The 56,672-nt window shown below is 73.4% G+C and carries 57 protein-coding genes; 26 read left to right on the top strand and 31 right to left on the bottom strand.

All coding sequences use genetic code 11. The annotated features are described in order from the left end of the window. Positions 1-59: 59 nt before the first annotated feature. Complete coding sequence (locus ABT299_RS33985; RefSeq protein WP_387019396.1) at positions 60-350, top strand: hypothetical protein; 291 nt, start codon at positions 60-62, stop codon at positions 348-350. A 135-nt stretch (positions 351-485) separates the two neighbouring features. Here ABT299_RS33985 and ABT299_RS33980 read toward each other — a convergent pair whose 3' ends face one another. Then, complete coding sequence (locus ABT299_RS33980; RefSeq protein WP_500253224.1) at positions 486-1,505, bottom strand: hypothetical protein; 1,020 nt, start codon at positions 1,503-1,505, stop codon at positions 486-488. Positions 1,506-1,720: 215 nt separating this feature from the next. Between ABT299_RS33980 and ABT299_RS33975 the strand changes: the two genes are divergently transcribed. The 6 genes from ABT299_RS33975 to ABT299_RS33950 all read left to right on the top strand — a co-directional run bounded on the left by ABT299_RS33975 (position 1,721) and on the right by ABT299_RS33950 (position 7,507). Then, a complete protein-coding gene (locus ABT299_RS33975; protein ID WP_500253223.1) occupies positions 1,721-2,656 on the top strand; it encodes an EamA family transporter in 936 nt (311 codons plus the stop codon). A gap of 107 nt (positions 2,657-2,763) precedes the next feature. Next, on the top strand, positions 2,764-4,113 hold the full coding sequence (locus ABT299_RS33970) for a CNNM domain-containing protein (RefSeq protein ID WP_190867906.1): 1,350 nt from the start codon (positions 2,764-2,766) through the stop codon (positions 4,111-4,113). Then, complete coding sequence (locus ABT299_RS33965) at positions 4,110-5,126, top strand: CNNM domain-containing protein (protein ID WP_387019387.1); 1,017 nt, start codon at positions 4,110-4,112, stop codon at positions 5,124-5,126. The genes ABT299_RS33970 and ABT299_RS33965 overlap by 4 nt, the downstream gene beginning before the upstream one ends. A gap of 60 nt (positions 5,127-5,186) precedes the next feature. Next, positions 5,187-5,474 carry an RNA polymerase subunit sigma-70 gene (locus tag ABT299_RS33960; protein ID WP_241756503.1) on the top strand — a complete coding sequence of 96 codons (288 nt, stop codon included), beginning with the start codon at positions 5,187-5,189 and terminating at the stop codon, positions 5,472-5,474. A 3-nt stretch (positions 5,475-5,477) separates the two neighbouring features. Continuing rightward, positions 5,478-6,020 (top strand): Clp protease N-terminal domain-containing protein, encoded by a 543-nt coding sequence (locus ABT299_RS33955; RefSeq protein WP_190867893.1) that lies wholly within the window; start codon positions 5,478-5,480, stop codon positions 6,018-6,020. 107 nt (positions 6,021-6,127) lie between these two features. Next, a complete protein-coding gene (locus tag ABT299_RS33950) occupies positions 6,128-7,507 on the top strand; it encodes an FAD-binding oxidoreductase (protein WP_387019382.1) in 1,380 nt (459 codons plus the stop codon). A gap of 40 nt (positions 7,508-7,547) precedes the next feature. Here ABT299_RS33950 and ABT299_RS33945 read toward each other — a convergent pair whose 3' ends face one another. The 5 genes from ABT299_RS33945 to ABT299_RS33925 form a co-directional block, all read right to left on the bottom strand. Then, positions 7,548-8,543, bottom strand: a complete 996-nt coding sequence (locus tag ABT299_RS33945; protein ID WP_190867889.1) for a hypothetical protein — start codon at positions 8,541-8,543, stop codon at positions 7,548-7,550. Further along, complete coding sequence (locus ABT299_RS33940) at positions 8,540-9,205, bottom strand: hypothetical protein (protein WP_500253222.1); 666 nt, start codon at positions 9,203-9,205, stop codon at positions 8,540-8,542. The genes ABT299_RS33945 and ABT299_RS33940 overlap by 4 nt, the downstream gene beginning before the upstream one ends. Before the next feature lie 115 nt (positions 9,206-9,320). Further along, complete coding sequence (locus ABT299_RS33935) at positions 9,321-10,121, bottom strand: carbon-nitrogen hydrolase family protein (protein ID WP_500253221.1); 801 nt, start codon at positions 10,119-10,121, stop codon at positions 9,321-9,323. 43 nt (positions 10,122-10,164) lie between these two features. Continuing rightward, positions 10,165-12,672, bottom strand: a complete 2,508-nt coding sequence (locus tag ABT299_RS33930; protein WP_190867883.1) for a DUF3516 domain-containing protein — start codon at positions 12,670-12,672, stop codon at positions 10,165-10,167. A gap of 99 nt (positions 12,673-12,771) precedes the next feature. After that, complete coding sequence (locus ABT299_RS33925) at positions 12,772-13,368, bottom strand: HD domain-containing protein (protein ID WP_500253220.1); 597 nt, start codon at positions 13,366-13,368, stop codon at positions 12,772-12,774. A 95-nt stretch (positions 13,369-13,463) separates the two neighbouring features. Between ABT299_RS33925 and ABT299_RS33920 the strand changes: the two genes are divergently transcribed. Continuing rightward, positions 13,464-13,652, top strand: a complete 189-nt coding sequence (locus ABT299_RS33920) for a hypothetical protein (protein WP_190867879.1) — start codon at positions 13,464-13,466, stop codon at positions 13,650-13,652. 127 nt (positions 13,653-13,779) lie between these two features. Here the strand turns inward: ABT299_RS33920 and gnd are convergent, their stop codons facing one another. Further along, complete coding sequence (gnd, locus tag ABT299_RS33915) at positions 13,780-15,204, bottom strand: NADP-dependent phosphogluconate dehydrogenase (protein WP_387019366.1); 1,425 nt, start codon at positions 15,202-15,204, stop codon at positions 13,780-13,782. A 153-nt stretch (positions 15,205-15,357) separates the two neighbouring features. Here gnd and ABT299_RS33910 point away from each other — a divergent pair, with 153 nt between their 5' ends. Together ABT299_RS33910 and ABT299_RS33905 are read left to right on the top strand one after the other, a co-directional pair. Further along, positions 15,358-16,107: an HAD family hydrolase gene (locus tag ABT299_RS33910; RefSeq protein ID WP_190867924.1), complete on the top strand. Its 750-nt coding sequence runs from the start codon at positions 15,358-15,360 to the stop codon at positions 16,105-16,107. Beyond that, a complete protein-coding gene (locus ABT299_RS33905) occupies positions 16,104-18,509 on the top strand; it encodes a glycoside hydrolase family 65 protein (RefSeq protein ID WP_387019363.1) in 2,406 nt (801 codons plus the stop codon). Before ABT299_RS33910 ends, ABT299_RS33905 begins: the two co-directional genes overlap by 4 nt. A 70-nt stretch (positions 18,510-18,579) precedes the next feature. Here the strand turns inward: ABT299_RS33905 and soxR are convergent, their stop codons facing one another. The 7 genes from soxR to ABT299_RS33870 all read right to left on the bottom strand — a co-directional run bounded on the left by soxR (position 18,580) and on the right by ABT299_RS33870 (position 25,036). Beyond that, positions 18,580-19,131 (bottom strand): redox-sensitive transcriptional activator SoxR, encoded by a 552-nt coding sequence (gene soxR / locus ABT299_RS33900; RefSeq protein ID WP_190867873.1) that lies wholly within the window; start codon positions 19,129-19,131, stop codon positions 18,580-18,582. A 115-nt stretch (positions 19,132-19,246) separates the two neighbouring features. Continuing rightward, positions 19,247-19,816: a DUF421 domain-containing protein gene (locus ABT299_RS33895; RefSeq protein ID WP_500253219.1), complete on the bottom strand. Its 570-nt coding sequence runs from the start codon at positions 19,814-19,816 to the stop codon at positions 19,247-19,249. Positions 19,817-19,945: 129 nt separating this feature from the next. After that, positions 19,946-21,763 carry a phosphoenolpyruvate carboxykinase (GTP) gene (locus tag ABT299_RS33890; protein WP_387019353.1) on the bottom strand — a complete coding sequence of 606 codons (1,818 nt, stop codon included), beginning with the start codon at positions 21,761-21,763 and terminating at the stop codon, positions 19,946-19,948. Positions 21,764-21,940: 177 nt separating this feature from the next. Then, positions 21,941-22,981, bottom strand: a complete 1,041-nt coding sequence (locus tag ABT299_RS33885) for an ABC transporter ATP-binding protein (protein ID WP_500253229.1) — start codon at positions 22,979-22,981, stop codon at positions 21,941-21,943. A gap of 62 nt (positions 22,982-23,043) precedes the next feature. Continuing rightward, positions 23,044-23,829 (bottom strand): molybdate ABC transporter permease subunit, encoded by a 786-nt coding sequence (gene modB / locus ABT299_RS33880; protein ID WP_433137868.1) that lies wholly within the window; start codon positions 23,827-23,829, stop codon positions 23,044-23,046. Next, the gene (modA, locus tag ABT299_RS33875) at positions 23,826-24,599 is read right to left on the bottom strand and encodes a molybdate ABC transporter substrate-binding protein (protein ID WP_500253218.1); all 774 of its coding nucleotides are present in this window, start codon (positions 24,597-24,599) and stop codon (positions 23,826-23,828) included. Before modA ends, modB begins: the two co-directional genes overlap by 4 nt. Positions 24,600-24,616: 17 nt before the next feature. Further along, complete coding sequence (locus ABT299_RS33870) at positions 24,617-25,036, bottom strand: TOBE domain-containing protein (protein WP_190867861.1); 420 nt, start codon at positions 25,034-25,036, stop codon at positions 24,617-24,619. A 181-nt stretch (positions 25,037-25,217) separates the two neighbouring features. On the opposite strand from ABT299_RS33870, the gene ABT299_RS33865 reads away from it, so the two are divergent. The 3 genes from ABT299_RS33865 to ABT299_RS33855 all read left to right on the top strand — a co-directional run bounded on the left by ABT299_RS33865 (position 25,218) and on the right by ABT299_RS33855 (position 27,446). Then, positions 25,218-26,243, top strand: a complete 1,026-nt coding sequence (locus ABT299_RS33865; protein WP_387019345.1) for an alpha/beta hydrolase — start codon at positions 25,218-25,220, stop codon at positions 26,241-26,243. Positions 26,244-26,277: 34 nt separating this feature from the next. After that, positions 26,278-26,733, top strand: a complete 456-nt coding sequence (locus ABT299_RS33860; protein ID WP_500253217.1) for a PPOX class F420-dependent oxidoreductase — start codon at positions 26,278-26,280, stop codon at positions 26,731-26,733. A gap of 77 nt (positions 26,734-26,810) precedes the next feature. Then, a complete protein-coding gene (locus tag ABT299_RS33855; protein WP_500253216.1) occupies positions 26,811-27,446 on the top strand; it encodes a hypothetical protein in 636 nt (211 codons plus the stop codon). 94 nt (positions 27,447-27,540) lie between these two features. Here ABT299_RS33855 and ABT299_RS33850 read toward each other — a convergent pair whose 3' ends face one another. The 15 genes from ABT299_RS33850 to ABT299_RS33780 all read right to left on the bottom strand — a co-directional run bounded on the left by ABT299_RS33850 (position 27,541) and on the right by ABT299_RS33780 (position 41,792). Then, positions 27,541-27,744, bottom strand: a complete 204-nt coding sequence (locus ABT299_RS33850; RefSeq protein ID WP_151546846.1) for a hypothetical protein — start codon at positions 27,742-27,744, stop codon at positions 27,541-27,543. A 177-nt stretch (positions 27,745-27,921) separates the two neighbouring features. After that, positions 27,922-29,307: a ribosome biogenesis GTPase Der gene (der, locus tag ABT299_RS33845; protein WP_500253215.1), complete on the bottom strand. Its 1,386-nt coding sequence runs from the start codon at positions 29,305-29,307 to the stop codon at positions 27,922-27,924. 37 nt (positions 29,308-29,344) lie between these two features. Further along, a complete protein-coding gene (cmk, locus tag ABT299_RS33840; RefSeq protein ID WP_307800561.1) occupies positions 29,345-30,007 on the bottom strand; it encodes a (d)CMP kinase in 663 nt (220 codons plus the stop codon). A 158-nt stretch (positions 30,008-30,165) separates the two neighbouring features. Beyond that, positions 30,166-31,281 (bottom strand): prephenate dehydrogenase, encoded by a 1,116-nt coding sequence (locus tag ABT299_RS33835; RefSeq protein ID WP_190866090.1) that lies wholly within the window; start codon positions 31,279-31,281, stop codon positions 30,166-30,168. An 89-nt stretch (positions 31,282-31,370) separates the two neighbouring features. Further along, a complete protein-coding gene (aroH, locus tag ABT299_RS33830; RefSeq protein WP_190866092.1) occupies positions 31,371-31,733 on the bottom strand; it encodes a chorismate mutase in 363 nt (120 codons plus the stop codon). A gap of 39 nt (positions 31,734-31,772) precedes the next feature. Continuing rightward, positions 31,773-32,504 carry a pseudouridine synthase gene (locus tag ABT299_RS33825; protein WP_190866094.1) on the bottom strand — a complete coding sequence of 244 codons (732 nt, stop codon included), beginning with the start codon at positions 32,502-32,504 and terminating at the stop codon, positions 31,773-31,775. Beyond that, positions 32,501-33,208, bottom strand: coding sequence for an SMC-Scp complex subunit ScpB (scpB, locus tag ABT299_RS33820; protein ID WP_500253214.1), 708 nt, complete (start codon positions 33,206-33,208; stop codon positions 32,501-32,503). The genes ABT299_RS33825 and scpB overlap by 4 nt, the downstream gene beginning before the upstream one ends. Beyond that, entirely contained in the window at positions 33,201-34,115 is a 915-nt protein-coding gene (locus ABT299_RS33815; RefSeq protein WP_500253213.1) for a segregation and condensation protein A, read from the bottom strand. Before ABT299_RS33815 ends, scpB begins: the two co-directional genes overlap by 8 nt. Before the next feature lie 123 nt (positions 34,116-34,238). Next, entirely contained in the window at positions 34,239-35,015 is a 777-nt protein-coding gene (locus ABT299_RS33810) for a SecDF P1 head subdomain-containing protein (RefSeq protein WP_500253212.1), read from the bottom strand. 28 nt (positions 35,016-35,043) lie between these two features. Continuing rightward, positions 35,044-35,502, bottom strand: a complete 459-nt coding sequence (locus ABT299_RS33805) for a hypothetical protein (RefSeq protein ID WP_190866100.1) — start codon at positions 35,500-35,502, stop codon at positions 35,044-35,046. Next, the gene (locus ABT299_RS33800) at positions 35,484-36,350 is read right to left on the bottom strand and encodes a ParA family protein (RefSeq protein WP_347257048.1); all 867 of its coding nucleotides are present in this window, start codon (positions 36,348-36,350) and stop codon (positions 35,484-35,486) included. Before ABT299_RS33800 ends, ABT299_RS33805 begins: the two co-directional genes overlap by 19 nt. A gap of 198 nt (positions 36,351-36,548) precedes the next feature. Continuing rightward, positions 36,549-37,463 (bottom strand): site-specific tyrosine recombinase XerD, encoded by a 915-nt coding sequence (gene xerD / locus ABT299_RS33795; protein ID WP_190866104.1) that lies wholly within the window; start codon positions 37,461-37,463, stop codon positions 36,549-36,551. A 349-nt stretch (positions 37,464-37,812) separates the two neighbouring features. Then, a complete protein-coding gene (locus ABT299_RS33790) occupies positions 37,813-38,478 on the bottom strand; it encodes an NUDIX domain-containing protein (RefSeq protein ID WP_190866106.1) in 666 nt (221 codons plus the stop codon). Beyond that, positions 38,475-40,148: a CTP synthase gene (gene pyrG, locus ABT299_RS33785; protein WP_190866108.1), complete on the bottom strand. Its 1,674-nt coding sequence runs from the start codon at positions 40,146-40,148 to the stop codon at positions 38,475-38,477. The genes ABT299_RS33790 and pyrG overlap by 4 nt, the downstream gene beginning before the upstream one ends. Positions 40,149-40,328: 180 nt before the next feature. Beyond that, on the bottom strand, positions 40,329-41,792 hold the full coding sequence (locus tag ABT299_RS33780) for a hypothetical protein (RefSeq protein ID WP_500253211.1): 1,464 nt from the start codon (positions 41,790-41,792) through the stop codon (positions 40,329-40,331). A gap of 499 nt (positions 41,793-42,291) precedes the next feature. Between ABT299_RS33780 and pip the strand changes: the two genes are divergently transcribed. From pip to ehuA, 9 genes are all read left to right on the top strand, one after another. Beyond that, positions 42,292-43,260, top strand: a complete 969-nt coding sequence (gene pip / locus ABT299_RS33775) for a prolyl aminopeptidase (RefSeq protein WP_190866112.1) — start codon at positions 42,292-42,294, stop codon at positions 43,258-43,260. A 582-nt stretch (positions 43,261-43,842) separates the two neighbouring features. Then, a complete protein-coding gene (gene ectA, locus ABT299_RS33770; RefSeq protein ID WP_190866113.1) occupies positions 43,843-44,391 on the top strand; it encodes a diaminobutyrate acetyltransferase in 549 nt (182 codons plus the stop codon). A gap of 135 nt (positions 44,392-44,526) precedes the next feature. Then, complete coding sequence (gene ectB / locus ABT299_RS33765) at positions 44,527-45,789, top strand: diaminobutyrate--2-oxoglutarate transaminase (RefSeq protein ID WP_387019310.1); 1,263 nt, start codon at positions 44,527-44,529, stop codon at positions 45,787-45,789. A 53-nt stretch (positions 45,790-45,842) separates the two neighbouring features. Further along, a complete protein-coding gene (locus ABT299_RS33760; protein WP_190866117.1) occupies positions 45,843-46,238 on the top strand; it encodes an ectoine synthase in 396 nt (131 codons plus the stop codon). After that, entirely contained in the window at positions 46,235-47,143 is a 909-nt protein-coding gene (gene thpD / locus ABT299_RS33755) for an ectoine hydroxylase (protein WP_190866120.1), read from the top strand. Before ABT299_RS33760 ends, thpD begins: the two co-directional genes overlap by 4 nt. Before the next feature lie 116 nt (positions 47,144-47,259). After that, on the top strand, positions 47,260-48,153 hold the full coding sequence (ehuB, locus tag ABT299_RS33750) for an ectoine/hydroxyectoine ABC transporter substrate-binding protein EhuB (RefSeq protein WP_190866122.1): 894 nt from the start codon (positions 47,260-47,262) through the stop codon (positions 48,151-48,153). Positions 48,154-48,156: 3 nt separating this feature from the next. Further along, positions 48,157-48,873 carry an ectoine/hydroxyectoine ABC transporter permease subunit EhuC gene (gene ehuC, locus ABT299_RS33745; protein WP_190866124.1) on the top strand — a complete coding sequence of 239 codons (717 nt, stop codon included), beginning with the start codon at positions 48,157-48,159 and terminating at the stop codon, positions 48,871-48,873. Next, entirely contained in the window at positions 48,873-49,526 is a 654-nt protein-coding gene (gene ehuD / locus ABT299_RS33740) for an ectoine/hydroxyectoine ABC transporter permease subunit EhuD (protein ID WP_500253210.1), read from the top strand. Before ehuC ends, ehuD begins: the two co-directional genes overlap by 1 nt. After that, positions 49,513-50,409, top strand: a complete 897-nt coding sequence (ehuA, locus tag ABT299_RS33735; protein ID WP_190866128.1) for an ectoine/hydroxyectoine ABC transporter ATP-binding protein EhuA — start codon at positions 49,513-49,515, stop codon at positions 50,407-50,409. Before ehuD ends, ehuA begins: the two co-directional genes overlap by 14 nt. A 146-nt stretch (positions 50,410-50,555) precedes the next feature. Here the strand turns inward: ehuA and ABT299_RS33730 are convergent, their stop codons facing one another. Together ABT299_RS33730 and ABT299_RS33725 are read right to left on the bottom strand one after the other, a co-directional pair. Continuing rightward, the gene (locus tag ABT299_RS33730) at positions 50,556-51,200 is read right to left on the bottom strand and encodes a TetR/AcrR family transcriptional regulator (protein ID WP_433137922.1); all 645 of its coding nucleotides are present in this window, start codon (positions 51,198-51,200) and stop codon (positions 50,556-50,558) included. 119 nt (positions 51,201-51,319) lie between these two features. Then, complete coding sequence (locus ABT299_RS33725) at positions 51,320-51,973, bottom strand: HD domain-containing protein (protein WP_387019300.1); 654 nt, start codon at positions 51,971-51,973, stop codon at positions 51,320-51,322. Between the two features lie 102 nt (positions 51,974-52,075). Between ABT299_RS33725 and ABT299_RS33720 the strand changes: the two genes are divergently transcribed. From ABT299_RS33720 to ABT299_RS33705, 4 genes are all read left to right on the top strand, one after another. Next, positions 52,076-53,053 carry a GlxA family transcriptional regulator gene (locus tag ABT299_RS33720; protein ID WP_500253209.1) on the top strand — a complete coding sequence of 326 codons (978 nt, stop codon included), beginning with the start codon at positions 52,076-52,078 and terminating at the stop codon, positions 53,051-53,053. Positions 53,054-53,135: 82 nt separating this feature from the next. Beyond that, entirely contained in the window at positions 53,136-54,296 is a 1,161-nt protein-coding gene (locus tag ABT299_RS33715; RefSeq protein ID WP_190866134.1) for a thiolase family protein, read from the top strand. A gap of 3 nt (positions 54,297-54,299) precedes the next feature. Beyond that, complete coding sequence (locus tag ABT299_RS33710; protein ID WP_500253208.1) at positions 54,300-54,701, top strand: Zn-ribbon domain-containing OB-fold protein; 402 nt, start codon at positions 54,300-54,302, stop codon at positions 54,699-54,701. Between the two features lie 49 nt (positions 54,702-54,750). Next, the gene (locus tag ABT299_RS33705; RefSeq protein WP_190866138.1) at positions 54,751-55,899 is read left to right on the top strand and encodes an NAD(P)H-dependent flavin oxidoreductase; all 1,149 of its coding nucleotides are present in this window, start codon (positions 54,751-54,753) and stop codon (positions 55,897-55,899) included. The last annotated feature ends 773 nt before the right edge of the window (positions 55,900-56,672 follow it).

Here is a 56,672-nt window from a genome sequence, read left to right as displayed (position 1 = left end):
AATGCCGGTGCGCGAACGGCCACGGATCGCCCACAATTGGACCGACGGGGTGATCAATCGTGGGCGATCAGATGCTGCGCCTTGGAGCGCGCATAGCCGAGATCGAGGCGCTGTACGGCTGCGCGCTGGACGAGCGGGACGGCCGCGCCGCGCGCCGGCTGCTGGCCGAGCTGGCACGGGCGGGGGCCCTGCTGGCCGAGGAGGCCGACCGGGCGGCGGGGCCCGTGCGGCGCACCGCCGGGACGCGTCCCGGCCGGACGCGCCTGCGCCGCCGCATAGCCGGCACCCAACGCACCGCCGACCGCATCATCGCTGTGTTCTCACAATCACGGCCCAAGGGCCTCGCCTAGCGGCTCGGCCCTTGACCGTGCTTGGGCGAGCGCGAACTCGCTTCGCGAGCTTCCCGGTGGGGCTCGCCTTCGGCTTCGCCCCACCGGTCAGATGACGCGCTCGCGCGACGGCTTTACCTTGTGATGCGGCCGACCCTAGTGCGTCTCTTCGTGGTCCTTGGGGAGGGCGAGTTTGGGGGCGGTGGGCAATGCCTCGGCGACCTCCTCGCGGAGGGCGCGTTCGGTGCGGTGGGCGTCCTCTGCCATGCCGCGGATCTCGGCGGCGGCCATCTCGTCGCCGACCGTGCCGGCGATCAGGTCGCGGTAGCGGGCGTTCTGCTCCGGCAGCGCGGCCAGGACGCGCGACTCGTGGAAGGCGTCGTCGGCCTCGCCGACGCGGCGCGCGTACGCCTCCAGCGCCTCGATCCGGACGGTGACGGAGCGCGCCGACAGCGCGAGCGCGCGCTCCTGCGGTTCGAGCAGGGCCCGGACCCGCGGGGACAGCCGCTCGGTCTGCTGCACGACGCGCTCCCGGCGCAGCCGGGTGTGCTCGGCGAGCGTGGAGGCGATCGCCCACTCCTGCCGGGGCAGCACGACCATGTTGCCGACGTCGTCCAGCAGCCCGGTGCGGTGCGACTGCGAGCGGAGGACGGCGTCGATGGCGCTCTGGGCGCGGACCAGCAGCCGGGCCGCGGGCCGGTCGAAGTCGGCGGGCAGCAGGTAGCGGCCGTGGTGCTCGCGGGCGGCGCGGGCGGCCGCGGGCTCGCGCAGGTGCCGCAGCGCGCCGACGACCCAGCCGGTGAAGCTGACGGCGGCGAGCAGCACGGCGGCCTCCTGCTGCCCGAGCAGCAGGAGGAGGACCTGCAGCGCCGGGGTGAGCATCATCGCCAGGACGGGCAGCCTCCCCCACCGCAGCGCGCCGCCGACGAGGTCGTCCTGGTCGAGCGAGGCGAGGAAGAAGACCCGCAGCCAGCCGCCGGGCAGCACGCCGTAGAAGAAGGCGAACGCCGGGATCCACAGCATCCGGCCCGCGACGGTGGCGGCGGTCACGGCCGGCGGCGCGGGCGCGGGCAGGCTCGCCGCGACCAGCCGCTCCGGGGCGGCGGCGAGCACGGCGCGGTCCGCGACGGGAATGCCCGGGTCGAACACCGGACGGGGACGGCTCTCATCGTTCATCGGCGCTCCCCACCGCCTCAGGACGTCCCGCGGCCGGCGGTGCCGCCCGCGGGAGATCTGCCCGTTCTGCCTTCGTTCACTTGCTATCACTTGTGCCCAGCCATCCCCGGAATGTCACGAGATCCGGAAATTCGGGCCGCCCGGCGGTGCCGCAGACCCTTTAGCCATGACCTAAATCAATGCCGGTGACGGCCCGTTCGCGGTGGGGTGGGCGGATGACCGTCGCCCTCGCCGTGATCCTCGCCGGAGTGCTGCACGCCGTCTGGAACGCGATCGCGAAGGGCGCGCCGGACCGGTGGGCCTCGTTCGCGCTGATCGGCCTCGGGGAGGCGCTGGTCGTGCTGCCGATGGGCGCGGTCGTCGGGCCGCCGGACCGGGCGGCGTGGCCGTGGCTGCTGGCGTCGGTCGCCGTCCACATCGTCTACATGGGCCTGCTGCTCGTGTCGTACCAGCTCGGCGACTTCAGCCAGGTGTACCCGCTGGCGCGGGGCAGCGCGCCGCTGCTGGTGGCGGCCGTGGCGGCGGTGGTGCTCGGCGAGCGGCTCACGTGGGCGCAGGACGCGGGCGTCGCGGCGGTCTGCGGCGGGCTCGGCGTGCTGGCCTTCGCGGGCCGCCGCGACGGCGCCGGGAAAGGCGGCACGGACGCCGGAGGCGGCGTGGACACGGGAGGCGGCGTGGACACGGGTGGCGGCGTGGACACGGGTGGCGGCGTGGCGCGGGAGCGCGACCCGCGCGCCGTCGCGGCGGCGCTGCTGACCGGCGTGTCCATCGCGGCCTACACGCTCCTGGACGGCGTCGGGGTCCGGCACGCGGGCGGATCGCTGTCGTACACGTCGTGGATGTTCGGCATACAGGCGCCGGTGACGGTCGCGCTCGTGCTGGCCCTGCGCGGCCGCGCGACGATCATCCGGCTGGACCGGGCCGCCGCGCTGCGCGGCCTGGCGGGCGGCCTCATCTCGATGGCGGCGTACGGGATCGTGCTGTGGGCGCAGACGCGCGGGACGCTGGCGTCCGTGGCGGCGCTGCGCGAGACCGGGGTGATCTCGGGCGCGGTCATCGGCGCGGTGTTCTTCTCCGAGCGGCTCGGGCCGCGCCGGATCGCGGCGGCCTGCGTGGTCGCGGCGGGCGTCGTCCTCATCACGGCCCACTAGGCGGACCCTGGGGCCGTCCGCCGCACCGGACGGGCGGGTCTCGCGGCGCGTGCCGGCTCCTGGCAGGGTAGAAGGGATCTTGCAGGGACGCGTGGAGGGGAGGGCCGGTGAACGGTGCGCTGGGCCTCCTCGCGGTGCTGGTGCTGACCGCCGCGACCGGCTACTTCGTCGCGCAGGAGTTCGCGTTCGTCACCGCGGACCGCCCCCTGCTGGACCAGCGGGCGGCGGAGGGCGACCGCGCGGCGCAGCGCGCCGTCCGGGTGATGGAGCGGCTGTCGTTCATGCTGTCGGGCGCGCAGCTCGGCATCACCGTGACCGCGCTGGTGGTGGGGTTCATCGCCAAGCCGGCGCTGGCCGACCTGATCTCGCCGGTGCTGTCGGCGGCGGGGGTGCCGCGCGGCGCGTCCGGCGGCGTCGCGGTCGCGCTCGGGTTCGTGCTGGCGACGGTGCTGCAGATGGTGCTGGGCGAGCTGTTCCCGAAGAACCTGGCGCTGGCGCGGGCGGAGGCGATGGCGCGGTGGCTGGCCGGGTCCACGCTGGTGTACCTGACGGTGGCGGCGCCCGTGATCCGGCTGTTCGACGCGGCGGCGAACCGGCTGGTGCGGGCCGTCGGGATCGAGCCGGTCGAGGAGCTGCACCACGGCGCGACGCTGGAGGAGCTCGGGCACATCATCGGCGAGTCGGGCGAGCAGTTCCAGGAGGCGCACGCCGACCTGCTGGAGCGGGCGCTGGTGTTCTCCGAGCGGGACGCCGAGGAGGTCATGGTGCCGCGGGTGGACGTGGTGACGGTGCCCGCGTCGGCGCGCGCGTCGGAGCTGAGCGAGGTCATCACCGCGAGCGGGCACTCCCGCTACCCGGTCGTCGGGGAGCGGGTCGACGACGTGGTCGGCATCGTGGGGCTGGACGAGCTGATCCTGCTCGGCCCGGAGGAGTCGGAGCGGACGCCGGTGGGCGCGATCGCCCGGCCGCCGCTGCTGCTGCCGTCGTCGCTGCCGCTGCCGGACGTGGTGGCGCGGCTGCGCGCCGCCGACGCGCCGGTGGCGTGCGTGGTCGACGAGTACGGCGGCTTCGCGGGGCTGATCACCTGGGAGGACGTCGCGGAGGAGCTGGTCGGGGAGATCGCCGACGAGCACGACCCGGACGAGGATCTGGCGATCCGGCGCGGCGAGTGGTGGACGACCGACGCGGGGCTGCGGGTGGACGAGGTGGCGCACGAGACCGGGATCGCGCTGCCGGAGGGCGACTACGAGACCGTCGCGGGCCTGCTGCTGCGGCGGCTCGGCCGGGTGGCGCGGCCCGGCGACGTGGTGCGGGTGGAGCTGGAGCAGTCCCGGCTGGACGAGCCGCCGCGCACCGCGGTGGTGGAGGTGCTGACGGTGCACCGGCACGTCCCGGAGCTGATCCGGATCCGGACGGTCGTCACGGCGCCCGGCGGGCGGGACGGCGGGGAGCGGTGAACCTGACCCTGGGCGTCCCGGTGACGCTGGCGCTGCTGGCCGGCAACGGGTTCTTCGTCGCGACGGAGTTCGCGCTGGTGGCGGCGAAGCGGCCGCGGCTGGAGCGGGCCGCCGCGCGCGGGAGCCGGGCCGCGGGGGCGGCGGTGGCGGGGATCGGCGAGCTGTCGCTGACGCTCGCGGGCGCGCAGCTCGGCATCACGATGTGCTCGCTGGGGCTGGGCCTGGTGTCCGAGCCGGTGTTCACCGAGGCGCTCGCGCCGCTGTTCCACGCCGCGGGCCTGTCGGGCGGTGTGGCGCACGCGATCGGGTTCGTGATCGCGCTCGGCGTGGTGACGTTCCTGCACATGGTCGTCGGGGAGATGGCGCCGAAGTCGTTCTCGATCGCGGGGCCGGAGCGGTCGGCGACGGTGCTGGCGCTGCCGTTCCGGGCGTTCACGACGGTCGTCCGGCCGGTGCTGGCGGCGCTGAACGGCGCGACGAACCTGCTGCTGCGCGCGGCGGGCGTGCATCCGGGCGAGACGCGGGAGGTGTCGCGGACGCCGGAGCAGCTGCGCAGCATCGCCGAGGACTCGCGGCGGCTCGGGCTGATCGGGCAGCGCGACCTGACCCTGCTGACCGCCGCGCTGGACGCGCCGCGCGCGCCGCTGTCGGGGCTGGTGGTGCCGGTGTCGGAGATCGTGTCGGTGCCGCCGGAGGCGTCGCCGCAGGAGATCGTCGACACCGCGGCGCGCACCGGCCGGGTCCGGATCATGCTGCGCGGCTCCGGCCGGGGGCAGGCGCGGATGGTGCACGTCCGCGACGCCTACCTGGCGCGGGCGCGCGGCCGGGACACCACGGCCGGGGAGCTGGCGCATCCGGTGCCGGCGATGCCGGTGAGCACGCCGGTCGGCGAGGCCGTCGCGACGCTGCGGGCGCGGCACAGCCAGCTCGGCCTGGCGGTCGGCCCGGACGGGCGGGTGGCGGGGCTGGTCAGCCTGGACGACCTGCTCACCACGCTGCTGGAACTCTCCTGACACGGATCGCGCGTCAACATCGGTTGACAGCGCTCCGGATGTCAACCTACATTGACAGGCATGAGCGATGGAGTGACGCTCGCCCAGGAGGCGAGCAGCAGGGACCCGGCGGTCGGCCTGCGGGCCGTCCGCGCGCTGCGCGAGCTGGCCGAGCGGCTGGAGGCGCTGCAGGTGGCCAGCGCCCGGGAGCAGGGCTGGTCCTGGCAGGACATCGCGGTCTGCCTCGGCGTGAGCCGGCAGGCCGTCCACAAGAAGCACGGCGGCGGGCGCCGCCTCTCCCTTCCGACGAGGTCGGCCGGGGGGCGCGGGGGGTCGTCCCCCCTCGGAAAAGCAGAGAAGGAGCAGTAGGAGATGTTCGAGCGCTTCACCGAGGACGCGCGGCGGGTCGTCGTCCTCGCCCAGGAGGACGCCCGCATGCTGAACCACCACCACATCGGCACCGAACACCTGCTGCTCGCGTTCTGCGCCCACGACAACGCCCTGAGCGGGACGCTGCGGGCGCACGGGCTGGAGCCGTCCGGCCTGCGGGCCCGGGTCGCCCGCCACGGCGACGACCCGCTCGACCCGGATGCCCTGCGCACCCTCGGCATCGACCTGGACGCCGTCCGGGAGGCGACGGAGGAGGTCTTCGGCGAGGGCGCCCTCGACGCCCCGCCCGGGCGCAAGCGCCCGACCGGCCACATCCCGTTCACGCCGCAGGCCAAGAAGGCCCTGGAGCTGAGCCTGCGGCACGCGGTCCGGCTCAAGCAGAAGCAGATCCGCAGCGGCCACATCCTGCTCGGCGTCCTGCACGACGACGACTTCCTGGCGGTGCGGCTCGCGGCCGAGGCGGGCGTCGACGTCCGGGGACTGCGCGCCGACATCACCCGGCTGCTCACCGCCGAGGCGGCCTGACCACCGCGCCGACCGCGGGGCCGACCACCGTGCCGATCGCCGTGCGCACCGCCGGGCCGACCACCGCGCCCGTCCGCGCGCGAGCGATGATGTGATTTCGTGGGGACATGCCCGCTTTCCTGGATGCCCTCCGCGCCGCCCTCCCCGCCGCCCGGCTCGTCACCGACCCGGACGTGGTCGCCTCCTACGCGCACGACGAGGCGGAGTGGGCGCCGCACGGGACGCCCGCCGCGCTCGTCCGCGCCGGGTCCACCGAGGACGTCCGGGCCGTGGTGGCGGCGTGCGCCGAGCACGGCGTCCCGGTCGTCCCGCGCGGCGCCGGCACGGGGCTGTCCGGCGGCGCGAACGCCCTGGACGGCTGCGTGCTGCTGTCGCTGGAGGCGATGAACGAGATCGTCGAGATCGACGCCGCCGAGCGGCTCGCGGTCGTCCAGCCCGGGGTCGTCAACGACGCGCTGCGGCTCGCCGCCGCCGAGCGGGGCCTGTGGTACCCGCCGGACCCGGCCAGCTCGCCGTGGTCCACGATCGGCGGCAACGTGGCGACCAACGCCGGCGGCGTCTGCTGCGTCAAGTACGGCGTGACCCGCGACTACGTGCTGGCCGTGCAGGCCGTGGTCGGGCGCGGCGAGGTGGTGCGGCTGGGCCGCCGCACCGCCAAGGGCGTCGCCGGGTACGACCTGTGCGGGCTGATGGTCGGCTCGGAGGGCACGCTCGGCGTGATCACCGAGATCACCGTGCGGCTGCGCGGCGCCCGCGCCCCCGAGCACACCGTCGTCGGGTACTTCGACGCCCTGCGGGACGCGGGCGAGGCGGTCAGCCGCGTCACCGCCGCCGGGATCGTGCCGAGCGCGCTGGAACTGGTCGACCGGCACTGCCTGGAGGCGGTCGACGCGTGGCGGAACATGGGGCTGTCCGCCGACGCGAACGTCCTGCTCCTCGGCCGCACCGACCTTCCTGGGGAGGCGGGCGAGGCGGAGGCCGACGCGATGGCCGCCCTGTTCAAGGAGGCCGGCGCGACCTGGAGCGCCCGCTCGTCCGACGAGGCGGAGGCCGAGGCGCTGTTCGCCGCGCGGCGGCTCGCCTACCCGGCGCTGGAGCGGCTCGGCCCCGTCCTCACCGAGGACGTGTGCGTCCCGCGCGCGCTCGTCCCGGAGATGCTGGCCCGCATCGAGGCGGCCGCGTCCGACACCGGCACCCACATCGCCAACATCGCGCACGCCGGCGACGGCAACCTGCACCCGCTGATCATCGCGCCCGCGGGCGACGACGACGCGCGGGTGCGGGCCCAGCGGGCGTTCGACCGGATCGTGGCGGACGCCCTCGACCTCGGCGGCACCGTCACCGGCGAGCACGGCGTCGGCCTGCTCAAGCGGCGCGGCCTGCACGCCGAGCTGGAGCCGGCGGTGATCGCCATGCATCGCGCGGTCAAGGACGCGCTGGACCCGGCGGGCGTCTTCAACCCGGGCAAGGTGTTCGGGACGCCCTGAGCCGGGCGCGGCGCGGGGAGGCCGGCGCTCCCCGGCGGGTTCAGCCGCGCGCCGCCTCCCAGCCCTGGACCAGCTCGGCGGTCGCGTCGCCGACCAGCCCGACGGTCAGCCGCCCGTCCTCGCCCTGCTCGATCCGGACCCCGACCGGCCGCAGGTCGGGGACGCGGCCGCTGTAGAAGCCGGCGCGCTCCTCCATCCGCTCGTACTCCCCCGGACGCCACCAGTAGAGCTGCGGGCTGATCGGCCGCTCCCCGTTCCCGGCGAGCCGGTCCGCCACCTCCTGCATCGTCTTGAGCGCCAGGACGAGGTGCTGGTCGTTCCCGATCTCGTGCACCGCGACGTACTCCGGCAGCGGGAAGGCGACGAGGGCGCCGAACGGCAGCGGCCCCGGGAAGTGGCGGCGCAGCACGTGCGCGTGGGCGCCGATGTAGCGGTGCTGCTCGCCGATGTGCGCGATCTTCACGCCGTCGACGTCGGTGGCCTGCACGTAGTGCGGCTCGGCCTCGATGGAACGGGCCAGCGCGGCGCCGAACGCCTCGTGCTCGGGCACGTCGCCGAGGTCGGCCCGGTTCAGCGGGACGATCGAGTCGGGCAGGTCGGCGACGACCGTCTCCAGCAGCCCGGGAGCGAGCGGCCGGGTCACCAGCGCGGCCCGCATCCGCTCGTCGAGCGCGCTCTCCGGGTAGAGGCGGACGCGCAGGCTCCCCTCCTCCAGCATGCGCCGCGCGCCTCCGCCGGCGGGCGCGGCGGCGGGCCCGCGCTCGATCGCCTGGACGGCCCGGTCGGCGTACTGCGCGGCGAGCCCGGGCAGGTCGGCGCGCGAGTTGCGGCCGGCGTAGGCCCGCCACTCGGAGATGTCCGCGCGCGCTTGGGAGCCGTCCTTGAACGTGATGGCGACCGTGTTCGGGTCGGGCAGCGAGCACGGGTATCCGCGCCGTGCGAAGGCGTCGATGAGGGCGGCGGCGATGGCGTCGTTCGGGTTCATGGTCATGTACGACCCGTCCCGGGCCGCCGGGGTTCCCGTGATCTCGATCATTTCGCGTAGTAGCGGGTGAGGGCGGCGACGCAGGCGGCCTGCCGGGCCGGGTCGCCGGGGAACCTGCGGCGGCACTCCGGGCCGATCCACGACGGCGCGGCCGGGCGCGCGGTGCGCGGTTTGGACGGCACGTGCGGGCGCGGCGCGGGCCGGGGGCGGGGCCGCGGGCGCGGGGACCTGTGCGATGGTTGCGTGGCGGACGGGCGGGCGTGCACCGGACCCGCCTGCGCGTGCCCGTCCCCCGACGACCCGCGCGGCGCCGCCGTCCCCGACGGTCCGCCTCCTGGCCGCGCCCCTGGCGGGTCGTCCTGCGTGTTCACCGGGCCGCCGGGCACGGGAGCGGGTACGTCCGGCGCGACTCCCGATCCGGCTCCAGGCAGCGTCGCCGACGGGCCGGGCGGCGATGCCGATGCGGCCGACGCGGGCGCGGACGGACTCACCGCGTCCGGCCGGAGGCTTCTCGCCGGGGGCTCGCGCCTCGTCCCGTAGCCGATCACGCCGACGATGCACGCCGCCAGGACGAGGGCGAGCGCGGCGGCCGGGAACGGCGAGCGACCGCGAGAGACCAAGGCCGCGCGGGCGCCGAACAGGCGGGAGCGGAGGGGCGGGCGGGGCGTGGCGCGGGTGTATCCGGCAGGGGGGAGGTCACGGGATTCGGGCACGGTCCGATCGTCACGGTCCGCGCACGGCCGCACACGGAGAATGCCGGAGACCGTTGCCCGCTCGATACAGTCACGGACCCCGCAGCCCCCGGCGGGCGGTCGGGTGAGGCCCAGGTCAGGGCAGCGGGACGGTGGTGAAGCGGCGCAGCGACAGCGCCGGGTTCTTCTTTCGCACGGCCGCGACCCGCTCGGGCGACACGTCGGCGGACGCGGTGCCGGTCGTCTCCCCCAGCGCCGCGACGACGACGCCCATCGGGTCGACGATCATGCTGTTGCCCGCGCCGGTCGGGGCGCACTGGTCGGCGGCCGCCACGTAGATCGTGTTCTCGATCGCGCGGGCCCGCACGAGCGTGCGCCAGTGGTCCTCCTTGAGCGGCCCCGGCACCCACTCGGCGGGCAGCGCGAGCACGTCCGCGCCCGCGTCCACGATCCGCCGCGTCACCTCGGGGAACCGGACGTCGTAGCAGGTCTGCATGCCGAACCGCACGCCGTCCACGGTGAACGTCTCCGGGGCGCCGATCGGGCCGGGCCGGACGACCTCCGACTCCTTGTAGCCGAACGCGTCGTACAGGTGCGTCTTGCGGTAGGTCGCGGCGACGGCGCCGTCCGGGCCGATCGCGAGGAGGGTGTTGGAGATCCGGCCGGGGTCGTCGAGCCGCTCGTTCACGCCCGCCACCACGTGCACGTCGTGCTGGCGCGCCAGCTCGCCGAGCCCGGCCGCGAACGGGCCGTCCAGCGGCTCGGCCGTGTCGAGGAAGCGCCGGTCCAGCTTCGGCGCGGTGAACATCGCGAACTCCGGGAACACGACGACCCGCGCGCCGCGCCCCGCCGCCTCCGCGGCGAGCTTGCCGATCGCCGCCAGGTTGGCGTCCTTGTCCTCACCCGGCGCGAACTGCGCGACCGCTACCTGCACCATCTCGGCCCTCCCGTCCCGTCCGGCCGGTTCCCCGCCCGGCCGATCACATGCGGTCCACGGCGGTGACCCGGACGACCGCCGCGCCCTCCTGGTCGGAGCCCGCCAGGTCGACCTCGGCGGAGATGCCCCAGTCGTGGTCGCCCGCCGGGTCGTCGAACACCTGCCGGACCCGCCACAGCGCGTCCTCCGGCACCTCCTCGATCCGCAGCAGCTTCGGCCCGCGCGCGTCCGGGCCGGTGAGCAGCTCGTCGTGGTCGTCGAAGTAGCCGTCCATCGCCTCCCGCCAGGCGTCCTCGCCGAAGTCGGGGTCCATCTCGCCGAGCTCCCGGTACCGCTCCAGCGCCGCCAGCTCCACCCGGCGGAACATCGCGTTGCGGACCAGCACCCGGAACGCCCGCGCGTTCGCGGTCACCTTCGTGACCCGGTCCTCGATCGGCTCGTCCACGGCCTCGTCGGCCGGGTTGGCGAGCTGCTCCCACTCGTCCAAGAGGCTGGAGTCCACCTGCCGCACCAGCTCGCCGAGCCACTCGATCAGGTCGATGAGGTCGTCGGTCTTGATCGACTCGGGGACGGTCTGCTGCAGCGCCTTGTACGCGCCCGACAGGTACCGCAGCACCAGCCCCTCGGCCCTGGCCAGCTCGTAGTACCCGATGTACTCGGTGAACGTCATCGCCCGCTCGTACATGTCCCGGACGACCGACTTCGGGCGCAGCGGATGGTCGCCGACCCACGGGTGCCCGGCCCGGTAGATCTCGTACGCGGCGTCGAGCTCCTCCTCCAGCGGCTTCGGGTGGTCGACGTCCTGGAGCAGCTCCATCCGCTCCTCGTACTCGATCCCCTCCGCCTTCATCTCCTGGACGGCCTCGCCGCGCGCCTTGTTGACCTGCGCGGCGAGGATCTGCCGCGGGTCGTCCAGCGTCGCCTCGATCACCGACAGCACGTCCAGCGCGTACGACGGCGACGCCGGGTCCAGCACCTCGAACGCGGCCAGCGCGAACGTCGACAGCGGCTGGTTGAGCGCGAAGTCCTCCTGCAGGTCCACGGTGATCCGCGCGTACCGGCCGAGGTCGTCGGGCTCCGGCAGCACCTCCACCACCCCGCCGGCCAGCAGCGACCGGTAGATCGCGATGGCCCGGGAGATGTGCCGGCGCTGCGCCGACGGCTCCTCGTGGTTGTCGGTCAGCAGCCGCTTCATCGCCTGGAACGCGTTCCCCGGACGGGCGATCACCGACAGCAGCATCGCGTGCGACACCTGGAACCGGGACCGGAGCATCTCCGGCTCGGCGTCCTGGAGCTTCTTGAAGACCTCCTCGTCCCAGCCGACGAACCCCTCCGGCGGCTTCTTGCGCTGCACCTTCCGCCGCTTCTTCGGGTCGTCGCCCGCCTTGGCGAGGGCCTTCTCGTTCTCCACCACGTGCTCGGGCGCCTGCGCGACGACGAACCCCACGGTGTCAAACCCGGCGCGCCCGGCCCGGCCGGCGATCTGGTGGAACTCCCGCGCCCGCAGCCGCCGCACCCGGTGCCCGTCGTACTTGCTCAGCGCGGTGAACACCACCGTCCTGATCGGGACGTTCACCCCGACGCCCAGCGTGTCCGTCCCGCAGATGACCTTCAGCAGCCCCGCCTGCGCGAGCCGCTCCACCAGCCGCCGGTACTTCGGCAGCATCCCGGCGTGGTGCACCCCGATCCCGTGCCGGACGAACCGGGACAGGTTCCGCCCGAACTTCGTGGTGAACCGGAACCCGCCGATCAGCTCGGCGATCCGCGCCTTCTCCGCCTTCGTGCACACGTTGATGCTCATCAGCGACTGCGCCCGCTCGATCGCCGCCGCCTGCGTGAAGTGCACCAGGTAGATCGGCGCCTTCTGCTCGGCGAGCAGCTCCTCGATCGTCTCGTGCAGCGGCGTCACCCGGTAGTCGTAGATCAGCGGGACGGGCCGCTCCGCCGACGTCACCAGCGCGGTCGGCCGCCCCGTGCGGCGCGTCAGGTCCTTCTGGAAGAACGACACGTCGCCGAGCGTCGCCGACATCAGCAGGAACTGGGTCTGCGGCAGCTCCAGCAGCGGGATCTGCCACGCCCACCCCCGCTCCGGCTCGGCGTAGAAGTGGAACTCGTCCATCACGACCACGCCGATGTCGGCGTCGGCGCCGTCCCGCAGCGCGATGTTCGCCAGCACCTCGGCGGTGCAGCACACGATCGGCGCGTCCGCGTTCACGCTGGCGTCGCCGGTCATCATCCCGACGTTCTCGCGGCCGAACATCTCGCACAGGTCGAAGAACTTCTCCGACACCAGCGCCTTGATCGGCGCCGTGTAGAACCCGACCTGGTCCTTGCCGAGCGCCGCGAACAGCGCGCCCGCCGCCACCAGGCTCTTGCCGGACCCGGTCGGCGTCGAGAGGATCACGTTGGCGCCCGAGACGACCTCGATGAGCGCCTCCTCCTGCGCGGGGTACAGCGTGATCCCGCGCCCGGACACCCATCGCTCGAACGCCTCGAACAGCGAATCGGGATCGGCGTCGGTACCGGAAGGAAGCTCATCGATCAGACTCACTCCTCCATCCTGCCCCGGATCGCCCACTGCTCGCGTCACCAGCCGCCGCGCGGCCCGTCCGAGCGGTGAGGACGGGCGGCCCGAAAGGGCCGCCCGGCGTCAGACGAGCGTGTGACCGTACTCGGCCGCCAGGGGCTCCAGATCGGGCTCGCCGTAGAGCTCGCGCATCGCCTTGAACGCCGCGACCTTGTCGCCGCCGAACCGCCGCACGTGCACCGCGTAGGAGGAGGCGTTGACGAACGCGGGCGGGTCGGTCTTGCTGTGGAACTTGTCCGCGTACATGACGAGCCGCTCCTCGCCCGTCTCGGCCAGGTAGTCGGCGCGGGGCAGGGGCAGGTTCTGCCGCTCGACGTCGTCCCTGGTCAGCCCCATCCCGGTGTGGTGCGAGCAGAACCGGCAGAGCGCCTCGGGGAGCCCCTCCTCCGCGAGCGCCTCGTGCCCGAGCACCCCGTGCCGGATGTACTGCTTGTGGTCGAGCTCCCCGGTGACGTCGTACAGCCGGTACACGCCGACGTCGTGCAGCAGGCACCCGGCCCGCACGAGCTCCTTGTCGACGTCCAGGCCGCCGGCGTCCATCAGCTGCTCGGCGATCCGGCACACGATCACGCAGTGCGTCCAGACCAGCTCGAACGCCCCGCGGCTCGGCGCCAGCCGCTCGTGCAACGCCCGAATCTCGCCGTCCTCCGGTATCCGCACGCGCCCGACCCTATCCGGGCGTCCGGCGGCCGGTTAGGGAGCGGACGTTCGGTTAGAACGTGCTGGACGAAACAGCGAGACGAGGAGACGGAGCCATGGCGAAGAAGAAGTACGACCCCGCCGACCGGGGCCCCGGCGCCAGCTCGGGGCACGAGGAGCTGCCGCACGAGCGGATCGTGCCCGGGAACGGGAGCGCCGCGGAGGGCTACGAGTCCAGGGAGGGGAGCGGGACCCGGGACGGCAACCCGATCGCGGGCGTGGAGCGGGAGGACGGCGACGCGTGACCGGCCCGGGACCGGGCCCGTCCGGCGCCCGCCGCTGATCGCCGGACGCCGGCCGGGCCCGATACGCCTCGGGGCGGCCGTCAGGACGCCGGCAGGGGGCGCCCCCGCTCCCCGGCGAGAGCGCCGGTCAGGACGTGACCTCGGTGCGGTCGCCGCCCCAGAGGGTGTGGAAGGAGCCGTCGCGGTCGACACGGCGGTAGGTGTGCGCGCCGAAGAAGTCGCGCTGGCCCTGCGTGAGCGCGGCGGGCAGCCGGTCGGCGCGCAGCGAGTCGTAGTAGGCGAGCGCGGTGGCGAACCCCGGCGCGGGGACGCCGATGCGGGCGGCGGTGGCGACGACGTCGCGCCAGGCGTCCTGGGCGTCGCCGAGGGCCTCGGCGAAGTGGTCGTCGGTGAGCAGCGTCGGCGTGGACGGGTCGGCCTCGTACGCGGCGCGGATCCGGTCGAGGAACCGGGCCCGGATGATGCAGCCGCCGCGCCAGATCGTGGCCATCGCGCCGGAGTCGATGTCCCAGCCGTACTCGGCACTGCCCGCCTGGATCTCGTGGAAGCCCTGCGCGTAGGCGACGATCTTGGACGCGTACAGCGCCTTCTCGACCTTGTCCGCGAAGCCGGCGTCGCCGGCGGTGCCGCGCGCGGGGCCCGGCAGGTTCCGGGACGCCTCGCGCAGGTCCGCGTGGCCCGAGACGGACCGGGCGAACACGGCCTCGGCGATGCCGCCGACGGGGACGCCGAGGTCCAGGGCCGTCTGGACGGTCCAGCGGCCGGTGCCCTTCTGCTCGGCCTGGTCCAGCACCACGTCCACGAACGGCTTCCCGGTCGCGGCGTCGGTGTGCGCGAGCACCTCGGCGGTGATCTCGATCAGGTAGGACTCCAGCCGGCCGGTGTTCCAGGTGCGGAACACCTCGGCGATCTCCGCGGGCGCGAGCCCCGCGGCGTGCCGCAGCAGGTCGTAGGACTCCGCGATCAGCTGCATGTCGGAGTACTCGATGCCGTTGTGCACCATTTTCACGAAATGCCCGGCACCGTCCGGGCCGACGTGGGTGCAGCAGGGCGTCCCGTCGACCTTCGCGGCGATGTCCTCCAGCAGCGGGCCCAGCGCCTCGTAGGACTCGGCGGAGCCGCCCGGCATGATGCTCGGGCCGTGCAGCGCCCCCTCCTCGCCGCCGGAGATGCCGGTGCCGACGAAGTGGATCCCGCGCTCGCGCAGCGCGGCCTCGCGGCGGCGGGTGTCGGCGAAGTGCGCGTTGCCCCCGTCCACGATCATGTCGCCGGGCTCCAGCAGCGGCGCGAACTCGTCGATCACCGCGTCGGTCGGCGCGCCCGCCTTCACCATGATCACCAGGCGGCGGGGCCGCTCCAGCGACGCGACGAACTGCTCGGCGGTCTCGGCGGGCAGGAAGGTCCCCTCGCCGCCGAACTCCTCCACCAGCGCCTTCGTGCGGGCCGCGGTGCGGTTGTGCACGGCGACGGGATGACCGTGCCGGGCGAGGTTGCGGGCCAGGTTGCGGCCCATCACCGCGAGCCCGGTGACGCCTATACGCGCCGTTTCCATTGGTTCTCTCCTCTTCGTGTGCCACCCTGGCCAAGGGGTCGTACGACGATCATGATCCCCCCGTTCGAACGCCGGCCCCGCATGTCCTGTTCCGGCACGGGAACGGGAACGGACGTTGAGAGCGATTCCGATCGTGTCATCCAGGGGGTGCGGATGCTGGGACTGCCGGACGCGGCGGCGGCGTGTCTGTTCGATCTCGACGGGGTGCTTACCCGCACCGCGGCCGTGCACGCGGCGGCGTGGAAGGAGATGTTCGACGGCTACCTGCGCGAACGCGCGGACCGGACCGGTGAGCCGTTCGTCCCCTTCGACCCGGTGAAGGACTACGGGACGTACGTCGACGGCAAGAAGCGCGAGGACGGGACGCGCTCGTTCCTGGAGTCGCGCGGCATCACGCTGCCCGAGGGCGACCCGGACGACCCGCCGGAGAACGCCACCGTGCGCGGCCTCGGGAACCGCAAGAACGCCCTGGTCCTGGAGCTGATCCGGACCAAGGGCGTGGAGACCTTCGACGGGTCGATCGACTTCGTCCGCGCGGCCCGCGAGGCCGGGCTGCGGACGGCGGTGGTGTCCTCCAGCGCCAACACCGTGCAGGTGCTGCGCTCGGTCGGGATCACCGACCTGTTCGACGCCCGGGTGGACGGCGTCGTCGCGGCGCGGCGGAACCTGCCCGGCAAGCCCGCGCCCGACATGTTCCTCGCGGGGGCGAAGGAGCTGGACGTGCCCGCGAGCCGGGCCGTGGTGTTCGAGGACGCGCTCGCCGGCGTGGAGGCCGGCCGGGCGGGCGGGTTCGCGTACGTGGTGGGCGTCAACCGGGTCGACGGCGACCACGCGAAGGAACTCGCCGCGCACGGCGCCGACGTGGTGGTGAACGACCTGTCCGAGCTGCTGGAGGACAAGTGACGGACCCGGAGGGACAGACCAGCGTCGACCGGCCCGTGTTCACCGTGGAGCCCTGGTGCGTCCGCGAACCGGAGCTGCGGCTGGACCGGCTGGCGCAGAGCGAGTCGGTGTTCGCGCTGTCGAACGGCCATCTCGGCCTGCGCGGCAACCTCGACGAGGGGGAGCCGCACGGCCTGCCGGGCACCTACCTCAACTCCTTCTACGAGCAGCGGCCGCTGCCGCAGGCGGAGACCGCCTACGGCTACCCCGAGTCGGGGCAGACGGTCATCAACGTCACCAACGGCAAGGTGATCCGGCTGCTGGTGGACGACGAGCCGCTGGACGTGCGGTACGGGCGCGTCCACCACCACGAGCGCGTCCTGGACATGCAGGCCGGGACGCTGACACGGCACGTGGAGTGGACGTCGCCCGCCGACCAGCGCATCCGGGTGACCTCCACGCGGCTGGTGTCGCTGACGCAGCGCGCGGTCGCGGCGATCTGCTATGACGTGGAGCCGGTCCACCAGTCCATGCGGGTGGTCGCGCAGTCGGAGCTGGTCGCCAACGAGGCGCTGCCGGACGGCGACAAGGACCCGCGCGCGTCGGCGATCCTCGACCATCCGCTGATCAGCGAGGAGCACGTCGCCAACGGCACGAAGGTGCTGCTGCTGCACCGGACGCGGCAGAGCGGGCTGCGGATGGCGGCGGGCATGTCGCACCACATCGAGGGCCCCGAGTCGATGGCGATCGAGACGGAGAGCTCGCCGGACGTGGGCCGGCTGACGGTCGCGACGCGGCTGGAGCCGGGGCAGCGGCTGCGGATCATCAAGTACCTGGCGTACGGGTGGTCGAGCCAGCGGTCCCGGCCGGCGCTGCACGACCAGGTGGTCGGGGCGCTGGCGGGCGCGCGGCAGACCGGCTGGGAGGGGCTGCTGGCCGAGCAGCGGCACTTCCTGGACGACTTCTGGTGCGGCGCGGACGTGGAGGTCGACGGCGACGCCGAGATCCAGCAGGCGGTCCGGTTCGGGCTCTTCCACACCCTGCAGGCCGGCGCGCGCGCGGAACGGCGCATGATCCCGGCGAAGGGCCTGACGGGCCCGGGCTACGACGGGCACACGTTCTGGGACACCGAGACGTTCGTGATGCCGGTGCTGACCTACACCGCGCCGGACGCCGCCGCCGACGCGCTCGCCTGGCGGCACATGACGCTGCCGCTGGCGTGCGAGCGGGCCGCCCAGCTCGGGCTGACCGGCGCCGCGTTCCCGTGGCGGACGATCCGCGGCCACGAGTGCTCCGGCTACTGGCCCGCCGGGACCGCGGCGTTCCACATCAACGCCGACATCGCCGACGCCGTCGTCCGGTACGTGGACGCCACCCAGGACGAGCGGTTCGAGCGGGAGATCGGGCTGGAGATCCTGGTCCAGACGGCGCGGCTGTGGCGCAGCCTCGGCCACCACGACGTCGGCGGGGTGTTCCGCATCGACGGCGTCACCGGCCCGGACGAGTACAGCGCGGTCGTGGACAACAACGTCTACACCAACCTCATGGCCCGCCGGAACCTTCTGGAGGCGGCGGAGACGGCGATGCGCCATCCCGACATGTGCGACCGGCTCGGCGTGGACGCCGAGGAGGCCGCGTCGTGGCGGGACGCGGCGTCGGCGATGGTGATCCCCTACGACGAGCGGCTGGGCGTCCACCCGCAGAGCGAGAACTTCACCAACCACGCGCGCTGGGACTTCGCGGCGACCAAGCCGGACCACTACCCGCTGCTGCTGAACTACCCCTACTTCGACCTGTACCGCAAGCAGGTCGTGAAGCAGGCGGACCTGGTGCTGGCCCTGCACCTGTGCGGGGAGGAGTTCACCGACGAGCAGAAGGCCCGGAACTTCGAGTACTACGAGAGCCTGACGGTGCGCGACTCGTCGCTGTCGGCGCAGACGCAGGCGGTCGTGGCGGCCGAGGTCGGGCACCTGGAGCTGGCGCACGACTATCTCGGCGAGACCTCGCTGATGGACCTGCACGACCTGAACCGCAACACCCGCGACGGGCTGCACGTGGCGTCGATGGCGGGCGCGTGGAGCGGGCTCGTCGCCGGGTTCGGCGGGATGCGGGCGAGCGGCGGGCGGCTGCGGTTCGCGCCGCGGCTGCCGGGCGGCATCAGCCGGCTGGCGTTCCGGATGCGGTACCGGGGCAGCCGGGTGCGGGTCGAGGTGACCGGGGAGTCGGCCACCTACGAGCTGCTGGACGGCCCGGCCATCACGCTGTGGCACCACGGCGAGGAGTTCGAGCTCGCGGACGAGCCGGTCGAGCTGCCGATCGAGCAGGTCCCGACCCGTCCGGCGCCGACCCAGCCGACCGGGCGGGAGCCGGCGCCGCGCCGCATCGACCCGCACAGCAGGGAGCCGCGGCCCGGCATCACCTGACCCGGTGCGCCGCCGCCGGCCGCTTCCGGCCTCGGCCCGGCCTCCGGCGCGCGCCGGGCCGCGCCGGAGGTCAGGAGCGGGCGGCGCAGGACACCGGGTCGCAGTCGTCCTCGGACGCGGCGCCCTCGCCGTCCCCGTCCGGGGCCTGCCGGGGCGCGGGGCGGGCGGCGTCGACCAGCAGGCGGCGCGGGCCGGGCCCCTCGTCGCCGAGCCGGTCGTAGGGGTTGGCGAGCGCGCACTTGTTGATCGACAGGCAGCCGCAGCCGATGCACTCGGTGAGGTCGTCGCGGAGCCTCTCCAGCTGCCGGATCCGGGCGTCGAGGTCGGCGCGCCACAGGTCGGACAGCCGCGCCCAGTCCGCGACGGTCGGCGTGCGCTCCTCGGGGAGCGTGGCCAGCGCGTCCCTGATGTCGGCGAGCGGGATGCCGACCCGCTGCGAGACCTTGATGAACGAGACGCGGCGCAGCGTGTCGCGGGTGAAGCGGCGCTGGTTGCCGGCGGTCCGGCGGCTGCGGATCAGCCCCTTGGCCTCGTAGAAGTGCAGCGCCGAGACGGCCACGCCGCTGCGCTCGGCGAGCTGCCCGACGGTCAGTTCGTGCTTGCGGTGCTCCAGGCGCGTCATGCCGCGCATCCTATGCGACCTCAACCGGACTTGAGGTTACCTGGCGGTCAACACCGGTGCGCCCCGCCGCACCGGCCTGGAAGGGTCACAGCGGGGAGGGGCGCAGCAGGGAGGGTCAGTGCTGCCCCGCGAGCCGCTCCAGGTGCCGTTCGATGCGCTCGAGCCGCGCCCGCAGGTCGGCGACGTCGCCGGCGGAGGCGGACTGCTCGGCGTCCCGCAGCCGGACCACGACCGCACCGCCCGGTTCGAGGGTGACCATCCGGGTGTCGGCGACGTCGTCGCCGCCCTGCTCCTGGATCGCCTCGTCGACGTCGCCGGGCCGCAGCCCGAGGCGCAGCAGCGTCCGCCGCCGGTACGCCCCGTCCTCCGCCAGGACGCTCGCGCGGCCGTGCACCAGGCCGGACAGCCACGGCAGGAACAGCGCCGCCCGCACCAGCGCCGCGTTCAGCGCCAGCAGCACCACGGCGCCGAGCACTCCCCCGGTCAGCGAGTCGTCGGGGCCGATGACCGCGTTCTGCACGACGTTCGACAGCAGCAGCATGACCACGAAGTCGAAGCCGTTGAGCTGCGCCAGCTCCCGCTTCCCGGCCACCCGCAGCAGGACGACGACCACCAGGAAGACCGCCGCCGACCGGATCACCTTGTCGGCCACCGGGACGCCCATCCCGAACAGGTCATGCCACATGTTCCGCTCCGATCCCCAAAAGGCTCGCGCCCGCTCGCTGAAGGATCTCAGCGAGCGGGCGCGGACGGGCGGACCGCCCCGCCCCGCACGGCCGGCGGGACGGGCCGTGGCGGGACGGGCGGTGCCGGCTCAGGCCTCCAGGCGGCGCACCAGGTCGTGGTACTCGTCCCAGAGCGCCTTCGGCATGTGGTCACCGAACTTCTCGAAGAACTCGGGCACGAGGGCGGCCTCCTGCTTCCACACCTCGGTGTCGACCGACAGCAGCGTCTCCAGGTCGGCGTCGTCGATCACCAGGCCGTCGGTGTCCAGCGACTCCTTGGTCGGCAGCTGCCCGATCGGGGACTTGGCCGCGTCGGCCTTGCCGTTCAGCCGCTCGACGATCCACTTCAGCACCCGGCTGTTCTCGCCGAAGCCGGGCCAGATGAACTTGCCGTCGGCGTTCTTGCGGAACCAGTTGACGTAGTAGATCCGCGGGAGCTTCTCGGCGTCGGTGGCCTTGCCGATCTCCAGCCAGTGGCCGAAGTAGTCGCCCATGTTGTAGCCGCAGAACGGCAGCATGGCGAACGGGTCGCGGCGCAGCTCGCCGACCGTGCCCTCGGCCGCGGCGGTCTTCTCGGACGCGATGTTCGCGCCGAGGAACACGCCCTGCTGCCAGTCGAAGGACTCGGTGACCAGCGGCACCGCGGACGCGCGGCGGCCGCCGAACAGGATCGCCGAGATCGGCACGCCCTTCGGGTCCTCCCACTCGTCCGCCGCGATCGGGCACTGCCCGGCCGGGGTGGTGAAGCGGGCGTTCGGGTGCGCGGCGGGCGTGTCGGACGCGGGCGTCCAGTCGTTGCCCTTCCAGTCGGTCAGGTGCGCGGGCGGCTCGTCGGTGAGGCCCTCCCACCACACGTCGCCGTCGTCGGTGAGCGCCACGTTGGTGAAGATGCTGTTGCCCCACAGCGTCTTCACCGCGTTGGCGTTGGTGCTCTCGCCGGTGCCGGGCGCGACGCCGAAGAAGCCGGCCTCGGGGTTGATGGCGTAGAGGCGGCCGTCGTCGCCGAACCGCATCCAGGCGATGTCGTCGCCGATCGTCTCGACCTTCCAGCCCGGGATGGTCGGCTCGAGCATGGCGAGGTTGGTCTTGCCGCACGCCGACGGGAACGCGGCGGCGACGTAGCGGGTCTCGCCCTCCGGCGGGGTGAGCTTGAGGACGAGCATGTGCTCGGCCATCCAGCCCTCGTCGCGCGCCATCGTCGAGGCGATGCGCAGCGCGTAGCACTTCTTGCCCAGCAGGGCGTTGCCGCCGTAGCCGGACCCGAAGGACCAGATCTCGCGGGTCTCGGGGAAGTGGGTGATGTACTTGGTGGAGTTGCACGGCCACTTGACGTCGGCCTGCCCCGGCTCCAGCGGCGCGCCCACCGAGTGGACGGCCTTGACGTAGGTGCCGCGCTCCTCGATCAGCCGCAGGGCGCCCGTGCCCATCCGCGTCATGATCCGCATCGAGACCGCGACGTAGGCGGAGTCGGTGATCTCCACCCCGAGCTGGGAGATGGTGCCGCCCAGCGGGCCCATGCAGAAGGGCACCACGTACATGGTGCGGCCCTTCATGCAGCCGTCGAAGAGCCCGTCGAGGGTCTGCCTCATCTCGGCCGGCGCGATCCAGTTGTTGGTCGGCCCGGCGTCCTCCTCCTTCTCGGAGCAGATGAAGGTCCGGTCCTCGACCCGGGCGACGTCGGTCGGGTCGGAGGCGGCGTGGAAGCTGTTGGGCCGTTTGGCCGGGTCGAGCCGCGTGAGGGTGCCCTGCTCGACGAGGAGGCCGGTCAGACGCTCCCACTCCTCGTCCGAGCCGTCACACCACTCGACGCGGTCGGGCTTGGTCAGCTCGGCGATCCCGCGTACCCACTCCACTAGTTCGGTGTGGCCGGTAGGGGCCTGGTCGAGGCCGGGGACCTGGTTGGACACGGGCAACTCCTTCAGCTGTTCGCAGGATGTTTGCATGATGAACAAGAGCCGACGTTTTTGCCATTTGGTCTGGACCAATCCCGTCGCCTTCTGGGCCTTCCCGTGCAGTTTTGTGATTGATATCACTGGAGCACGGGCGCCGACGGCGGCGCGCCGCCGCCCCCGGCTACGACCCGCTCAAGCTGGGTAAACGTGGGTTTCGGTGGCCTTCACGGCCGCCCAAATCGTGCTGCCCTCGGACAAATCGAGTTCCGCGACAGATGCGGGAGTGATGTCCGCGACGGCGTCGAAAGGCGGGCCGGACAACCGCACCCGCACCCGGTCTCCATGGCGTTCGACCGCCACGACACGCGCGCGCCAGAGGTTGCGCGGGCTGCCGTCGGGGCGAGTACGGTACAGCGCGACCGACGATGGCGTGAAGGCCAGGAAGACCTCACCCTGGAGCGAGTCGACTGTGTCCAGCGTGTACTCGCTCCCGGTGTCCCCGATGACTACGGTGCCCCCCTCGGCCTTCCCCCGGTACAGGTTCAGCCCGACGAGCCGGGCGACGTAGTCGGTGCGCGGCCGCCGGGCGACCTCCGCGGGCGTGCCCTCCTGGACCAGCCGGCCGCCCTCCACCACGGCGATCCGGTCCGCCAGCACCATCGCGTCCAGCGGGTCGTGGGTGACGAGCACCGCGGCGCCCGCGAACCCGGCCAGGTGCCGGCGCAGCGCGGCGCGGATCTCCAGCCGGGTGTGCGCGTCGAGCGCGGCGAGCGGCTCGTCCAGCAGCAGCAGGCCCGGCTCGACGGCCAGCGCGCGCGCCAGCGCGACCCGCTGCGCCTGCCCGCCCGACAGCGCCCGGGGGCGCGCGGACGCGTACTCGGCGAGCCCCACCCGCTCCAGCCACTCCGCCGCCCGGCGCCGCGCGGCGCGGCGGCCGGCGCCCTGGCAGCGCGGCCCGAACGCGACGTTCTCCAGGACGCTGAGGTGCGGGAACAGCAGGTAGTCCTGGAAGACCATGCCGACGCCGCGGCGCTCGGCGGGCAGCGGGCGCAGGTCCGTCCCATCCAGCCGGATGTGGCCGCCGGGCATCGCGACGAGCCCGGCGAGCGCGCGCAGCGCGGTGCTCTTGCCCGCACCGTTCGGCCCGAGCAGCGCGACGACCTCGCCGGGCGCGGCGGCGAGCGCGAGGTCCAGGTCGAACGCGCCCCGCCGCACGACGAGCCGCGCGTCCAGCCCCTTCGCGCCGCCGTCCCCGCCGGCGCCGCCGTCCCGGGTCGCGCCGCCGTCCCCGGACGTCACGTCTCCACCCAGCGGTCGCGGAGCGCGGCCAGCACGGCCACCGACACCGCGAGCAGCACCAGGCTCAGCACGATCGCGGCCTGCGGGTCGTTCTGCAGCGCGAGGTAGACCGCGAGCGGCATCGTCTGGGTCCGGCCGGGGAAGTTGCCCGCGAAGGTGATCGTCGCGCCGAACTCGCCGAGGGCCCGCGCCCAGCACAGCACCGCGCCGGCCGCGACGCCCGGCGCCACCAGCGGCAGCGTGACGCGGCGGAAGATCGTCCAGCGGCCGGCGCCGAGGGTGGCGGCGGCCTCCTCGTAGCGCAGGTCGGCGGCGCGCAGGGCGCCCTCCACGCTGATCACCAGGAACGGCATCGCGACGAACGTCTCGGCGAGCACCACCCCGGCGGTGGTGAACGGCAGCGTGATCCCGAACGCCGAGTCCAGCCACTCGCCGACCAGCCCGCGGCGGCCGAGCGCCAGCAGCAGCGCGACGCCGCCGACGACCGGCGGCAGCACCAGCGGCACGGTCACCAGCGCCCGGACGATCCGCAGGCCGGGGAACGACGCCCGCGCCAGCACCCAGGCCAGCGGGACGCCGAGCAGCAGGCACACGCCGGTGGCGAGCGTGGCGCTCAGCAGCGACAGCCGCAGCGCCTCCAGCACCTGGCCCCGGCCGAGCCGGGTGCCGAGGGTGGACCACGGGGCGCGGGCGAGCAGCCCGGCCAGCGGCAGCACCAGGAACGCCAGTCCGGCCAGCGCGGGCAGCAGCAGGAACCAGGGCGGCCGGCCGGACCGGTTCACGGCGCCTCGAACCCCGCCGCGGTGAGCGCGGCCCGGCCCTGCGCCCCGAGGACGAGCTGGATGAACCGCTCGGCGAGCGCGCCCTGCGGCGCCTTCTTCACCTCGACGATCGGGTAGTCGTTGACCGCCTTGGCCGACTCGGGGAACTCGATGGCCTTCACCTTCCCGGCCGCGGCCTTGGCGTCGGTGCGGTAGACGAGCCCGGCGTCGGCCTCGTCGAGGCTCACCTTGGTGAGCACCGCCTTGACGTCGCTCTCCTCGGACGCGGGCGCGACCTTGACGTTCGCCGCCGCGAGCGCCTTCTTCGCCGCCGCGCCGCACGGCACCGTCGGCGCGCACAGCACGACCTTCAGCCCGGACCGCGCCAGGTCCGCCAGCCCGGCGACCTTGCCGGGGTCCTTCGGCGGGACGGCGATGACCAGGCGGTTGCGGGTGAACACCCGCGGGGTCCCGGCGGCGTCGCCCGCGTCGGTGACGGTCTTCATCGTCGCGGGGCTGGCGGAGGCGAACACGTCCGCCGGGGCGCCCTGCGCGATGCCCTGCGCGAGGCTGTCGCTGCCACCGAAGTTGAACCGGACCTTCACCCCGGGGTGCGCGGCCTCGAAGGTCTTGCCGAGTGCGGTGAAGGTCTCGGTCAGCGAGGCCGCCGCGAACACGGTGAGGGTCTTGGACCCGCCGCCCGAGGAGGTGCCGCCGCCGGTGTCGCCGCAGCCAGCCGCCGCCAGTGCCAGGGACGCCGCGAGCACGGCCGCCGATGTGCGCTTGAACATGTCACTCCTCAAGGGGGTCAGCCCGGGTCGGACACCTCGACGACGACGTTCGTCGACTTCACCACGGCCTCGGCGACCACGCCGACCCGCAGGCCGAGCTCGTCGGCCGCCTCGCGGCTCATCAGCGACACCAGCCGGAACGGCCCCGCCTGGATCTCCACCTGGGCCATCACGCCGTCCCGGACGACCTCGGTGACGATCCCGCGCAGCCGGTTGCGCGCCGAGGAGAACCGCTCGGCCTGCTCGGAGGGCGCGGCGCCGCGCGCCTGGTCGCGCGCCTGGTCCCGCACGAAGGCGGCCAGTTCGGCGCCCGGCACCCGCCGGTGGCCGTGCTCGTCCCGCTCGGCGGGCAGCCGCCCGCCGTCCACCCAGCGCCGGACGGTGTCGGCGCTGACCCCGAGCAGCGCGGCCGCCTCACTGATCCTGAACGTCGTCACGAGGGATGATCGTAGCCCTCGCAGATTCGACCCGCATCTATGCATATGGCCAGATATTGCAAGCCGTTCAGGGCGTTCTCTCTGGCATTTGCCATAGCCGCACCTTCACCGCCCCCCGGCTTCGGGAGGACGGCGGCCGGATGTCACCATCTACTTACATCCCCGTCGCGAGGAGGACCCGGTGACGCAGCCGCACCCGACGACCCTGGTCATCGAACGCCACGGGACCGCGAGCCTGCGGTCCCGTGCGGTCTCGGCGGGGATCCGCCGCTTCCTGCGCCCCCGGCTGGCCAAGGCCGCCGCGCTCCCCTTCGACGACCGGGCGCTGCGGCGCGCGGCGGCCCTGGACCGGCTCGCCGCACGGGCCCCGGCACCGCGGGGCGTCCGCACGGAGAAGGTCCGCTTCGACGGGTTCGGCGCGGAGTGGGTGCGCGGGCCCGGCGCACCGTCCGCCCGCGACCGCGTGATCCTCTACCTGCATGGCGGCGGCTGGGTCTGCTGCGGCCTCAACACGCACCGCCGGATGATCGCCTCGTTCGGCTCCGCCGCCGGCGTCCCCGCGCTGTCGGTCGACTACCGGATGATCCCCGCCGTCCCGTTCGAGCGGGAGGTCGAGGACTGCCTCACCGCCTACCGGTGGCTGCTCGACGAGCGGGGCGTCGACCCCGCGCACATCGTCATCATGGGCGACTCGGCGGGCGGGCACCTCACCTTCGCCACCGCGCTGCGCGCCCGCGCCGAGGGCCTGCCGATGCCGGCGGCGCTCGCCGCGCTGTCCCCCATGCTCGACATGGACCTGACCGACAAGCTCGCGCACGCCAACATGGGCCTCGACCCGTCCGACCCGGGCGTGCTGCTGGAGCGGCTGGTGGAGGCGTTCCTCGGCCACCTCGACCTCAAGGACCCGGCGGTCTCCCCCGTCCGCGCCGACCTGGCCGGGCTGCCGCCCGTCCTGCTCACGGCCGGCTCCACCGAGCTGCTGTACTGCGACTCCGAGCTGATGGCGCGGCGGCTCGCCGAGGCCGGCGTCCCCGTGACGCTGCAGGTGTGGGACCGGCAGATCCACGTCTTCCAGATGTTCGGCCCGTACCTGCCGGAGTCCCGCGCGGCGATCCGCGCGCTCGGCCGGTTCGTCCGCGACGCGCTGGACGGCCGCCTCGCCGCGGCCCCGGACGGCACGCCCGCCGGCCTGGAGAGCGCCGGTTGACCTGAATCGCGGTTGAGGTCCTAGCGTCGGCTCCGTGAGCACCACCGCAGATCGGAGAGCGACGATGCCCGACCCGTTCACCCCGGCCGAGCGCGCCTACCTCGGCACGCAGAGCCTCGGCCGGCTGTCCACGATCGGCCCGGACGGCGGGCCGCAGACGCGGCCCGTCGGGTACCGGCTGAACGGCGACGGGACGATCGACATCGGCGGCCCGGACAACGCGGCCAGCCGCAAGTACCGCAACGTCCTCGCGGACCCGCACGTGTCGTTCCTCGTCGACGACAAGCCGCCCGCCGACGACCCGGACGCGGTGCGGCCCGGCTGGGGACGCGGCGTGGAGATCCGCGGGACCGCGGAGCCGGTCAAGGGCCGCATGCACATCGGCGAGGGCTTCTTCAGCGACGACCTGATCCGGATCCGCCCGGTCCGCGTGATCAGCTGGCACATCGACGCCGAGCGCCCCGAGCAGCAGGCCCGCACGGTGGCCTGAGACGGCGGTGTGGACGCGGACACCGCGGGTAAAGGGGGTGCAAAACAGAATCCGTAGCCCGGTCAGGAGGAATGATCATGACTGGGACCATGCGCGTACCGCGCACCAGGGGCGGCTTCAGCGGGATCCTGCTGGTGCTGCTGGGCCTGTGGGGCGGGCTGCTGCCCTTCGCCGGCCCCTACTTCGACTTCGGGTTCGCGCCCGACGACACCTGGGTCTACGACACCGACCGGCTCCAGCTCAGCATCGCCCCCGCGGCCGCCGCCGTGCTGGGCGGGCTGATCGTGCTGTTCAGCGCGCACCGCGCGATCGCGATCCTCGGCGCGTGGCTGGGCGTCCTCGGCGGCGCCTGGTTCGCTGTGGGCGGGCCGCTCGCCACGCTGTGGGACGTCCCGGGCGTGGGCGCGCCGCTCGGCACGGGCGAGGGCCGGCACCTCGCCGAGCAGCTGTCCGGCTTCGCCGGGCTCGGCGTCGTCATCGTGTTCTTCGCGGCGCTCGCGCTCGGGCGGTTCGCGGTGGTCGGCGTCCGCGAGGCGGTGCCGCCGGACGAGCCGCAGCGGGAGTCCGCCGGCACCACGCAGCCGCTGGTGTTCGGCCGCTACGCGCGGGAGAACGCCGGGCCGGGGCAGCCGGTCGAGCCGGGGCGCCCGCCCGCGCCGCGCCCGCCGGGCGACCAGCGGGTCGCGGGCGAGCAGGGCCGCGTCGAGCGGTAGCGAGCACGGCCGCGTCGAACGGTAGGAGGCCGGACGGCGGCCGCCCGGACCGTGGCGGTGCGGGCGGCCGTTGTGCGGGCGGCCGTGCGGGCGGTCAGCGGTTCCGGCTGCGCATGTTCCGGACGGACTTGGTGGTCTCGTAGCTGCCCTTCTCGTCGTCCAGCTTCACGTCGTCGCGGTCGGTGAACATCGCGACGAACGCGACGAGCAGGCCGACGCCGCCGATCCACGGCTCGCGCCAGACGAAGCTGGCCGCCACGCAGGCGACCGCAACGGCAATGAGCAGCAAGAGCTTCACGTCGCACCCCTCGACCGCGCCATGAACGTCCGGGAGAACCGCTCACCCAGACTAGAACACGCATTCGTTGCGAGATCAACGAGTAATGGAAGACTTACGCGCTGCCCGCAGGATGCATCCTGACACGCCGCGGCCCGCCGGGGAAAGATCCCCGGCGGGCCGCGGCGGAAAATCCGGCTACTTGCGGGCCTTGCCGCGCTTCTCGCGGATCTTCATCGCGATGTCGAGCGGCGTCCCGGCGAACCCGAACTCCTCGCGCAGCCGCCGCTCGATGAACCGCCGGTACCCCTCCTCGAGGAACCCCGAGGTGAACAGCACGAACCGGGGCGGCCGCACCCCCGCCTGCGTCGCGAACAGCACGCGCGGCTGCTTGCCGCCGCGCACCGGGTGCGGGTGCGAGTTCACCAGGTCGGCGAAGAACTGGTTCAGCTTCGACGTCGGGACGCGGGTGTTCCAGCCGTCCAGCGCCGTGTCGATCGCCGGGACGAACCGGTCCATGTGCCGGCCCGTCTTGGCGGAGATGTTCACCCGCGGCGCCCACCGCGCGTTGTGGAGCTGCCGGTCGATCTCCCGCTCCAGGTAGTGGCGGCGCTCCTCGTCCAGCAGGTCCCACTTGTTGTACGCGATGACCAGCGCCCGGCCCGAGTCGATCACCATCGACACGATCCGCAGGTCCTGCTCGGCGAGCGGCTCCGCCGCGTCCACCAGCACGACCGCGACCTCGGCGCGCTCCAGCGCCGACTGGGTGCGCAGCGTCGCGTAGAAGTCGGCGCCCTGGTTCTCCCGGTGCCGCCGCCGGATCCCCGCCGTGTCGATGAACCGGAACGTCCGGCCGCCCAGCTCGATCAGCTCGTCGATCGGGTCGCGGGTGGTGCCGGCCACCGCGTCCACCACGGCCCGGTTCTCCCCCGCCAGCTGGTTCAGCAGGCTCGACTTGCCGACGTTCGGACGGCCCAGCAGCGCGATCCGGCTCGGCCCGCCCTGCTCCCCGAACGTCTCGCGCGGCGCCTCCGCCGGCAGCGCCTCCAGCACCGCGTCCAGCAGGTCCCCGCTGCCGCGGCCGTGCAGCGCCGACACCGGGTGCGGCTCCCCGATCCCCAGCGACCACAGCATCGCCGCGTCCGCCTCGGCGCCCGTGTCGTCGACCTTGTTGGCCACCAGCACCACCGGCTTGCCGGACCGGCGCAGGATCTCCACCACGGCCTCGTCCACGTCCGTGGCGCCCACCGTCGCGTCCACCACGAACATCACCACGTCCGCCAGGTCGACCGCGAGGCGCGCCTGCTCGGCGATCGCGGCGGCCAGCCCGGCCGCGTCCGGCAGCCAGCCGCCGGTGTCGACGACGGTGAACCGCCGCCCCGACCACGTCGCGTCGTAGGCGACCCGGTCCCGGGTCACCCCCGGCACGTCCTCCACGACGGCCTCGCGGCGCCCCAGGATCCGGTTCACCAGCGTCGACTTGCCGACGTTGGGCCGCCCCACCACCGCCACCACCGGCGCGGGGCCGGCGTCGGCGGCGACGTCCTCGACGACGTCCGCGGTCTCGATCTCGTAATCGCTCACAGTCACATATCCCCACAGGGGCCGTCAGGCCGCCCGCTCACTCATGCTCTTTGGCGAGGCGGACGACCGCCTCGATGACCTCGGCGAGGCCCAGTTCCGTCGAGTCGATCTCGTGCGCGTCCGCCGCCTTCGCCAGCGGCGACGCCTTCCGGGTGGAGTCCAGCCGGTCGCGGCGCGCCTGCTCCGCCTGCGTCACCGTCACCGACGCGCCCGGGTCCGCCGCCAGGTCCTTCGCGCGGCGGGCCGCCCGCACCTCCTCGCTGGCGGTGAGGTACACCTTGACGGGCGCGTCCGGCGCGACGACCGTGCCGATGTCGCGGCCCTCCACGACGATGCCCCCGTCCGTCATGATCTCACGCTGCAGCGCCACCAGCCGCGCCCGGACGGCCGGGACCGCGCTGACCGCGCTGACCGCGTTCGTCACCTCGCGGGTCCGGATCGGCTCCGAGACGTCCTGCCCGTCCACGCTGATCGACGGGGCGTCCGGGTCGGTGCCGGACACGATCACCGGGTCCCCGGCGCGCGCCGCGACCGCGTCGGCGTCCTCGACCGGGACGCCGTTGCGCAGCATCCACCACGTCATCGCGCGGTACATCGCGCCGGTGTCGAGGTAGCGCAGCCCGAGCGCGCGGGCGACGCCCTTGGACGCGCTGGACTTGCCCGAACCGGAGGGTCCGTCCATGGCGATGACGAGCGGCACGATCGCTCCCTTTCGTCGGCGTCGAAGCGCCCGCCGGCGCGGGCGGGCGGCGGGCGGGGCGGGCGGCGGAACGCGAGCGTTTCCCTCGCGGGGGCCCAGCGCATCAGGCTACCGGCCCGCGCGCACCACCGCGGCCCGCCGCAAGATCCGCGGCCCGGCTAGCGGCCGGGCACCGACCAGCCGCGGGAGCGCAGCTCGGTGGCGAGCCTCTCCGCCGCCTCCGGCACCACCGCCAGCTCCAGGACGCCCAGCGGGCGGCCCGGCGAGTGCTCGATCGTCACGTCCTCGATGTTCACCCCGGCGACCCCCGCCGCCTGGAAGATCATCGCCAGCTCGCCCGGCCGGTCCGGGATGACCACCTGCACCGTCGCGTACGCCGACTGGCCGCCGCCGTGCTTGCCCGGGATCCGGGACCGGCCCGCGTTCCCGCGCAGCAGCAGGTCCGCGACGTGCGCCGACGCGCCCTCGCTGCCGTCGCGCAGCAGCGACGCCGCCACCGCCAGGTCCGTCGCGACCGCCTCCAGCACGTCCGCGACCGGCTCGGCGTTCGCCGACAGGATCCCGATCCACAGCCGCGGGTCGCTCGCCGCGATCCGCGTCACGTCCCGGACGCCCTGCCCCGACAGGCCCAGCGCCACGTCGTCGGCGCCCGTCAGCCGCGCCGCGACCGCCGCCGACACCACGTGCGGGCCGTGCGACACCAGCGCCACCGCCCGGTCGTGCTCGGCGGCGTCCACCTCCACCGGCATCGCGCCGCACGCCTTCACCAGCGCCGTCACCGCCGCCACCGCCTCCGGAGCCGCCTCCGGCGTCGCGCACAGCGCCCACGGCCGGCCGAGGAACAGGTCCGGGCGGGCCGCGCCCGGCCCCGACCGCTCGCTGCCGGCGAGGGGGTGCCCCGCCACGAACGTCGACAGGTCGCAGCCCAGCTCCGCCGCCTGCGCCAGCGGCAGCGCCTTCACGCTCGCGACGTCCGTGTACGCCGTGGCCAGACCGCGCTTCTGCGCGTCCAGCAGCGTCACCGCGACCGCCGCGGGCGGCACCGCCAGCACCGCGAGGTCCGCAGGCTCCGCGGACGCGCCGCCCGGCAGCGCCGTTCCCGCGCCCAGCTCGACCGCCAGCGCGAGGGCGGCGGCGTCCCGGTCGGTCAGCAGCACCTCGGCGCCGCGCTCGCGCATCGCCAGCGCGATCGACGTGCCGATCAGGCCCGTCCCGACCACGACGATGCGGCCCACCACGTCCTCGTCCACGCCCGTCACCCTACTGCGCCCCATCCCGCCTGATCATCGTTCCGCTGATCATTGCGACCGCCTGCCCCGCCGGGCGCCACCGCGCCCCGCACATGCCTCGCTGCGCTCGGGCGCTACTGCGCGATGTCCAGGCGGAGCGCCTTGGCGCCGCGCAGGTACACGTGCTGGACCTCCGCGCGCGGACGGTCCGTCGCGACGTGCGCCATCAGCCGGATCACCCGCGGCAGCGCGTGCGGCACGGCGATCTCGCTCGCGCACATCAGCGGCACCTCCTGGAACCCGAGCTTGCGCGCCGCGAGCGCCGGGAACTCCGCCGTCAGGTCCGGCGTCGCCGTGAACAGCACGCTGATCACGTCGTCGGTCGTCAGCCCGTTGCGGCTCATGACCTCGCTCACCAGCTCGGCCGTCGCCGCCAGGATCTCCTCCCGGTCGTCGGCGTCCACCTGCGTCGCCCCGCGGACCGCGCGTACCGCCACGTCGTCCCTCTCCGTCTCGCCTGAATCGCGGCGCCGGGCCTACAGCCCGACCACCTGGTAGAGCTCGCCGACCTCCTGGACGGTCAGCGCGCGCATCCCGCCCGGCTTCAGCTGGCCCAGCTTGATCGGGCCGAACTCTATGCGGGCCAGCTGCTGCACCGGGAACCCGACCTCCTTCAGCAGCCGCCGCACGATGTGCTTGCGCCCCTCGTGCAGGGTGATCTCCACCAGCACCCGCTTGCCGACCTGGTCGAACACCCGGAACTTGTCGGCCTTGGCCGGGCCGTCGTCCAGCGTCACCCCGGCGCGCAGCCGCTTGCCGAGATCGCGCGGGATCGGCCCGTGGATCTCGGCGAGGTAGGTCTTGAACACCCCGTAGCTCGGGTGGGTGAGCCGGTGGGCGAGCTCGCCGTCGTTGGTGAGCAGGATCAGGCCCTCGGTGTCGGTGTCTAGCCGGCCGACGTGGAACAGCCGCTCCGGCACGTCCACGTAGTCCTCCAGGGACTTGCGGCCCCGCTCGTCCGACATCGTGCTGACGACGCCGCGCGGCTTGTTGACCATGTAGTACCGCATCTCGGCGCGCGTCTCGACCCGCTTGCCGTCCACGTGGATCACGGCCCGCTGCGGGTCGACCCGCTCGCCGAACCGGAACACCCGCTTGCCGTCGACGGTCACGCGGCCCTCGCCGATCAGCTCCTCGCAGTGGCGGCGGCTGCCGATCCCGGCCTCGGCCAGCACCTTCTGCAGCCGCACGCCCTCGTTGTCAGTCACGTTTCCTCAACTATGTCTTCTGGCAGGTCGTCGGGGAGGAAGGGGGCCAGCTCCGGCAGTTCGCCGAGGTCGCGCAGCCCCAGCCGCTCCAGGAAGTACCCGGTGGTGCGGTACAGGTGCGCGCCGGTCTCCGGTTCCTGGCCGGCGTTCTCGATCAGGCCGCGCAGCGTGAGCGTCCGCATCACGCCGTCGCTGTTGACGCCGCGGACCGCCGACACCCGCGCCCGGCTCACCGGCTGCCGGTAGGCGACGACCGCGAGGGTCTCCAGCGCGGCCTGCGTCAGCCGGGCCTGCTGGCCGTCGGTGACGAACCGCTCCACCACCGGGGCGCAGACGTCCCGGGTGTAGAACCGCCAGCCGCCGGCGACCTCCCTGAGGTCGAACCCGCGGCCCTGCTCGGTGTATTCCGCGGCCAGCTCCCGCAGCGTCGCGGCGACCTCGCCGCGCGGCCGCTCCAGCAGCTGCGCCAGGGTGATCTCGGCGACCGGCTCGTCCACCACCAGCAGGATCGCCTCGATCGAGGCGCGCAGGCCCGGCTGCCCCTCGCCGCCGGCGCCGGACGCCTCCTCCGGAGCCTCATCCGGCGCGTCCGCGTCCGGAGCCTCGGGCGGGGCCTCCGCCTGCGGCGCCTCGGCCTGGGGCTCGTCGGGCGCGTCCTGCGGGGGGCGCTCCTCCGGCGTGTCCGGGCCGGGTCCCTCAGTCATCGTCGTCCTCGTCCTTCCCGTCCTTGTCGGCCGCGTCCCGGGCCTCGCGGGAGCCCTCGTAGTCGTCGCCGACCGCCACGTCGCCCTCGTCGGTGCCGGTCCACGTGACGTGCAGCTCACCGAGCGGTTCGAGCTGCTCGAACGTGACGGCCCGCTCCCGGTACAGCTCCAGCAGCGCCAGGAACCGCGCGACGACCTCGTAGGTGCCGTCGGCGTCGGACGCCAGGACGCGGAACGTGGTCTTGCGGAGCCGCCGCAGCTTCTCCACGACGATCTCGGCCTGCTCCTTGACGCTCGCCTTCGGCTGGTACATGTGCTCGACCGACACCGAGGGCGGCGCCTTCGGGGCGAGGGCCTTGGCCGCGAGCCGGGCGAACTCCTCCGGGCCGAGGCCGAGCAGCACCTCCGGCAGCAGGTTGGCGAACTTCGGCTCCATCGGCACCACGCGCGGGAACCGCCTGCCCGCGTCGGCCATCCGGGCGGCGAGCACCTGCGCGGCCTCCTTGTACGCGCGGTACTGCAGCAGCCGGGCGAACAGCAGGTCGCGGGCCTCCAGCAGGGCCAGGTCCTCCTCGTCGTCGACCTCGCCGGACGGCAGCAGCCGCGCCGCCTTCAGGTCCAGCAGGGTCGCGGCGACGAGCAGGAAATGGCTGGCCTGGTCGAGGTCCCAGTCCTTGCCGTAGGAGCGGATGTGGGCGATGAAGTCGTCGGTGACCTTGTGCAGGGACACCTCGGTGATGTCGAGCTTGTGCTTGGAGATCAGCCCGAGGAGCAGGTCGAACGGGCCGTCGAAGTTGTCGAGGTGGACGCGGAAGCCCTGCCCCTCGCCGTGTTCCTCGCCCTCGCGCTGGCCTTCGCCCTCGCGCTGCCCCTCGCCCTCGCTCTGCTCCGGCGCCGTCTCGTCCACGTCGCTCACGGTAGCGGAGGACGCCGCTCGTCCCGTGCTCCCCGGCAACATGCTCACCGGCCACATCGTCCCATGCCCGGCGGGGTGCGGGCGCCCGGCGGCGGGGCGCGGGCGGGGCGCCCGTCAGGAGGGGCGGCGCCCGGCGATCCGGGCGACGAGGTCCTCGGCCTGGACGCGGGTGAAGGAGCCGGTGATCTGCACCGAGCCGCCCGTGATGGGGCCGTCGGTGACCGCCGGAGCCGACAGCACCCGCCCGCCGACGACCATCGCGATCTGCTGCCCGGGCGTCCCGGGCTGCTGCTGCGCCGCCGTCCCGGTGAGCCCGGCGAAGGCCCGCGCGTCCGCCTTGCTGAGGCCGATCTGGATGGTCCAGGACGTGGACCCGCCGGACGGCGGCTCGACCTTCATGCGCTCGACGCGGCGGACGGTCATGCCGCCGCCCGCGAGCCGGTAGCAGGACGTCCCGGACGCCTCCGGCAGCGTCCCGGCCGCGCAGGGCGCCTGGGTGACCGCCGCGACCTGCTGGAGCGTCATCGGCTGCCGGAGGTCGGTCGGGCCGCCGTCGTAGCCGTCGCCGCCGCTGGTCGCCAGGAAGACGGCCACACCGGCAACCACGAGGACGAGGACGAGCGCGGCGACGCCCCCGATGATCAGCGGCGTCCGGCGCGAGGGCCGGGCGGGCGGCGGGTACTGCGCGCCGGCGCCGGGCAGCGGGTAGGCGGTCGGCGCCGCTCCGGGCGGAGGCGGTCCGGCGGGGGGCATCCCGGCCGGTGGGGGCATGCCGGCCGGCGGCGTCGGCGCGTACGGCGGGGGCGGCGGGCCCTCGCCCGAGGGCGGCGGGGCGTAGATGGGCGGCGGGGGCCGGAACGGCTCGGGCGGCTCGCCGGGGGGCTGGGCCATGCTGATCCCTACCGTGCGGGGATGGCGGTCAGGACATGTCGCGCAGGCGCCGGACGAGCGTGCTGTGCTCGCCGTGGGCGTCGAAGTCGCCGATCATCGCCGCGACGGCCTCGCGGACCAGCCGGCCCCGGTCGACGGGCAGGGCGTGGTCGGCGCGCAGCCGCAGCCGCAGCTGCTCCAGCGCGAGCAGCTCGTCGGACGAGATGTACACGGTGATCTTGGAGTCGTGGCGCTGGCGTCCGGTGGGGCGGCGCCCGGCGTCCGGCACCGCGAGCCGGGACGGGCCGGTGCCCGGCACCGCGCGCTCCGCCCCGGCGCGTTCCGGAGCGGTGTGGTCCGGGACGGCGTACTCGGGGACGGCGTGCTCCGGCCGGGCGCGCCCGGGTGCGGGCGGGCCGCCGGGCGGGCCGGGAGCGGGGCCGGGCGGCGGCGCGGTGGGCCGGAAGATCTCATCGACACCGGGCAGCCTTACCCGACGTGAGCCCACCTTCCGAGCACCTCCCGCGCCAGACCCCGGTATGCGTTCGCGCCCATCGAGTTCGGGTCGAAGTACGTGATCGGCTCCCCGGCGACGGTCGCGTCAGGAAACCGTACCGTGCGGTTGATGACCGTGTGGAAGACCTTGTCGCCGAAGGCCTCGACGATGCGGCCGAGGACCTCGCGGGTGTGCAGGGTCCGCGAGTCGTACATGGTGCCGAGCACGCCGTCGATCACCAGGCCCGGGTTGATCCGGCCCTGCACCTTGTCGATGGTCTCCATCAGCAGCGCGACACCGCGCATCGCGAAGTACTCGCACTCCAGCGGGATCAGCACGCCCTCGCTGGCGGCCAGCGCGTTCACGGTCAGCAGGCCGAGCGACGGCTGGCAGTCGATCAGGATGTAGTCGTAGTGCGGGACCGCGGACTTCAGCGCGCCCTGCAGGATGTACTCGCGGCCCACCTCGTGGACGAGCTGGACCTCGGCGCCGGACAGGTCGATGTTGCTCGGCAGCAGGTCCATGCCGTCGACGCCGGTCTCCAGGACGACGTCCTCCCACTCGGTGTCGCGTTCGAGCAGCAGGTTGTGGATCGTCATGTCGAGCTGGCGCGGGTCGCCCTTGCCGAGGCCGACCGACAGGGCGCCCTGCGGGTCGAAGTCGACGAGCAGCACCCGGCGGCCGTACTCGGCGAGCGCGGCGCCCAGGTTGATCGTCGTGGTGGTCTTGCCGACGCCGCCCTTCTGGTTGCAGATGGCGACGATGCGGGCGGGTCCGTGCTCCGCCAGCGGCTCCGGCTCCGGAAAGACGGGCACGGGTCGCTGAGTCGGGCCGAGGGCCCGACTCGGATCGGTCTCTATGGTGGCGGAGGAGAGGACTCCATGCCCGCCGTTCGTGCTGGTCACCAGATCCCTCCCCGGCGGCCGGGAATGCCGTCCAGAACGGGGACTCTAGGGCCCCGTCCCCTGCGTCTCAAGCCGACGCGCGCCGAGTGTCGACATTTGTCGCGGCGGGCACGGCCGTGCGTCCCGGCCTGCGCGGTGCGCGCGGCTGAACGCTCAGCTCCGGGCACGCGGATGCGATGTGGCGTACACCTCGCGCAGCAGCTGGACCGTCACCAGAGTGTAGACCTGCGTGGTCGTCACGGAGGCGTGTCCGAGCAATTCCTGGACGACGCGCACATCGGCGCCGCCGTCCAGCAGGTGGGTGGCGAACGAGTGCCGCAGCGTGTGCGGCGACACCTGCGACAGCCGCGCCCGGTCGGCGGCGGCGCGCAGCACCATCCACGCGCCCTGCCGCGACAGCCGCCCGCCGCGGGCGTTCAGGAACAGCGCGGGGCCGCCGCGTCCGGCGCCGGCGAGCTCGGGGCGCGCGCGGACGAGGTAGGCGTCGACGGCCCGCACCGCGTAGTCGCCGATCGGGACGATCCGGGCCTTGCCCCCCTTGCCGGCGACGCGGGCGAACCCGTCGGCGAGGTCGAGGTCGTCGACGTCCAGGCCGACCGCCTCGGAGATCCGGGCGCCGGACCCGTACAGCAGCTCCAGCAGCGCGCGGTCGCGCAGGCCGCGGGCGGTGCCGGCGTCGCCGTCGGACGGTCCGGCGGCCGCGGCGAGCAGCCGCTCGACCTCCTCCAGCGTGATGGCCTTGGGGAGCCGCCGCGGCGGCGTCGGCGGTTTGACGTCGTGCGCGGGGTCGTCGGACGCGAGGCCCTCGCGCAGCGCGAACCGGTGCAGCCCCCTGACGGCGACGAGCGCGCGCGCCGCCGACCCGGCCGACAGCGGCGGGTGCTCCTCGTCGCCCTCCCGCAGGCCCATCAGGAACGCGCGGACGTCGTCCTCGGTGATGTCGGCGACGGAGGCGCGGCCACGGCCCTCCTGCACCCGGACGTAGCGGCGCAGGTCGCGGCGGTAGGACGACAGGGTGTTGGCGGCGAGGCCGCGCTCGACGGCCAGGTGCCCCAGGTAGGTGCGCACCGCCGACTCGAGCGCGGAGCCGGTGCCCGGTTCGGGGCCGGCGTCCGGTGCGGGGGGCCGCTCGGCGGACCGGCGGGTCGTGCTCGGGGACAGTGCGGCACCTCTTCTGACGGTCGGTCGGCTCGGTCGGGGTCGGCTCGGTCGGGTCGCTCGAGGCGGGTCGCGACGTGCCCATCATGCCCCCTCCTGCCGCGCCGCGCAGGGGTCTGCGGCGCGGCCGTGTCGCGTTTCGCACCGCCGCCGTCCCGACCCGGCCGCGCCGCCCCCACCGAACGCGAAGGACGCGGAACGCCCCGCCGTCCCGTATCGGGAGGCGGGGCGTTCCGCGTCGCGGTCGCCGGGGCCGGTGTCAGTCCTCCGGGGCGTCGGCGGGGCGCAGGTCGCGGTAGCCGGAGGCGCGCGAGGCGTGCGCGGCGAGGATCCCGACGCACGCGATCATGTTGTGCACGTCGCCCGCGAGGACCTTGCGGACGGCCTCGTCCAGCGGCACCCACACCACCGGCATGTCGGCCTCCTCGTGCACCCGCTCGAAGTCGATCTGCTCGGCGGGCACCTGCGTGAGGTCGCGGGCGAGGAAGATCCGGCTCCGCTCGTCCGACATGCCCGACGAGGGGAACACGTCGACGAGGGTGTCCCAGCGGGCGGCCCGGTACCCGGCCTCCTCCAGCAGCTCCCGCTCCGCGAGCTTGCGCAGCGGCTCCCCCGCGACGTCGCGGAGACCGGCGGGCGCCTCCCAGAGCAGCCGCTCGACGGGGTGCCGGTACTGGCGCAGCAGCAGCACCCGGTCGCGGTCGTCGAGGGCGAGGACGCCGACGGAGCCGAGGTGCTCGATGACGTCGCGGCCGACGATCTCGGTGCCGCCGCCGGGGCCGCTCGGCATCTCGACGCGGTCGCGGCGGACGTTGAACACCCGCCCCGCGAACGCGGTGGACTCCTCGACGACCTTCCAGCGCTCCGGCCGGTCGCGGACGTCGTCCGGGCCGAGCTCGGGGCCGGTCCCCGGGCCGGCGGTCACGACGCGTCCGCGGCGCGCGCGTCGGCGTAGTCGATCGCCGCGGAGACCAGGCCGGTGAACAGCGGGTGCGGGCGGGTCGGCCGGGACCGGAACTCCGGGTGCGCCTGGGTGCCGACGAAGAACGGGTGGGCCTCGCGGGGCAGCTCGACGTACTCGACGAGCCGGCCGTCGGGCGACAGCCCGGAGAACCGCAGCCCCGCCTCCTCCAGCCGGTCGCGGTAGGCGTTGTTGACCTCGTAGCGGTGCCGGTGCCGCTCGGAGACCTTCGCCTCCCCGTACAGCTCCCGCACCACCGACCCGTCGGCGAGGTCGGCCGGGTAGAGGCCGAGCCGCATCGTGCCGCCCATGTCGCGCTCGCCGGCGACCACGTCGACCTGGTCGGCCATGGTCGCGACCACCGGGTGCGCGGTGGTGGCGTCGAACTCGGCGCTGCCGGCGTCGGCGAGCCCGGCGAGCGTCCGCGCCGCCTCGATCACCATGCACTGCAGGCCGAGGCAGATGCCGAGCAGCGGGACGCGGTTCTCGCGGGCGTGCCGGATCGCGCCGAGCTTGCCCTCGATGCCGCGGACGCCGAACCCGCCGGGGATCAGCACGCCGTCGACGCCGTCCAGCTCCCGCTTGGCGCCCTCGGGGGTCGCGCAGTCGTCGCTCTTCACCCAGCGGATGTGCACCTTGGCGTCGTTGCCGAACCCGCCGTGCCGCAGCGCCTCCGTCACCGACAGGTAGGCGTCGGGCAGGTCGATGTACTTGCCGACCAGCGCGATCGTGACCTCGCGGGCGGGCTTGTGGACGCGGCGCAGCAGCCGGTCCCAGGCGCCCCAGTCGACGTCCCGGAACGGCAGCCCGAGCCGGCGCACCACGTAGGCGTCGAGGCCCTCGGCGTGCAGCACCTTCGGGATGTCGTAGATGGACGCGGCGTCGACCGCGGACACCACGGCCTCGCGGTCCACGTCGCACATCAGGCTGATCTTGTGCTTGAGCCCGTCGGTGATCGGCCGGTCCGAGCGGCACACGATCGCGTCGGGCTGGATGCCGATGGAGCGCAGCGCGGCGACCGAGTGCTGGGTCGGCTTGGTCTTCAGCTCGCCGGACGGGCCGATGTAGGGCAGCAGCGACACGTGCAGGAAGAAGCAGTTGTCGCGGCCGATCTCGTGTCGGATCTGCCGCACCGACTCCAGGAACGGCAGCGACTCGATGTCGCCGACGGTCCCGCCGACCTCGGTGATGACGATGTCGACCTCGGTGTCGTCCGCCATCCCGCGGATGCGGTCCTTGATCTCGTTGGTGATGTGCGGGATCACCTGCACGGTGTCGCCGAGGTACTCCCCGCGCCGCTCCTTGGCGATCACGTTGGAGTAGACCTGGCCGGTGGTGACGTTCGCGGACCCGTGCAGCTCGGTGTCCAGGAACCGCTCGTAGTGGCCGATGTCCAGGTCGGTCTCGGCGCCGTCGTCGGTGACGAACACCTCGCCGTGCTGGAACGGGTTCATGGTGCCGGGGTCGACGTTGAGGTAGGGGTCCAGCTTCTGCATGGTGACCCGCAGCCCGCGAAGGGTGAGAAGCCGCCCCAGGCTGGAGGCCGTCAGTCCCTTGCCGAGGCTGGAGGCGACACCGCCGGTGACGAAGAGGTGCTTGGTAGGACGTGATCTACCAGTGGCTGCCGAAGGCAAGAAGGCGCTCCCGTGGTCGTTGCGAGGCGGCGATCCGACGTGCTCGGTACCGCACTGTCCACGGGCCACCAGGATAACAGCCGGGCACGGGTGCGCCATCCCGGGCGTGCCCCGCTCCCCCTGGTCAGAGGGTGTGGGGCGGGCGGCCCGCGCCCCCCGGCCCGCGGGCCGGGGGGATTCTCACAGCCGCGGGGTCGCCGCGGTGGGCATGATCGTGCGCAGCTGGCGGGTCAGCTCGTCGATCAGGGATCGGGCCTGGTCGGCGGCCTGCCGGGCGGCGTCGCGCTCCTGGGACAGCTCGGCGATCTGCGCGCGCTGCTCGGTGACGGCCTGGGCGAGCTGGTCGACCCACTGGTCGCGCTCGGCGAGCTTCTCGGCGACCGCGTCGCGCTCGGCGGCCATCTGCCGCATCCCGGCGACCGCCTTGTCGCGTTCCCGGCCGGCCTGGTCGGCGCGGCCCCGGGCGAGGGTCAGCTCCGACTCGGCGCGCGCCTGCGACTGCACCGCGGCCTCCCGGGTGCGGTCGGCGGCCTCGCGGGCCTTGGCGCTGGCGTCGCGCTCGCGTTCGGCCTTCTTGGCGGCCTCCAGCGACTGCGCGGCGGTGTCCAGGGCCTGCTGGCGCTCGGCCTCGGCGGCCTCGGCGCGGGTGATGGCCTCCTGCGCGCGGCGCTCGGCGTCCTGAGCGCGCCGCTCCGCCTCCTGCGCGCGGCGCTCGTTCTCCTGGGCGCGGCGCTCGGACTCCTGCGCGCGGCGGCGCGTCTCGTCGGCCTCCTTGCCGGCGGCGACGACGGCGTGCTGCAGGTTCTGCGCGGTCATCTCCGCGTCGGTCACCTTGGAGCGCAGCGCCGACAGCTCGCTGTGCGCGGCCTCCAGGGCGCGCGACAGCTCTGAGGCCTGCTCGGCGACCCGGTCGCGCTCGGCCTCGGCGGAGCGGCGGCCGCCGACGGCGTCCTCGACGGCGCGCAGCGCGTCGTCGCGGGCCTCGCTCATCGCGTCGCGCTGCTGGATCGCCTGCCGGACGGTGGCCTCGGCCTCGGCGACGCGGCGCTCGGCCTGCTCGGCCTGGGCCTGCGCCTGCTCCATCTGGGCACGGGCCTGCTCGGCCTGCGCGCGCGCCTGGTCGGCCTGCACGCGGGCCTGCTCGGCCTGCCCGCGCGCCTGGTCGGCCTGGGCGCGGCCCTGCTGCGCCTGGTTCCAGGCGGCCGCGGCGTCGCGCTGCGCGGCCTCCTTCTCCTGCTGCAGGGCGGCGATCTGGGTGACGGCCTCGTTCTGCACCTCGCCGGCGCGCCGCTCGGCCTCGGCCACCTGGCGCTCGGCGTCCACGGCGCGGCGGTCGGCCTGCTCGGCCTGGCCCCGCGCGCGCTGCACCTCGCCCCAGGCGGCGGCCGCGTCGCGCTGCGCCGACTCCTTCTCCGCCTGGATCGCCGCCACCTGCGAGGCGGCCTCGTTCTGCGCCTCGCTGACCTTGCGCTCGCCGGCGGCGAGCGCGTCGCCGATGAGGTCGGCCATCTGGCGCAGCCGCTCGACGATGTCCCAGGGCTGGGCCTCGGGCTGCTCGCCCTCGGGGCGTGCGGCGTCCGCGCCCTGGCCGGGCTGCTGGGGCTTGGCCATCTGGATCGGCTGCTGGGCGGCAGGCACGGGCACGTCGGACCCGCGGCCCGGGTCACGCCCCATCGCGGGCCAGGGAGAACCCGCGTCCGGGACTCCGCGCGAACCACCCGATCCGTTCAGCTCACTCACTGGTCTCCTCGCCTCGTGGTCCGGAGACGTTCGAGCGGGGCGCCGGGACGCCCCCTCGGGTCGCTGCGTTCCTCGCCTCGCGGCTCGTCACTTCGCTCACGTCTCCTCGCCGACGGCTCCGTCCGGGGGCCGTGTTCCGCGGGGGCTGTCATGGACATGGCGCTCGCGTCACTCCTCGCCCTTGGGCTCGTCGCTCCGCTCACTGAAGGCACTCTAGTGCCGACCAGCGGAACGTTTGCCCAGTTTGGGGTTTAGTTTCGTGCTCGGCTCTCGGTGCGGACGGGGGCCGCACGCCTGGTCACACCCGGTGCGGGCCCCCTGCCGCCCCCACAACGGTGCCACGGGTCACACCGCGCCGCGCGGGAAAGCGCGGACCCGGCCGCCGGGTGGGATGATCCGCGGCATGGAGCTTCGCACCCTGTATCCGCCGATCGAGCCCTACGACTCCGGGCTGCTCGACGTCGGCGACGGCAACCGGATCCACTGGGAGGTCTGCGGGAACCCGGACGGGAAGCCGGCGGTGATGCTGCACGGCGGGCCGGGCGGCGGGTGCAGTCCCGCGCACCGCCGGCAGTTCGACCCGGAGCGGTACCGGATCGTGCTGTTCGACCAGCGCAACTGCGGCCGGAGCCTGCCGCACGCCAAGGACCCGGACGTCTCCCTGGAGGCGAACACGACCTGGCATCTCGTCGCCGACATGGAGCGGCTGCGCGAGCACCTCGGCATCGAGCGGTGGCTGGTGTTCGGCGGGAGCTGGGGCAGCGCGCTGGCGCTGGCGTACGCGCAGACGCATCCGGAGCGGGTGACCGAGCTGGTGCTGCGCGGCATCTTCACGCTGCGGCCGTTCGAGCTGTACTGGTTCTACCAGGAGGGCGCGTCGCTCATCTTCCCCGACCTGTGGGAGAAGTACGTCGAGCCGATCCCGGAGGACGAGCGGGAGGACCTCATCTCCGCCTTCCACGAGCGGCTCAACTCCCCCGACCGGGACGTGCGGGTCGCGGCGGCGAAGGCGTGGGCGACGTGGGAGGGCTCGACGCTGACGCTGCGCCCGGACCCGGAGATGGCGGAGGGGTTCGGGGAGCCGGACTACGCGGTCGCGTTCGCGCGGATCGAGAACCACTACTTCATGAACGAGGGGTTCTTCGAGGACGAGCAGCTGATCAGGGGCGTGGACCGGATCCGGCACATCCCTGCCGTGATCGTGCAGGGCCGCTACGACGTGTGCACGCCCGCGGCGACGGCGTGGGACCTGCACCGCGCGTGGCCGGAGGCGGAGTTCCACATCGTGGACGACGCGGGGCACGCCTACAGCGAGCCGGGGATCCTGCACCGGCTCGTCGAAGCGACCGACCGTTTCGCGCAGGCCGGCTGAGCCGCCGTTTCGGACGCACGTCGATCGCCTCCACGGCATGACCGGAACACGGTCGGGATCCCGCGCTCGCGCCGGGTCCCGGCCGTGTCCGAAATGCCTCCGGACCGCTCTAATCCTTACCGGTCCGCTAACCCTGCCTTACCCGGCGGCAAGGCTGTCACCCGCTTGAAGGTGATGGACCCGGGGCTCACAGGGCCCGCCTCAACGTCTTGGCCCACATCCGCCCCACGGCCCCGCGCGGCGGCTCGACCTCCCGCGATGCGCGGTGACGCCGACCGCACCCCTCCCGTTGTCATTGAATCTGAGTGACTTACCTCACACAACCGATACACAAAAACGCGCGGCAGGCGGGCGCGGAACATTAAGGTTGCGTTCAGGAAGGCGCTCCGCGCGTCCGTCCGCGAAGTCGCCAGTACCTCCTGCGTATCGCAGGGAATGGCGCGCCACCGCTCCGAGAACGGTCGGCCGAAATTACTCCGAATTTGGCAAGCGAACTGCCATACCCGCTGCCCGCCAGGCTAAACATCCTGACGATAACATTACGGAACGATCACTCGGCGAGATTCGGTAAGTTGCCTGGACATGGCACCGCAACCCCTGGAATCACCGACCCGACGCCCCGAAACGGACGAGACGAGCGAGGACGTGCAACTCCAGGAGCCGAGCCTCACCGACGGCCCCGCACTGTGGCGGATCGCCCGGGACTCCAAGGTCCTGGACGTCAATTCGCCCTACAGCTACGCCCTCTGGTGCCGCGACTTCGCCGACACCTCCGTGGTGGCCCGCGACGGCGGCGGAGTCTGCGGTTTCGTCACCGGCTACGTCCGGCCGTCCCGCCCCGACACCTTCTTCGTGTGGCAGGTGGCGGTTGACGACGCCCATCGGGGGCAGGGATTGGCACGCCGCATGCTGGACCGCCTCGGCGACCGGCTGTCGGCACGCGGCCACCGCTTCATGGAGGCCACCGTGACTCCGGACAACACAGCGTCGGAGGCGATGTTCGCCTCGTTCGCCCGGGCCCGCGGCTGCGACCTGACCCGCGAGCCGCTGTTCGGCGCCGAGCACTTCCCCGGCGGCGGACACGAGCCCGAGGTGCTCTTCCGGATCGGCCCGTTCGGCCCCGCGACCTGACCCGCGGCCGGCGGAACCGCCGCCGGCCGGACCCGCTCCGAGTCCGTTCCCGACCCGTACCGCATCCGGCCGGTGCCGCCCGGCACCGGCGTCTCGCCCGAACCGCTCCCACCCCCGACCTGCCGGAGGCAGATCATGGACGTCTTCGCCCGTATGGAATCGGAAGTCCGCGGCTACTGCCGGGGCTGGCCCACGGTGTTCAGCACCGCACAGGGCTCCCACATCACCGACGAGAACGGTCGCAGCTACCTCGATTTCTTCGCCGGCGCGGGAACCCTCAACTACGGACACAACAACCCTCAGCTGAAACGCCGCCTGATGGACTATCTCGCGAGCGACGCCATTGTGCACAGCCTCGACATGTACACCACGGCGAAGCGCGACTTCCTGGAACGATTCAACGAGTACGTCCTCGAGCCGCGGGGCCTCGACTACAAGGTCCAGTTCCCCGGCCCGGCGGGCAACAACTCGGTCGAGGCGGCGCTGAAACTGGCCCGCAAGTTCACCGGACGCGAGACCGTCGTCAGCTTCACCAACGCCTTCCACGGCATGACGCTCGGCGCGCTCGCGGTCACCGGGAACTCGATGAAGCGCACCGGCGCCGGCGTGCCGCTCGGGCACGGCGTCGCGATGCCGTACGACAACTACCTCGACGGCCGCACGCCCGACTTCCTGCTGTTCGAGACGATGCTCGACGACAGCGGCAGCGGCCTGGACAAGCCCGCCGCCGTGATCGTCGAGACGGTGCAGGGCGAGGGCGGCATCAACGTCGCCACCGCCGAGTGGCTGCGCGGCCTGCAGGACCTGTGCCACCGCCAGGACATCCTGCTGATCGTCGACGACGTGCAGATGGGCTGCGGCCGCACCGGCCCGTTCTTCAGCTTCGAGGAGGCCGGGATCACCCCGGACATCGTCTGCCTGTCCAAGTCGCTCAGCGGCTACGGGCTGCCGTTCGCGGTCACCCTCATGAAGCGCGAGCTGGACGTGTGGGAGCCCGGCGAGCACAACGGCACCTTCCGCGGCTTCAACCCGGCGTTCGTCACCGCCATCGCCGCGCTGGAGGACTACTGGACCGGCGAGGGCATGGAGAAGCAGACGCTCGCCAAGGGCCAGCAGGTCCAGACGGCGCTGGAGGAGATCGCGCTCGCGCACGCCGGCGCGATCGACACCGTCCGCGGCCGCGGCCTCGCGTGGGGCCTGGTGATGAAGGACCCGGAGACCGCGCCGCAGGTGTGCGCCGAGGCGTTCTCCCGCGGGCTGCTCATGGAGACCTCCGGCCCCGAGGGCGAGGTCGTCAAGCTGCTGCCGCCGCTCACCACGACCGAGACCGAGCTGGCCCACGGCCTGGAGATCATCGCCGAGTCGGTCGACGCCGTCCGCACCAAGGTGTCGGTCTGACCCGGCCGCCGGGCCGCACCGCCGCCCCGTAACACACCGGAAAAGAGGAATCCATGATCGTTCGCTCCCTTGACGAGATCATCGGCACCGAGCGCGACGTGCAGGCGCCGACCTGGTGCAGCCGCCGCTTCGTGCTGGCCAAGGAGGGCGTGGGGTTCTCGCTGCACGAGACGATCCTGTACGCGGGCACCGAGACCAGGATGTGGTACGCGAACCACATCGAGGCCGTCTACTGCGTCGAGGGTGAGGGCGAGCTCACCAACGACGAGACGGGCGAGAAGCACGAGATCAAGCCGGGCGTGATGTACCTGCTCGACGGGCACGAGCACCACACCCTTCGCGCCCACACGGACGTCAGGACCGTGTGCGTCTTCAATCCCCCCTGCACCGGTCGGGAGGTCCACGACGAGAACGGGGTCTATCCGCTGCTCACCGAGGAGGACGCATGAGCATCATCGAGTCGCACCCGTCGATCGACGACGCCTACCCCACCCGTAAGGCCGCCGAGGCGGCGCTGCTGTACCGGCAGGACCCGGTCGTCTACGGCGGGCCCGGCGACGGCCCCGTCGACGCCGCCACCCTCGACTCCTTCGACCGCGACGGCTTCCTGTCCGTCGAGCAGCTGCTCGCGCCGGAGGAGGTCGAGGACTACCGCGCCGAGCTGCGCCGGCTCGCCTCCGACCCCGCCATCCTGGCCGACGAGCGCACGGTCACCGAGCGCGGCTCCGACGAGGTCCGCTCCATCTTCGAGGTCCACAAGATCAGCGAGGTGTTCGCGCAGCTCGTCCGCGACCCGCGCGTGGTCGGCCGGGCCCGGCAGATCCTCGGCTCCGACGTGTACGTGCACCAGAGCCGGGTGAACTACAAGCCGGGGTTCACCGGCAAGGACTTCTACTGGCACTCCGACTTCGAGACCTGGCACGCCGAGGACGGCATGCCGAGGATGCGCGCGGTGAGCATTTCCATCGCGCTCACGGAGAATTTCGTGCACAATGGCGGGCTAATGATCATGCCCGGTTCGCACAAGACCTTCGTGGCCTGTGTCGGGGAGACCCCGTCCGACCACTACAAGGAGTCGCTGCGCGGGCAGGAGATCGGCACCCCCGACCCGAACAGCCTGTCGATCCTGGCCGACAAGCACGGGATCGAGCTGTTCACCGGGCCCGCGGGCTCGGCCACCATGTTCGACTGCAACTGCATGCACGGCTCGAACGGGAACATCACCCCGTTCCCGCGCTCCAACGTGTTCATCGTCTTCAACAGCGTCGAGAACACGTGCGTCGAGCCGTTCTCCGCTCCGGCACCGCGCCCGCCGTTCATCGGGGCGCGCGACTTCACCCCCGTCCGCGACTGACCCGCGCACCCCCGCTCCCAACTGGATATCCCCGACGACAGGTCCCGCGCCCGCGGGGGGCTCTCCACGGCCCCCCGCGGGCGCGGGTCCACCCCCTCCCCTGCAGGAGTTCAACGATGACTTCCTCGAGACGCGACTTCCTCCGCACCGCCGTTCTGCTGTCCGCCGCCGTCCCCCTGGCCGCGGCGGGCTGCTCCACGACGGATCCGGACAAGGAGGTCTCCGGCGGCGGCACCCTCGACAAGGCCAAGAAGGCCGGAAAGATCACCGTCGGGTTCGCCAACGAGGCCCCCTACGGCTACACCGACAAGGACGGCAAGCTGACCGGCGAGGCGCCGGAGCTGGCCCGCGCCATCTTCAAGAAGCTCGGCATCGACAAGGTCGAGGGCGTCCAGGTCGACTTCGGCGGCCTGATCGGCGGCCTCAACGCCAAGCGGTTCGACGCGATCGCCGCCGGCATGTTCATCACCCCCGAGCGGTGCGCGTCCGCCGCGTTCGCCAACCCCGAGTACGTCGCCAAGAGCGCCTTCATGGTGCCGAAGGGCAACCCGAAGAACCTGAAGAACCAGAACGACCCGGCGAAGGCCGGCGTCCGGGTCGGCGTGCTGACCGGCGCGGTCGAGCAGGGCTACGCCGAGAAGAGCGGCGTCAAGAAGAGCGACATCAAGACGTTCCAGGACCAGGCCAGCGCCTACGAGGGCCTGAAGTCCGGGCGCATCGACTGCATCTGGCTGACCCGCATCTCGCTGGCCGACCTGCTGTCCAAGCACCAGGACGGCAAGTACGAGGTGACGGACGCGTTCACGCCCGTCATCGACGGCAAGGAGCAGCTCGGCGCCGGCGCGTTCGTGTTCCGCAAGGCCGACTCCGACCTGCTGAACGCCTGGAACACCCAGCTCGCGGCGCTGGAGAAGAGCAACCAGCTGCTGCCGATCCTGCAGCCGTTCGGGTTCACCCAGGCGGAGATGCCGAGCCCGGACGACACCGCCGCCAAGTTCTGCCAGGGCTGACCTGTGTCGCAGGTCCTCGACAGCTATCACCAGTGGCTGGAGGGCGCGTGGCTGACCTTCCGGCTCACCGTCTTCGGCGGTGTGCTCGCGCTGGTCCTCGCGCTGCTCTTCGGGCTCGCGGGCACCGCCCGCAGCGGGTGGGTCCGCGCGCTGAACCGGGTGTACGTGGAGTTCTTCCGCGGCACCGCGACGCTGGTGCTGCTCTACTGGTTCTTCTACGCGCTGCCCCTCATCGGCCTCCGGTTCACCACCCTGTTCGCGGCGGTCCTCGCGCTCGGCATGAACGTCGGCGCGTACGGCGCCGAGGTGGTGCGCGGCTCGATCAAGGCCGTCCCCAAGGCGCAGTACGAGGCGACCGTCGCGCTGAACTTCACGCCCGCGCAGCGGATGCGGCGCGTCCTGCTGCCGCAGGCGTTCGCGCTGATGCTGCCGCCGTTCGGCAACCTGCTCATCGAGCTGATGAAGGGCACCGCCATCGTCTCGCTCGTCGGCCTCGTCGACATCACGCACGTCTCCAAGAACGTGCAGGGCAGCACGGGGCAGACCGTCTGGTCGTTCACCGTCGCGCTGGTGCTGTACTTCGTCATCGCGCAGGTGCTGCAACTGTTCGTGCGCTACGCGGAACGGCGGGTGGATCGGATGCTCGGCCGCCGCTCCTCCCGTGAGCCCGACCTCGGGACGGTCGCGGCGGGCGCCCCCGGAGCGGGGGTGGCCGGCTGATGAACTGGGACTGGAACTACACCGGCGACATCATCCCCGACCTGCTGGACGGGCTGCGCTACACCGTCATCGCGACGCTCGCCGGCTACGTCATCGCGGTGCTCCTCGGCCTGGTGTGGGCGATGCTGCGCCGCACCCCGAACGTCGTCGTCGCCCAGACCGTGCGGTGGGTCACCGAGTTCATCCGGTCGACGCCGCTGATCCCGCAGCTGTACTTCGTGTACTACGTGCTGCCGTCGTGGGGCCTGACGATCGGGTCGCTCACCGCCGGGATCATCACGCTGGGGATCCACTACTCGACCTACACCGCCGAGGTGTACCGGGCGGGGATCTCCGACATCCCGCGCGGGCAGTGGGAGGCGTGCACCGCGCTGAACCTGCCGCGGTCGCGCATGTGGCTGGACGTGATCCTGCCGCAGGCGATCCGGCGGGTGATCCCGACGCTGGGCAACTACCTGATCGCGATGTTCAAGGACTCGCCGCTGCTGCTGGCGATCAACGTGACGGAGCTGCTGATGTCGGCGTACCAGGTGGGCTCGCGGAGCCTGCGGTTCCTGGAGCCGGTCACGCTGGTGGGCCTGCTGTTCGTCATCGTCAGCGTCATTTCCTCGATACTCGTCCGCCGCCTGGAGAGGCGTTATGCCACCAACTGACACCACACCGGAAGCCCCCACGCCCGAAGAGGAGTCCCCGGGCGTCTCCGTCGGGAAGCAGGGCGTCCGCAAGGAGGACGGCGGCGGCGCGGCGGCCGCGCTGCCGCGGGGCGACGCGCCCGGCATCCGCTTCGAGAAGGTCGTCAAGCGGTTCGGCTCCAACACCGTGCTGCGCGAGCTGGACTTCGCCGTCGAGCCCGGCGAGCGGGTGACGCTGATCGGGCCGAGCGGATCGGGCAAGACGACGATCCTGCGGCTGCTGATGACGCTGGAGAAGCTCGACGACGGGCTGATCTGGATCGGCGACGACACGCTCTGGCACATGGACAAGGGCGGGCGCCGCGTCCCGGCCAACCAGAAGCACCTGCACGAGATGCGCAAGCAGGTCGGCATGGTGTTCCAGCAGTTCAACCTGTTCCCGAACATGAACGTGCTGCGCAACCTCACCGAGGGGCCGGTGCGGGTGCTCGGGGCGTCCAAGGACGAGGCGGTCGAGCGGGCCCGCGGCCTGCTGGACATGGTCGGGCTGTCCGACAAGGAGAACGCGCACCCCTCGCAGCTGTCCGGCGGGCAGCAGCAGCGGGTCGCGATCGCGCGGGCGCTGGCCATGCAGCCGAAGGTGCTGCTGCTGGACGAGGTGACCTCCGCGCTGGACCCGGAGCTGGTCGTCGGCGTGCAGGACCTGCTGCGCGACATCGCCCGCGAGAGCGACCTGACGATGCTGTGCGTCACGCACGAGATGGCCTTCGCCAAGGACATCTCCGACCGGGTGCTGATGTTCGACCAGGGCCAGATCGTCGAGGAGGGCCCGCCGGACCGGATCTTCGGCGAGCCCGCCGAGCAGCGCACCCGCGACTTCCTGCAGGCGGTGCTGGCGTCGTGAGCGGCGCCGATCTCCTCAGCGGGAGCCCGGACAGGGACTAGTCTCGTCTCGTTCGACATCGCCCGCGTCCCCGTCGCCCCGGGGACGCGGGCGATCCCCGTTTCAGGACGCCGCCGGGACGCCGTCGGGGCACCGTCCGGACGCCGTCAGGGTGCCGCGGGCGGCCGGCGCGTGATCATCGGCGCGAGGTGGCGGCGGGCGTAGCGGCGCGCGCGGTCGTCGTCGTCCAGCGGGACGCACCCGTCCGGGGCCAGCACGAACGACAGCATCACCCGGATCAGCGTCTCGGCGGTGACGTCGGCGTCCTCCGCGACGTCCGGCGCGACGCCGTCCGCGGCGCGCAGCACCCCGGCCAGGAACGTCCGCGCCGCCGCGAGGAACGGGCCGCTGTCGACCGTCAGGAACGGCAGCAGCGCGTCCGGCTCCGTCGCCATCAGCCGCTGGAACAGCCCGTGCCCGCGGGCGTGCCGCAGCGTCACCACGAACCCCTCCGCGACCCGGTCGGAGACGTCCGGCAGGCCCTCCATGGCGGCGGTGAACACCTCGAGGAAACGCCGCACCTCCCGCAGCAGCACCGCCTCGACCAGCGCGTTCTTGGACGCGAACCGGCGGTAGACGGTGATCCGGGCGACCCCGGCGCGGCGCGCGACGTCCTCCATGGAGGCGCGGCGCAGCCCGAACTCGGCGAACTGCTCCAGCGCGGCGTCGAGGACGCGCGCGCTGGTCGGGTCCGCGTCATGGTCGTACGCGAGGACGCGGGCGAGCATGTTCTCGGGGGGAACGGCGGCCATCGCCCGCCAGCGTAGCCGGGTCCGTTTTGATCCCGGCCCGGCGCGCGGCCGGGCGCGCGGCCGCGCGCCGGGCCGCGATCGCCGACTCCGGGTTTCGGGGGCGGTGGACCCGGTGAGGGTCAGGCGACGCCGGACCAGGCCGCCGCGGTGAGGTCCGTCCAGCGCGGTTGCGGGATCGCGATGCCGAACTGGCGGGCCAGCTCGTACGGGAGCGAGCCGATCGGGGCCTTGGCCGGGTTCGCGGCGATCTGCCCGACGATGATCTCGGCGAGCCCGCAGCCCGGCTCCAGCCGGGGGAACGCGGCGTGCGCCCGCTCGGCGACGCCGCCGGGGATCCGGTCCGCGCCCACGCCGGCGACGTCGGCGCTGGTCCCGGCGTGGGTGAGGGCGATCTCCGCGCGCATGCGATCGGCGATGCCCCGGCTGGTGTGCAGGGCGATGGCCTCCCACACGACGCGGGTCCGCTCGCCGTCGTACCCGTGCCCGGCGAGGAACCCGGCGGCGAGGTCGGCGCCGTCCACCTCGAAGCGCCGGCCGCCGTCGCCCTGCTCGGTCAGGCCGAGGTCGTGCAGGACGCACGCCAGGAACAGCGTCTCGTCGTCGTAGTCGGCGCCGGGCCGCAGGTCCCTCGCCTCCCCGATGGCGCGGGCGAACAGGTAGGTGCGGGCGCAGTGGTGCGCGAGGGCCGCCGGCCCGGCGGCGAAGACCAGGTCGTACGCCGCGCGGGTCAGGTCGGTGTCGGGCAGCGAGAACTCGGCGAAACGGTCGGACACGAAGGCTCCTTGGACACGGTGCTCGGGTACGGCACCGATCGTCCGATGCCGCCCGGCGCCCCGGCCAGTGTCCGGACCGCCGATGTGCGCTACGTTCTGGCCATGGCCGCTGAACCGCATGTCGTCGCCGTGCTCGCGCTGGACGGCGTCGTGGCGTTCGACCTGGCGACGCCGGGCCAGGTGTTCGGGACGACGACCACGGCGGGCGGCGACCCGCTCTACGACGTCCGGGTCTGCACGCCGCCGGGCGGCGCGCGCACCTCCCCCGCGCTCGGCCGGATGCGCGTGGACGCCCCGTACGGCCTGGACGCGCTGGCCACCGCGGACACGATCGTCGTCCCCGGCCACGAGGGCGTCACGGACGACCCGCCCGGCGAGATCCTGGACGCGCTGCGGTCGGCGGCGGCGCGGGGCGCCCGGGTCGCGTCCATCTGCGTCGGCGCGTTCGTCCTGGCCGCGGCGGGCCTCTTGGACGGCCACCGCGCGACGACGCACTGGTACTACGCGCGCGCTCTGGCGCGGCGGTATCCGGATGTAGAGGTGGACCCGTCCGTCCTGTACGTCGACAACGGGCAGGTTCTCACGTCGGCGGGCGTCGCGGCGGGCGTGGACCTGTGCCTGCACATCGTCCGCCGCGACCACGGCTCGGCGGCGGCGGCGCGGACGGCCCGGCGGATCGTCATGCCGCCGCAGCGCGACGGCGGTCAGGCGCAGTTCATCCGGCACGACGAGCCGCCGGACGGCGGGGCGGCGCTGCAGCCGACGCTCGCCTGGCTGGAGGCGAACCTGCACCGCCCGCTGGCGCTGGACGAGATCGCGCGGCAGGCGTCCTGCAGCGTCCGGACGCTGACCCGGCGGTTCCGGGAGCAGGCCGGGACGACCCCGCAGCAGTGGCTGTCGCACGCGCGGGTGCGGCGCGCCCAGCAACTGTTGGAGGACACCGACCTGCCGGTCGAGCGGGTGGCCGCCGAGGCGGGGTTCGGATCGCCGGTGACCCTGCGCGCGCACTTCGCCCGCCGGGTCGGCGCCTCGCCGCTGGCCTACCGGGGCGCGTTCCGCGCGCGGTCCGCCGGGGACTGACCGTCCGCCGCCGACCCGCCCGCCCGCGTACCGAATGCTGTTCGGTACCGTGGCGGTGACGATGCGGGGAGGGATGCGACGAATGAGCGCTGCGATCGCCGGGCTGGGAATGACGGAGCTCGGCAGGGTGTACGGGCGCAGCCCGCGCCGGCTGGCCGCCGACGCGGTGCGGCTCGCCGCCGCCGACGCCGGCCTCGGCCTGGCCGACCTGGACGGGCTGCTGGTCAGCCACGGCATGGGCGGCTCGCCCGGGATCGAGCTCGCCGACACGCTCGGCCTGCGGGACCTGCGGCTGCTGACCCAGATGAACGCCTTCGGCGCGACCGCCGGGGCGATGGTGGCGCACGCGGCGATGTCCGTCATGAGCGGCGCCGCGACCACGGTCGCGTGCGTGTTCGCCGACGCGCCGCTGAAGCCGAAGCAGTCGGCGGGCTCCGCCTACGACCGCAGCGCCCGCGAATGGTACGGGTACGGCGGCATGACGGCGGCCCTCGGGCTGCGCAGCGTCAACTCCTTCTACGCGCTGGCGGCGCAGCGGCACATGTCCCGTTACGGGACGACGAGCGAGCAGCTCGGCGCCATCGCCGTCTCGACGCGGGAATGGGCGACGCGCAACCCCCTCGCGCAGATGCGCGAACCGATCACCCTCGCCGACCACCAGGCGTCGCGGTGGGTGTCGGAACCCCTGCACCTGCTGGACTGCTGCCTGGTCTCCAACGGCGCGATCGCGGTGATCGTCACGAGCGCCGACCGCGCCCGCGACCTCGCCCGCCCGCCCGTCCACCTGTGGGGATGGGGCCAGGGCCACCCCGGGCACCGCAAGGAGCGCGGCAGCGACTTCGGGCTGACCACCGGCGCCGCCTCCTCCGGCGCCACCGCGATGAAGATGGCCGGCATCACCCCGTCCGACGTGGACGTGTGCGAGCTGTACGACTGCTACACCTACACCGTCCTCGTGTCCCTGGAGGACTACGGGTTCTGCGCCAAGGGCGAGGGCGGCGCGTTCGCCGCGTCCGGCGCGCTCGGCCCCGGCGGGTCGCTGCCCACCAACACCGGCGGCGGGCAGCTGTCGGCGTACTACATGTGGGGGTTCACCCCGCTGTCGGAGGCGGTCATCCAGGCGCGCGGCGACGGCGGGGAGCGGCAGGCGCCGTCCAACGACGTCGTCCTCGTCAGCGGCAACGGCGGCATCCTCGACCACCACTCCACCCTGATCGTCAGCCCGCACCCGAAGGGAGCCTGACCGATGGAGATCGGCGTTCTGCGGCGCGACGGGCGCACCGACCCGTTCTTCGACGGCACCGCCGCCGGAAGGCTCGTCATCAGGCGCTGCGAGGCGTGCGACCGCTGGTACGCGCCCGACGCCTCCGGCTGCCCCGAATGCGGCGAGGAGGCCCTGGCCTGGGCCGACGCGAGCGGCGCGGCGACCCTGGTGACCTGGACCGTCACCCACGGCCGGCCCGCCGAGGACGGCACCGCCCCGCCGCCCGCCCACCTCGCGCTCGTCGAACTGGCCGAGGGCCCGTGGATGTACGCCCGGCTGGACGGTGTCTCCGGCGGCGACCTGCACGAGGGGCTGCCGCTGCGCGCGGAGTTCGAGCACCCGGACGAGGGCGAGTCGTACGTGCTGTTCCGCCCCGCCCGCTGACCCACCGGACCCTGGACCGAATGGCGTTCGGTCCATTAGCGTCGGGGGCATGAACACCGAGGTCTGCGCCACGTTCGGGATCGAGTTCCCGCTGTTCGCCTTCAGCCACTGCCGCGACGTCGTCGCCGCCGTCACCAACGCCGGCGGCTTCGGCGTCCTCGGCGCCGTCGCCTACACCCCCGACCGGCTGGAAGAGGAGCTGCGCTGGATCGACGACCACGTCGGCGGCCGCCCCTACGGCGTCGACGTGCTCGTCCCCGCCAAGATCGACGAATCCGCCGAGCGCGCCGGACGCGGCGAGGGCGGCCTCGACACCATGCTCGCCGCGGTCCCGCAGGAGCACTGGGACTTCCTCATCGGCCTGTTCGCCAAGTACGACGTCCCCCTGCCCGACTTCGAGAAGGCCAAGCGCTCCAACGCGCGCGGCGGCACCTCGGTCACCAAGGAGGGCGCCACCGAGCTGATCGACGTGTCCCTCGCCCACCCCATCCGGCTCATCGCCAGCGCCCTCGGCACCCCGCCCCCGATCATGGTGGAGAAGGCCAAGGCCGCCGGGATCCCCGTCGCCGCGCTCGTCGGGACCGCCGAGCACGCCCGCCGCCAGGTCGCCGCCGGCGTCGACCTCGTCATCGCGCAGGGCGGCGAGGCCGGCGGGCACACCGGCGAGATCTCCACGATGGTGCTCGTCCCCGAGGTCGTCGACACCGTCGCCCCGGTGCCCGTCCTCGCCGCCGGCGGCATCGCCACCGGCCGCCAGATGGCCGCCGCGCTCGCCCTCGGCGCGTCCGGCGTCTGGTGCGGCTCCGTCTGGCTCACCACCGAGGAGGCCGAGACGGCGCCCGCCGTCAAGGAGAAGATGCTCGCCGCCACGTCCCGCGACACCATCCGGTCGCGGTCCCGCACCGGCAAGCCCGCCCGCCAGCTCCGGTCCGCCTGGACCGACGAGTGGGAGGGCCCCGAGAGCCCCGGGGCGCTCGGGATGCCGCTGCAGATGATCGTCGCCGAGGGCGCCATGCGGCAGATCACGAAGGTGGCCGAGTCCGGCAACCCCGGCGCCCGCGCGCTCGCGAACTACTTCGTCGGCCAGTGCGTCGGCCTGATGAACACCGTCAAACCCGCCCGCCAGGTCGTCTACGACATGGTCGAGGAGTTCGCCGACGCGGTCGACCGCCTCAACGCCATCACCTCCGCCGACTGACCGCCCCCCACCCTGCGCGGCCGGTCCGGCGGTTGCTCCGGCTTCTGCGGCAGCAAGCACCTTCTGCCCTGGCAAGGCGCGTGGGGGCCTTGGCCCCCACGCTCCGCCACGACGACCACCAGCGCAACAGCAACAGCACGCCACTACGCCCTGCCGACAACCAACCACCCGGCCGCCCTGCCACCTGGCCGCCCTGCCACCTGGCCATTTGGCCATTTGGCCACCGCAGCCCAGGCCCCAGCGGCAGTGCTCACTTGTGTCAGCGCCGATCAGGACCCACAGAAGTTCCGACGCGAGGCCCGATCTCCGCATGCAGACACTGGTGCAGGTAGGTGTTGACCGCCCGGGCCTGGCAGCACGCCTCAGCCGACTCCATGTCGACCCGACCGCAGCCAACGAACGCCGGACACGCCGCCGGACGGATGCCACGAGAATCGCGGAGTTCTCAACGCGGACGCCGCGTTCCGTGACCGCCGTGAACGGGTCGAACGCAGCGGTTTCGCGCCGACTGTCCGGGCGATTGCTAACGAGAGCGTCCGCCATACGGCACCGGGACAGCCAAACGCTGCGCGAGAGCATGCCAGAAAGCCGAATGATCACAAAGTTCGAGGGCGCAGGGTTCAGCGTTAGCTCTGAGATAAAGAATCCGAGAATTTCAAGTCCGGGAGAATCGGCGATAGGGGTGTTCGGGTGGTGGGGTGGCGCTTGCGTACGGGGCCGCCCCTCCAAAGTCAAGGGCGCCTTCGGCGTCGCTTCGCGATGGACTTCGTCCA

The sequence above is a fragment of the Spirillospora sp. NPDC000708 genome (genome assembly GCF_040299565.1).
GTDB lineage: Bacteria > Actinomycetota > Actinomycetes > Streptosporangiales > Streptosporangiaceae > Spirillospora.
The sequence above is the reverse complement of the archived record's forward strand: the minus strand, read 5'-3'. Positions and strand labels throughout refer to the sequence as shown.

Excerpts from the sequence above, each read along its gene's own strand:
- ABT299_RS33980 (WP_500253224.1), bottom strand. The coding sequence starts at position 1,505 with ATGAACGATGAGAGCCGTCCCCGTCCGGTGTTCGACCCGGGCATTCCC.
- ABT299_RS33975 (WP_500253223.1), top strand. The coding sequence starts at position 1,721 with ATGACCGTCGCCCTCGCCGTGATCCTCGCCGGAGTGCTGCACGCCGTC.
- ABT299_RS33960 (WP_241756503.1), top strand. The coding sequence starts at position 5,187 with ATGAGCGATGGAGTGACGCTCGCCCAGGAGGCGAGCAGCAGGGACCCG.
- ABT299_RS33955 (WP_190867893.1), top strand. The coding sequence starts at position 5,478 with ATGTTCGAGCGCTTCACCGAGGACGCGCGGCGGGTCGTCGTCCTCGCC.
- ABT299_RS33950 (WP_387019382.1), top strand. The coding sequence starts at position 6,128 with ATGCCCGCTTTCCTGGATGCCCTCCGCGCCGCCCTCCCCGCCGCCCGG.
- ABT299_RS33945 (WP_190867889.1), bottom strand. The coding sequence starts at position 8,543 with ATGATCGAGATCACGGGAACCCCGGCGGCCCGGGACGGGTCGTACATG.
- ABT299_RS33935 (WP_500253221.1), bottom strand. The coding sequence starts at position 10,121 with ATGGTGCAGGTAGCGGTCGCGCAGTTCGCGCCGGGTGAGGACAAGGAC.
- ABT299_RS33920 (WP_190867879.1), top strand. The coding sequence starts at position 13,464 with ATGGCGAAGAAGAAGTACGACCCCGCCGACCGGGGCCCCGGCGCCAGC.
- gnd (WP_387019366.1), bottom strand. The coding sequence starts at position 15,204 with ATGGAAACGGCGCGTATAGGCGTCACCGGGCTCGCGGTGATGGGCCGC.
- ABT299_RS33910 (WP_190867924.1), top strand. The coding sequence starts at position 15,358 with ATGCTGGGACTGCCGGACGCGGCGGCGGCGTGTCTGTTCGATCTCGAC.
- soxR (WP_190867873.1), bottom strand. The coding sequence starts at position 19,131 with ATGACGCGCCTGGAGCACCGCAAGCACGAACTGACCGTCGGGCAGCTC.
- ABT299_RS33895 (WP_500253219.1), bottom strand. The coding sequence starts at position 19,816 with ATGTGGCATGACCTGTTCGGGATGGGCGTCCCGGTGGCCGACAAGGTG.
- modA (WP_500253218.1), bottom strand. The coding sequence starts at position 24,599 with ATGTTCAAGCGCACATCGGCGGCCGTGCTCGCGGCGTCCCTGGCACTG.
- ABT299_RS33855 (WP_500253216.1), top strand. The coding sequence starts at position 26,811 with ATGACTGGGACCATGCGCGTACCGCGCACCAGGGGCGGCTTCAGCGGG.
- ABT299_RS33835 (WP_190866090.1), bottom strand. The coding sequence starts at position 31,281 with ATGGGGCGCAGTAGGGTGACGGGCGTGGACGAGGACGTGGTGGGCCGC.
- scpB (WP_500253214.1), bottom strand. The coding sequence starts at position 33,208 with ATGACTGAGGGACCCGGCCCGGACACGCCGGAGGAGCGCCCCCCGCAG.
- ABT299_RS33810 (WP_500253212.1), bottom strand. The coding sequence starts at position 35,015 with ATGGCCCAGCCCCCCGGCGAGCCGCCCGAGCCGTTCCGGCCCCCGCCG.
- pip (WP_190866112.1), top strand. The coding sequence starts at position 42,292 with ATGGAGCTTCGCACCCTGTATCCGCCGATCGAGCCCTACGACTCCGGG.
- ectA (WP_190866113.1), top strand. The coding sequence starts at position 43,843 with ATGGCACCGCAACCCCTGGAATCACCGACCCGACGCCCCGAAACGGAC.
- ectB (WP_387019310.1), top strand. The coding sequence starts at position 44,527 with ATGGACGTCTTCGCCCGTATGGAATCGGAAGTCCGCGGCTACTGCCGG.
- ABT299_RS33760 (WP_190866117.1), top strand. The coding sequence starts at position 45,843 with ATGATCGTTCGCTCCCTTGACGAGATCATCGGCACCGAGCGCGACGTG.
- thpD (WP_190866120.1), top strand. The coding sequence starts at position 46,235 with ATGAGCATCATCGAGTCGCACCCGTCGATCGACGACGCCTACCCCACC.
- ehuB (WP_190866122.1), top strand. The coding sequence starts at position 47,260 with ATGACTTCCTCGAGACGCGACTTCCTCCGCACCGCCGTTCTGCTGTCC.
- ehuD (WP_500253210.1), top strand. The coding sequence starts at position 48,873 with ATGAACTGGGACTGGAACTACACCGGCGACATCATCCCCGACCTGCTG.
- ehuA (WP_190866128.1), top strand. The coding sequence starts at position 49,513 with ATGCCACCAACTGACACCACACCGGAAGCCCCCACGCCCGAAGAGGAG.
- ABT299_RS33730 (WP_433137922.1), bottom strand. The coding sequence starts at position 51,200 with ATGGCCGCCGTTCCCCCCGAGAACATGCTCGCCCGCGTCCTCGCGTAC.
- ABT299_RS33720 (WP_500253209.1), top strand. The coding sequence starts at position 52,076 with ATGGCCGCTGAACCGCATGTCGTCGCCGTGCTCGCGCTGGACGGCGTC.
- ABT299_RS33715 (WP_190866134.1), top strand. The coding sequence starts at position 53,136 with ATGAGCGCTGCGATCGCCGGGCTGGGAATGACGGAGCTCGGCAGGGTG.
- ABT299_RS33710 (WP_500253208.1), top strand. The coding sequence starts at position 54,300 with ATGGAGATCGGCGTTCTGCGGCGCGACGGGCGCACCGACCCGTTCTTC.
- ABT299_RS33705 (WP_190866138.1), top strand. The coding sequence starts at position 54,751 with ATGAACACCGAGGTCTGCGCCACGTTCGGGATCGAGTTCCCGCTGTTC.